Here is a 57,671-nt window from a genome sequence, read left to right on the forward strand (position 1 = left end):
AACTCAGTCGATGCCCTGGTGCAGATGAGAAATGCATATTCAAGAGGAATCGAAGCCAGGATATCCATCTCAGGAAAGGTTACCGGAAAAGGACCAGAGGTATATGATTCGGCAGCAGTTAAAAAACTTGCAATAATCGCGGGCACGGAAACTGCAAGAAACGTGCTAAGGATAGATGAAATTATACCGAAAAAATAAGCTGGCCGGTAGAAATACCTCTAGTTTTGAACCCTCATGAGGCATTGTCATTATCCGGAGAGAGCTTCAGATTTTTGCTTAATTAATGGAAGGTGTAAAGGTATGAGATGTATATTAATAGGGGGATTCCTGGGAAGCGGGAAAACCACTATGGTAAGAAAACTTGTAGAACACCTGGGGAAACAGGGTCAGAGAACGGCAGTTATCGTTAATGAGATAGGAGAAATCGGGATTGACGGAGGTACGATCTCGGAAGGTGAGATTGAAGTCCGGGAAATCGCAAGCGGCTGCATCTGCTGTGCCCTGAGGATAAGCATGGAACACACCCTGAGAAGCCTCATTGCTTCTTACAGTCCGGACACTCTTATAATCGAGCCCACAGGAATAGCTTTCCCGGATCAGATAAAGAGAAATATCGAGAACATGGGAATTCCGGAAATAAGCTTTGCCCCTATAGTGAATCTTGTGGATGCCGGCCGCCTGAGCCAGGACAAAGGCGAACTGCAGAATTTCATGAAAAACCAGATCAGCGATGCTGAGCTTCTGGGCATCAATAAAGTCGAACTCATAAACTGTGAAGAACTCCTGGAAATCTGCCTCTTCCTGCGTAAGTTGAACCCGAAAGCAAGAATGGTCCATTTTTCGGCTCGGCTTGGAGGAGAAAATTTTGACAAATTGCTCAAACTGCTGGATGAAACAGGCAGGACAAAAACAACCGACAGAAAAGAAATTCCTGAATCCAGGGACAATTCAGTCCAAATGTCCGGAGTTTCGGCATATTCATCAGAGTTTGAGATAATTTCACAGGAGATTCCTCTTGAGACCGCTATTTCGGTTTCGGAACAGATTTTAAATAATATAAAAAATCGAGTAAAGGAGCTGAACTCCGAATTCACAGGGCATATAAAGCTTTCATTTGCTCATAAGGGAAATTTCGTAAAGGGAAGTGTGACCTCAGCCCATAGAATCCCGGAGATAGAAATTCTCAAAAAAGAAAAAAACGAACGATCAAGAATAAAAGTGCTTTCTGCTGTAACCTCTGTGCCCCAGGCAGAGCTTATTGAAGCTGTGGACGTGGCAATAAGAAGACAGCTTGAAGACAGGATGCTTTCTTTCAAAAAGTCGGAAATAACCGTCCAGGGCATAACAGGTTAACAGTGGACTCTTAAGCTGGACAACACTGGAAGAAGCAAGTTTCCGGTTGAGGACAGCCGCAATCTGACACGCAAAAATCTTATATACCATAAAATGCTCATCGGCCCTTGCCCGAAGGATGACCCCTCAGATAAAGAGGTAAAGTACTCTTTCAGCCTTTAGGAAGAACCTGGCTCCGGGTTAGCTGTAGAATTTCACATAGACCGGAAGAAGCCTGCTCAGGAAGAAATTAAAGACAGAGACAGAATAACCTGCCAGGTAAATAGTTCACCTCTGTTCAAAAAAGGATTGGAAAAAGGCAAAAAATCAAACCCTATTACACTCCATGAGAAATAAAAGATCCGAATCTCGGAAGTTCTAACGCATTTTCCACAGAAATTTAAACATCAGGACATTTCTGTGGAAAACTGAAGAGGATATTAACTTGACTTGTGTGCTTTCAAAAATATACATTGAATACCTTATTATGCCTGCCTCAAACCTCCCGTAAAAGACAAATCCACTTGATAACCTCCAGCACTTAAAATAAAACCTCCATATCTTCGCCCTCTGCAATCAGAAATTTCCTTGAAATGGGAATAATTGCCCTATAAATTTTGACCTCTTTGTTTAGATCAATAGGGTCAAAAAAACACTTCTTTTTTATAAAATCATTCGCAGAGAAAATTGAAAAGAGAATTATAAAATTATAGCGATTCAAAAATTATCATCGGTGAAGGTATATGCAATTAAATCTAACTGTGATCTGCAAGTGCATCCCTGAATACTAAAGGGAGTACACCTATTAGAGTCACTGGAAAATAAGATCCTTCAGAACCAGGAAACAGGAGATAGGAGATCCCTGACCCTGGTATCTCAAAAGCCCTTGAAAAAGAGCTTTAAAAAGAGAGAAGGATTGAGATTCAGCCCACTGAATAACCAGTACACCACCACAAGGTTATCCAAAACCCCCAATGTAAGGAATTCGATCTTGGAGGTTTCGAATTCCTTACATTGTATTCAAGAAGTGTCAGGCAAAAAAGGCTTGAAAACTTTGAGGAGATAGAACTTGCAGGGTCAACGATCTGAGCAATCCGAGACCTTTTTGTTAAATGGAGGTTAAAATATGTTGGATTTGAAACTGGAAGACATCGACGGTATATTAGTACGTTACAACGTCGCCCTCGAAAAGGAAATGACACCTGACGAAGCTGCAGAAGAGCTTTACCCCAAGGATGAACTCATCTACCCGGTTGCAAAAGCAATCTACGAGGGAGAAGAGGATGACGTGGTTGACGCACTCCAGGCCGCAATCGATGCAGGCAAGAAGCCAATCGACCTTATCGACGATGCCCTGATGGTAGGCATGGGTGTTGTAACCCAGCTCTACGATGATGGTATCATTTTCCTCCCGAACGTTATGATGTCCGCAGACGCAATGCTTGCAGGTATCGACTTTTGCAAGTCCCAGACCACCGAAGTCCCTGAGCCAAAGGGCAGGGTTGTCTGCCACGTTGCAGAAGGTGACGTCCATGACATCGGAAAGAACATTGTTGCTGCCCTCCTGAGAGCAAACGGCTACGAAGTAATTGACCTCGGAAGAGACGTTCCTGTAGACGAAGTAATCGCTGCAGTGGAAAAAGAGAAGCCAATGATGCTCACAGGTACTGCCCTCATGACCACCACAATGTATGCATTCAAGGAAGTTAACGACAAGCTCCTTGAAAAGGGAATAAAGATTCCATTCGCATGCGGTGGCGGCGCTGTGAACCAGGACTTCGTGTCTCAGTATGAACTTGGAGTCTATGGTGAAGAGGCTGCAGACGCCCCCAAGATTGCTGATGCAATCGTTGCAGGTACTACAGATATCACAGCATTAAGAGAGGAATTCCACAAACACTGAGGAGGGAGCAAAAATGGTAAAAAAATACACATCAATGGCTTACGCTAATGCAGATGACCTGATTTTCGGGCAGTCAAAGTTCCCTGTAAAGGCAGGGCTCGGCCTTGAGATCGGTGGAGGATATACATCACCCGAAGTTAACTATGCCCCAAGACCTGGAGCCGGTGCATCCAAAGAAAAGCTCATAAAAGAGTATGAAAGGATCACCACCGACATTATGGCAAGGATGGTTCAGATCGGAGCTCCCTCTGTGGTGCTTGAAACTGAACACGTTCAGCAGATGTCCAATAACCCTGAATGGGGAGGCGCTGTTGCACACGCCCAGAAGACCATCATGGAAGAATACCACGATGAATACGGCATAAAGTGCGCACTCCGCCACACAATCGGCGACATCCGTGAAGACCGTGACTACCTCCAGCTCAGGGGAGACAAGTACAGCACCTTTATTGAAGCTTTTGAGGAAGTTGCAAAGAACGGTGCAGACCTGCTTTCTGTTGAGAGCATGGGTGGTAAGGAAGTCTTCGACTACTCTATTCTGAGAAATGACACTGCAGGTATCCTCTTCGGTATCGGTGTTCTCGGCAGCATGGACATGGAAATGGTCTGGAAGGACATTTCTGATATTGCAAAGAAGACCGGCACTGTCTCAGCTGGTGACACCGACTGTGCCCAGGCAAACACTGCAATGTTCATTGCAGGCGGTCTGCTTGACAAGAACCTTGCTCACACAACTGCAATCGTTGCAAGGGCAATCTCGGCAGCAAGATCCCTCTGTGCATACGAAGCCGGTGCGGTAGGACCCGGAAAGGACTGCGGTTATGAAAACACCATCATAAAATCCATAGCAGGTGTTCCGATTACTCAGGAAGGTAAGACCTCAACCTGTGCCCACTCCGACCTCATGGGTAACCTGGTCATGCAGTGCTGTGACCTGTGGTCCAATGAATCCGTTGAATACCACGGTGAATTCGGCGGTACAACTGTGCAGTGCTGGTCCGAGACCCTGGCATACGACTGTTCCATGATGAACGTTGCCCTTAAGACCGGAAAGGCAAAGGATCTCAGGGACATTCTTGTGCTTTCTGACAAATACAGAGACCCACAGGGCTATGTGCTTGCCTACGATAACGCCTACAAGATCGGACAGGCAATCGCAAAGGATGGAGAAAACAACTACCTCAGATCAAAGAACGCTGCAATTGAATGCTGCAACATTATCGAGGAAGGAGCCAACTCCGGCAAGCTCAGACTCACAAGGTTCGAAACCAATGCTCTTGCAAAGGTTAAGGCTGACCTTGAAGCCCTTACCGATGATGCTGACAAGTTCATGAGCGACAACCTGACCAAGTTCAAACAGGAAGTTGCAGTTTTCAAACCAGAAAACTACGGGCTTTAAGCCCTAAACTTCTTTTTTTTCGATTTTTCAGAAAAATGGCTTTGTTAGGTGAAACAATGAGCGAAAACGTAGGAACTGCTACCATAATAGTTGACAAGACTGCAAACGCTGCCCCCCTTGGTTTTACCGGCCTTGGCCTTGCCGCAGTCCTGTTGAGTTTGAGCTACATAGGGGTATATCCTGTAGAATCGATGATTGTCTCCATGGCAATATTTCTGGGTGGATTTGCCCAGGTGTTTGCAGGAATTATGTCCTGGAAAAAAGGAGATATCTTTGCAGGGACTGCATTCTCAGCTTTCGGCCTATTCTGGTTCTCGCTGGCCGGACTGCTTATTATGCCTGCAATCGGCTGGGCTGAAGCTTCATCCGGAACTGCTATGGCCGCGTATCTCTTTATCTGGGGTGTCTATACCTTTGTTATGCTATTAGTTACTATGAAAATAGGAATCCGTGCCCTTCAGTTTGTATTTCTTACGTTATTCTTATTGTTTATGTTACTGGCTGTTGTAAACGCAACCGGAAGTGCAGGGTTGCTTGTAGTGGCTGGTTATGTAGGACTTGTTATGGGCCTTGGGGCCTTATATATAGCTGTAGGCATGGTAATGAATGAAATTCATGGAAAAACCGTAATCCCACTCTAAGGTAAGTAGTCAGCATTTAATTAGTAAGACCCTTAACATCTGAGGGAAAAACCTGCGCCAACCTCGAGATCTATATGAAACCCACAAAAATTGCAGGAAGAAACCGAAGAAGCAATCCAAATTGAGCCATCAGGCAAGCACAGATTTCAAATCTGTGTTTTCCAGTCCTCCCAAATAATACAGTTTGAATGGTTAAACTCCTTTATTAGACCGCGTTAAAAAAATACAGGTGCTCGAGGGCCTGTTCAATTTTTAAAGAAATTGTCTTTTGTTTTCATTACCTGGAAGAAGAGGTCCGCTTACGAAGGAAAAATTGCAAAACTGATAACGGTGAGCTTCGAATGCAAGCGGATAAAAATTTTAAAGAAACCTTGAATGTATCCTATACAGGACTTATTTTGAGTTGCGTATCCACTCTTTTCAAACTGATCGCCAGGCTTCCGGCAAACGGTACTTTGCTTCTTGCCGATGCGTTTCGCTCTTTTCCCGAATTTGTCAATAAGTATGTAAAACTCCCTGGTTTTCCTGTCGCAAGCATCTTCTGAAAAAAGAGAGGGAAAAAGTAACCTTATAGTTACAGGATAAAAATATATAAAAATATAGAAAAAATAAAATAATAATATGGCAATAATGATGTGAAACCCAGATGAAAAGTCAAAGATTCATTATACAGTCAATATATCGCTTTTAAGCCTTGCAACTATACATTTAGCTACTATAAGGTTTAACAGCTATCCAGACTTTACGTATAATAACAGGTCTAAATCGGCTGGAATAGAAAGATCTGAATTTTATAAATTACTAGAGATATTGAGTATCCTAATTTAACATTATATTCTAATTTAACATTACATCCTAATTTAACATTACATCCTAATTTAACATTACATCCTGATTTAACATTACATCCTAATTTAACATGATCTCAAACCTTGGGAATTTATATAATTTGTAAAAGAGGTTGAAAATGCACTTCAGTCTTGGAATCGATGCAGGGGGCACTTATACTGATGCCGTTATCGTAAGGGATTCGGACGGAGCTGTGGTTGAATCCAGTAAAGCACTGACTACCTATCCAGATCCTCTCCCTGGGATGAAAAATGCTATTGACTTATTGAGCCCTGAATATCTTAAAGATGTTAAACTGGTGTCCGTATCTACAACTCTATCTACAAACACCATCCTGGAAAGTACCGGCTTTCCGGTAGGGCTGATCATGGTAGGGGACTACGTAATTCCTGAGAAGCTTCCTACGGATTACTGGATCGCGGTCTCAGGAGGGCATAACAGTGACGGTGAAGAACTGAAGGCTCTTGACCTCAACTCTGTAGAAGAATTTGCTCTCCGGGTAAAAGAAAAAGTTTCGGCTTTTGCAGTTTCTTCGTACTTTAGCAACCGCAACCCTGAACATGAGCTTGCTGTCAAAAAGGCCGTAAAGGAGCTTACAGGACATCCTGTGGTTTGCGGACACGAACTTTCCCAGGATCTTGGAGCCTATGAAAGGGCTATAACGGCATTTCTTAACGCCCAGCTAATTCCTATTACTCACAAGTTTATCCAGGCAATAGTCAAGGAATTTGAAATCAGAAGTATAAATGCGAATATGCTGATGTTGAAATGCGACGGGTCAGTGGTGGGAATAGAAGAAGCCCTGGAAAAACCCATTGAGACCATATTCTCAGGTCCTGCCGCAAGCCTTGTGGGTGCATCTCATCTGACCAGGTTCAATACCTGTGCTATGATTGATGTCGGCGGTACGAGCACAGACGTAGCTATGATGGTAAATGGGCTTCCGCAGCTCAGCAATTCTGGTGCCGTTGTTGGGGGCTGGCAAACTCGCGTAAAAGCGATACGTATGGAAACGTCAGCAACCGGCGGGGACAGCCATGTATGGGTAAAAGGCGACAGAATCCATATTGGTCCCCGGAGGGTGATCCCGCTCTGCCGGGCTTCGGTTATATACCCCGAGTTCAGGGAAAAATTGAAACATAACAGGGTTGCAAAAGGATATCTTTGCGAGAGCATACAGGTAACGAAGTTTTATGTCAGAACCGGCTTCAGGCCTATTGAGTTGAGGGCAGGAGAGCGTGAGATTTACAGGCATATAGGAAAAGAGCCTGTTTCCTTCGGAGACCTGCTCGTAGCCCTGAAAAAACGCCCTTCTCCGTCGATGCTGGACTCATTAATCCAGAAGAGGTTGATCCAGGCAATAGGGTTTACTCCTACCGATGCCCTTCATGTGCTTGGAGAATACACCGAATGGGACGTGGAAGCCGCAAAAATCGGAGCTTCCATGCTTGGTAGAATACTGAAACATAGTCCTGAGGCTTTTAGTGCTGAAACAAAACGCAGGGTTGCGCGTAATATTGCCGAGGATCTTATTGCATACCTTATTGAAGGAATGCCAAGAAACGAGATTGATAGGGTTCTTATGGGAAAGAACTTTACCCGCTTCAGGGTAGAAATTCCTGTAGTACTTCTTGGAGGACCTGTAAAGGCATATGTTGAGAATTTGAAAAGCCTGATTAATGCTGATATCATAGTTCCCGAACACGCCGAGGTAGGCAATGCTGTCGGAGCCCTTGTTGGAAAAGGAATTAAAAGAGTAGAAATTCTTATAAAAACGAAAGTTATCCCCATATCCCGTGAGGCTGAAACTGAAAGCATGGATTACGAGGCACACGAGAAGTGTCCTGCAGAGGAGATTTTGCAGTACGAGACGAAAAACGAGTTCATTGTCTTTTCTCCTTCCGAGAGAAAGAAATTTGAAGTTTATAGTGAAGCCGTTGAATATGCGGAAAAGCTCGGAAAGCAGCTTGTTATGGATTATATGGTAGGCGCAGGGCTTCAAAAGGAGAATATAAAAATAGACGTGAGCAGGAGACACCTGGCACCAAGCGGCTGGACTGATGTGCCCCTGGAAACAAATCTTGTTTTCGTAGGGATAGGAATCCCTAAAACTACGAGTACGCCCTGAAAGAATAGAAACAGAGATCAGGGAATGAATAGCCGGATATTATAAACAGGGATATATATCTTGAGGAATAATTTTGCAAATCCGGATGAAAAAGATGTATACAGCTAAAAAAGGACCTGAATTGAGTAACATAGAGTAAAAATGGGGCTGTTTTGACATGCAATATAGTCTGGGTATTGACGCAGGCGGAACTTACACCGATACTGTAATTTTAAGAGATTTGGACAGTAGTATCGTTGACACAAGCAAAGCACTTACTACCTATCCGAACCTTATGGTAGGGATTCGAAATGCAATTGACAAACTGAATCCGGAATATCTCAGCAAAGTAAAAATGGTGTCGGTTTCTACAACCCTATCGACAAATACCATTCTAGAAGGAACAGGATATCCTGTTGGTCTTATTCTTGTAGGGGATTATACCTTCCCAAAGGAACTTCCCGCAGATTACTGTACTACTGTAAGAGGGGGACACGATAGCAATGGAGATGAGCTTCAACCTCTGGACCTTACTGCCGTAGAACAGTTTGCAATAAGTCTCAAAAAAAGAGTTTCTGCATTTGCGGTATCCTCGTACTTCAGCACAAGAAATCCAGAACATGAACTTAAAATTAAGCAAACTATCCTTAAATTGACAGGTCATCCTGTGGTTTGCGGTCACGAACTCTCCCAGGAGCTTGGAGTGTACGAACGGGCAGCTACAGCTGTCTTAAACGCGCAGCTAATTCCGATAACATGTCAGTTTATCCATTCCATTATGGCTGAAGTAAAGGAAAGAAATCTTGATGCGAAAGTTCTTATGCTGAAATGCGACGGCTCGGTTATAGATATAAAAGGTGCAAAACTGCGCCCCATTGAAACTATATTTTCAGGCCCTGCAGCAAGTATTATGGGAGCTTCTCACCTTTCAGGACTGGATACCTGTGCCGTTATCGATGTGGGAGGGACGAGCACGGATATTTCCATAATGAAAAAGGGAGTTCCGGAGCTTTGTGAGAAAGGAGCAATTGTTGGGGGCTGGCAAACCCGCGTAAAAGCAATCAGAATGGAGAGTTCGGCAAATGGAGGAGACAGCCATGTCTGGTTTAAGAAATGCGTCAGAATAGGCCCGAGAAGAGTTATGCCCCTTTGCTTTGCTGCCGTAAAGTACCCGGGCTTCAAAGAAAAACTGGAAAAAAACCCCATACCCTTGAGAACAATGCTCAATGAGCATATTCAGCCCACAAAATTCTTTGTAAGTACTGGGGCAGATCCTATTAATCCCACAGAAAGCGAGAAAAAATTACTTGAGTTTATAAAAGACGAGCCTCTTTCAATTCACGAGATCCTGAATAAAATGAAGCGTTTCCCGTCTCCAGCAGTGCTTGATTCACTGATCCAGCAGCGAGCGATCCAGGCTATAGGTTTCACGCCTACCGATGTGCTGCATGTGCTTGGGGAATACACGGAATGGGACGTGGAAGCAGCCCAGATAGGAGCCAAAAAGCTTTCGCGTTTTACTCAAATGGGAGTTCACGCCTTTTGCAAAAAAATAAAGCAACAGGTTGCAAAAAATATGGTTTACAGCCTGATGTCCTTTATTATGGAAGGCAGGGGAAGAGAGGGAATAAAAAAACTGCTGGAGGAAGAAATGCCTGTCCAGTACAAGTTAAATATTCCTATAGTCCTGCTCGGAGGCCCTGTAAAGGCTTATTATGAGGAGATTAAGGCTCTCATTGATGCAGAGATTATAGTCCCCGAACAGGCAAGGGTAGGTAATGCAGTTGGAGCGCTCGTAGGAAAAGGAATTAAAAGAATTGAGATAATTATCAGGCCGTCTTCAATGGAAAACCCTGACCAGAATTTCCTGGTATTTACTCCCGCAGGAAGGAAGAAATTTGAGCAATATTGCACGGCAGTAGAATATTCCCATAAAACGGGTGAAGAACTCATTCTGGAGTCAATGAAAGATTTCGGTCTTCCGGAAGATTCAATAAAGATAAACTCAAGCGTGGAATATCTTTCTCCCCCTGGCTGGAAACAGACACCTATGGAGACGAAGATGGTTTTTGTAGGGATCTGTACCCCCGGGATTTCAACTAATTAAAATAATAATTATTTACACGTAAAAAGCTAATTTAAAAAAGCCGGAGAAATGCTCAATTTGAAGATGAACAACCAAGGAACCAGTCTGCCGGAAAGAAGGATCGGCTACAACTGCAAGTCACTGAATAACAGGAAGTAAGAGAACATGGATTCCTCACTTATTGATCTTGTTTTCCGCTCCGATAAGAGAAAAAACCTTCTTCTTTTGCTGGATAGCGGCTCGAAAAATATTGATGAGATCAGGAACGCACTTGATGTTACAGCCACCTCAATCCTTCCCCAGATAAAGAAGCTGATAGATAACGATCTTATTGTCCAGGAAGACAGGATGTATAAACTAACAGTCCTGGGAGAATTCCTAATCAAAAAAATAAAGCCGCTTATAAGTGCTCTTGAGGTAGTGGAGAAAAACAACTCTTACTGGACAGGTCACGACCTGAACTCAATCCCGCGCCACCTGCTGGAACGCATATCCGAACTCGGAAATTGGACCCTTATAGAGCCCGACCTTAACCATATATATGAGCCTTCTCCGAAAATTATTGACAGCATGAGCAACGCAAAACAGGCTTCGACTTTTGCTTCTTATTTCAACCCTGCCTATCTTCCGCTGTATGTCGAACTCGGCAGGAAAGATGCCGAACTTTCCCTGAATTTTACCCAGTCGGTCTGGGACCATCTTTCAAACGAGCACTCAAATATGATAAATGAATTAATGGGTATGGATAATGTAAGCCTGTATGTTTCCAAAGAGGGAATTAAGCTTACTGAGATTACTGTAACAGAGAGGATAATGCTGCTGGGGCTTTTTGATAAAAAAGGGAAATTCGACCAGCAGTTCATTCTGAGCTCCGAACCCAGTGCCCTTCTATGGGGCCAGGAGTTGTTTGATTATTTCAAGAGGCTTTCCAGACTGGTAAATAAGATATGATACAGAAAGAAGATGTAGACAACCCCAGCTACTTTGAAAGATAATACCGTTCCGATAAACAGGTAACCGCTCTGAAGAACTGTATAATAAAGTGTTAAGGGACATACAGGAAAGTAGTGAAAAATAATTATATATTATTATAGTGTTAACCTGTTGTATAAAAAATGGTAAATTTTGTTTATATCCCAAACGTAGACCCCAAAGGTCCTTTATCCCATCAAAATTAATAATGGCGGAGGATAAAGGTACAGGAAGTTCAGAGTCTTCTGGTATAGAGATATATACAATGTCAGATATAATAGGATGAGACCTAAGAGAGGGAATTAGATGGAGTCATCATTACTGGATGTTCTCTTTCTTTCAGAAAAAAGGAAAAACCTACTTCTACTGCTTCTGGATGGACCCAAGAACATCGAAGAAATCAAAAATATACTTGATGTTCGCTCGAGCCCCATAATGACCCAGATAAAGATACTGATGAAACAGGATCTTATAGTTGAGAGCAACAGGCTCTATAAACTTTCCAGTATCGGAGAAATTCTGGTTCCGAAGATGAAGACAATTCTGGAGACTTTTAGTGTTTTTGATAAAAACCACGATTACTGGATAAACCAGGATATGACATCAATTCCTCCTGAATTTCTGGACGAGATAGGAAAGCTTGGAGATTATATTGAAGTAAATCCTGACCGGAACCATGTATTCGAATATCCCAAAGAGGTTGTAAAACATCTTTCCGAGTCCGAGAAAGTGATGATCTCATCGTCCTTTTTCCTGCCTATCTATCCATCCCTGTGCATAGAACTTGCAGCAAAAGGTACGGATATAACTCTGGTATTTACAGAATATGTGTATGATAGAATGCTTAACGATTACAAGAGGGAACTTGAGCATTTCCTGAACCTTAAATATACCAGACTTTATGTCTGCAACAATAACAATATGAAAATTGCCTCAAGCATAGTTACGGAAAAGTTCATGGCGCTTTCTCTCTTCTGTAACAGCGGAATTTATTATAACCACAACCTGGTGAGTTTTGATGAAAGCGCACTCAAATGGGGAAAAGAGCTTTTCGATCATTATAAAGGAATAGCAAGACCCATCACCAGAGTCTGAAGAATTTTCCGACCCTGAACCTCAACAGTGAACCAGTTCGGAACAAAAAGTAAAAACCCGGGTTCGACCAGCCATGTCCTTCTGCCAGAAAGAAGTCTGGTAAACCGGAACACCGGATAAAATATGAGATTTAGTTCACCCGTATCGTAGCATTCATTTCAGGAATGTCTTTTACAATAAAACTATAGGTTCCTGCTTCATTAAAAGTGTACGTGAAAGACACCTTGTACGAAAGTTTTTCGTCCGGGAACAGCCCGTCCTCACTTACAAGCACATAATTACCCTGTTTTTTGTCGCTCCGCCAGGAGATAGTATCCCCTTTTGAAATATTCAGCTCCGCAGGCCTTATAACTCCGTAGTTCTCAAGCCGAATGATGTGCTCTTTTCCGGATTTTAAAGATGCGCTCTCTTCGGGCTGTGCATCTTCATCGGCTTCAGGTACAGGAATATCGGAATCATCAGGTACAGATGTGTTGTCTTCCTCAGCACAACCTGAGGCAAGTAGAAATACAAACATAACGAGTAAAATCAGAATTTTCCCTTTCATAACTATCCCAATTTTTACCTTTATACTATAAATTCAGCTCATATTAATTATCTTTTTGATGTAACCTGGATAAACGCAAAAAAATAAAATGGCTTTCCGTGGAGGAAGAAGTAAAAACAGGAACGGAAGAAAGAGATAATAACAAACCATACATAGGAAACAGATAGATAGAAGGGAGTAAAAAATCGGTATCCTGAAAACGCAGAGGGTAAGACAAAGATGAAATTGAACAAAAAACGGAATTAAACGAGAACAAAATGAAATTATGTGAAAGAAAAGGATGAAATAAAATTTACGTCCCGACTGAGACTTGAACTCAGGTCTAAGGCTCCGCAGGCCTCAAGGATATCCACTACCCTATCGGGACGCAAGCGAGCAACACTGATAAGCACATTCAAGGATATAAACTTTATTCCTCAAGCACAGGCTCAACTCCAATTTTGCAGTTCTGACCTTCCTGAAAGTTCAGAGAAAAGAATCCTGCTTCCCCGGCATCACTATCAATAAAGATTAAATGCAACAAGTTCGTTTTTATAATTTATGTCGATGACCATAGGACTTGCAGGAAAACCCAATGCGGGAAAATCCACTTTTTTCAAAGCTGCTACGCTTGCAGACGTTGAAATTGCAAATTATCCTTTCACAACTATCAGTGCCAATCATGGAGTTACCTATGTGCGGGTCGAATGCCCCTGCAAAGAGAAGGAAAAAAGATGTGGAAAGTGTATGGACGGAATCCGGCTCGTCCCGATTGATATAATTGATGTTGCCGGACTTGTCCCTGATGCATACAAAGGGAGAGGACTTGGAAATACTTTCCTGGATGAACTCAGGCAGGCTCAGGCAATTATCCATGTAGTAGACGCCTCAGGCGGGACCGACGCCGAGGGCAATCCTGTAGATATCGGCGACCACAACCCCCTTGAAGATGTGACTTTTCTGAACAGGGAGATTACGATGTGGCTTTACGGGATTCTGGAGAGGAACTGGGTCAAACTTGCCAGAAAGATTCAGGCCGAAGGACTCAAGCTAGAAGTCGTAATTGCAGAACAACTTGCCGGAGCAGGGATAAAAGAATCCCATGTAAGCGCAGCTTTGATTGAAACAGGGCTGGCAAGACTGGACCATGTTAAATGGAGCGAAGAAGATATGATCCGGCTCTGCGATAAAATGCGAGAAATCAGCAAGCCTCTGCTTATCGCCGCGAATAAGGCTGATATCGCCCCAAGAGAAAACCTGGACAGGCTTAAAGACCTTGATAGAATAGTAGTGCCTGCAAGTGCAGCAGCCGAGCTTGCGCTCAAATCTGCAGCAAAAAGCGGACTTATCAAATACAGCCCCGGAGATAAGAGGTTCGAAGTGCTTGGAGAGGACCTTACAAAAGCTCAGAAAAAGGGGCTTGAAGCAATCCAGAAAGTGATTGAACGGCTTGGAAGTACAGGTGTCCAGGAGTGTATAAACAGGACCGTCTTTGAGCTTCTCGATCTCATTGTTGTATATCCCGTAGAGGATGAAGGCAAATGGTCCGATAAAGTAGGAAATATGCTCCCTGATGCCTACCTGATGAAAAGGGGTTCCACCTGTCATGACCTTGCTTACCAGATACATACCGAAATCGGGGACCGATTCCTGTATTCAGTGGATGCAAGGACAAGACTGAGGCTTGGGGAAAAGCATGAACTGAAGAATGGGGACGTGATCAAGATCGTATCCACTGCAAAGTAAATAAACTTTAAAGCCTGTCATCTGGGAAAAAGCCTGATACCTATATAATAAAGGAAAAGATGATATAGTGGATTGTTTTAGCTTGTCAGGAGGATATTTTCCAGATGGATTTATTTTCTTTTGCATATCCGTTATATGAAAGACTTCTAGCCTGGCAAATAACCAGAACGCCTTCAAGTACCCCCAGGCATGTGGCAATTATACTCAAGGAAACTGACCTTTTTGACCCAAAAGGACTGGAGAAACTCTTATCCGCACTTAGTATTTTTAGAAAATTCAGGGTCGAGCTTGTGAGTATCTACGTAGACATACTGAAAACTGAGTCGGCTTTGAAAACTGAAATCGCGTCAACACTCAAAGCCAGGCTGGAAGAGGGCTTTTCGGATCTTCCTGAAGGCACGGGTTATAGAATTCATGGCGTTGATGGAGAAGTAAATAGCACTGCGCCCGGAAGGGATTTTTTTGTCTATGTATCACTGGGATTCGGAGGAAGAAATGAAATTACCAGAGCTTTACTGAGTATCCTTGGCGAAGTTAAGGCCGGGACTGTCAGGCCTGAGGAAGTGGATGAAAAAATGCTCGAATCCCACCTTCTTGTTAAACACGAGCCTGATATCATGATCCGTTCGGGAGGACAAAAACTTTCGGACTTCCTTGTCTGGCAGTCAGTCTACTCGGAGCTGTATTTTACAGATGTCAACTGGAAAGACGTACGAAGGCTAGACCTGCTTAGAGTGATGAGAGATTTCCAGAAAAGACAGAGAAGATATGGAAGGTGACTTGAACTGGAATTTGGAGAAAAGCGCAAAAATGTCCGTTATGCAGTAATTGTATGCCCTAAATGCCGGCAGCACTCCCAGATTACAGAAACCGGAAAAAAAACCCTGAAATGCCAGCACTGCGGAGCCCTCCTCGAAACCCGAAAACTGAGGGTATTCCATTCATCAGAAGAACTTGAAGACGCCGTACTTTTTCGAACCCGCCTGCAAGCCGAAATCTCCGGAAAAGGGGATGAAACATTTTCATTACCCTCTACCTCCAGAGATTCTGAATCCTCTGATTTAGAAACCGAAACTCAGGCAAAAGTGTTTAAACTCCCGGAAAAAGACTCTTCCAGCCGCCTCATCCCCAAAAAAGATCCTGAGATAATCCTCCTCGAAATCCTGAAAACCGCAGGTGGGAAAATCGAAAAAGAAGAACTCCGACAGAAAGCCCTCGAAAAAGGAATGTCTCAGGAGAAATTCGAATCAATCCTCAAAACCCTCCTCGAAACCGGAGAACTCTACTCCCCCCGACCCGGCATTATAAAAATTGTATGAATCATACAGCCTCGGCATAATTTGCCTAGCAGTACAAATCCAGAGCCCATAAATAATAGTCAGCAAGGAAGACGTGAGAAGATTATATTTTTAAATTAGCCCCCTGAGCGAAACCGTTGACCCGAAACCGTTGACCCGAAACCGTTGACCCGAAACCGTTGACCCGCGACCGTTGCGCCGGTCGATCACGCTCCGATTACACCAGTATAGATAAAGCATGAGTTTTTTTGATCAAACTTTTTCAAAAAAAGTTTGCGTTGCGCCGGTTTATCACGCCGTTACGTGGGGATTTTTTCGCTCAAGCCTTTTTTGAAAAGGCTTGCGTTTTGCCGGTCGATCACGCTCCGGTTACACCGGTAGATAAAGCATGCGTTTTTGATAAAACTTTTTTTGAAAAAGTTTTCGCTCAAGCCTTTTTAAAAAAGGCTTGCGGTCAAGGATTTTTATAAAAGGCTTATGAAAAGGGTACCCTTCTCCCGAGACAAAATTCGGGCACTATCTATAAATTATCCCGCTTGAACGAAGTGAACGAAACGGACCCATGCTCCCGAAGCGGAACTCGGGTTACAGAGCCGCAACTATGCTTAGACAAAAATATATTAACTACGAAAAGATTTACTATAATTGAATTTAAATAAGAATTGAATCCGTTTTCGGCAAGCTTAAAGAGAACAGGCTGTGCCCAGGGATTGACTAAAGACTTTAGAATTTTATCACATTTACATGAATTCATTTTTATCTAAAGTATAACGGTGTTAAATATGATGGATCCGCAAATTGAGCGAAAACTCATTGAAATTATGAGGGTGATTCACGAAAGTGACAAACCTATAGGCGCCCGGGCAATAGCTGACGAACTTAATAACCGGGGCTATGATATAGGAGAGCGGGCTGTCCGCTACCATCTAAGGATCCTGGATGAAAGAGGGTTTACACGCAAACACGGGTACGCAGGGCGTACTCTTACCGAACTGGGAGAAAGAGAGATGAGTGATGCTCTCATTGCCGACCGTTTTGGTTTTGTAATTTCCCGAATAGAAGAAATGGCGTACAGAACCACATATAATCCCGAAACCAATGACGGGGTAGTACCTGTAAACATTTCGTACTTTGACAAGGACGACTTAGAGGCTGTTATTGACGTGATCTCATATACTGCACACAAAGGGTATATGATAAGTCCCAGAGTAAGGATAATTGAAGAGGATGAGGAACTGGTTTCTCTGCCCCCTGGAAAAATCGGAATAGCTACAGTGTGTAGTGTTGCTTTTGATGGACTCCTTCTTAAAGCAGGAATTCCTGTGGAACCTGCCTACGGCGGGATATTCCAGATAGAAAATAGTAAGCCTGGGCGGTTTTTAGATTTGATTTCCTACAGCGGAACCTCAATCGACCCCATACAGATTTTCATGAGCAGAAGGACTACTTCTGTCCTTGAAGTGCTTGAGAAAGGGGAAGGAAGAATCCTTGCCAATATGCGGCAGATCAATTCCTCGGCGTATGACAGGGCAATGGAAGTTATCAAAAACGCAGAAAAAGCCGGCCTTGCAGGTTGCTTCCCTCCGGGAGAGGTTGATGAAACTCTGTATGGAGCGCCTGTTGAAACCGGAAAGTTCGGCATCTCGATAGTAGGAGGGATTAATGGTATCTGCGCCCTTGAAGAAACGGGAATTAAAATCAAGACGAATCCTGTCTCTACTGTTATGGAATATAAAACAATGACGGAAATCTGAAGGGATCAATGTTCAGGCTTACCATTGTTTACGACAATAAAGCCAGTAAGGATTTTACAGGAAGCTGGGGTTTTGCAGCTTTTATTGAAACAAACTTCGAAACCCTCCTTTTCGACACCGGATGGGATGGACAGCTCCTTCTGGAAAATATGAAGAAGCTCAATATTGATTCTTCCGGTATCAGAAGATTAATTGTTTCCCACCAGCACTGGGACCATATAGGCGGTCTCCCTGAGATTCTTCAGGCAAACCCCGGGATTAAGGTTTATGTCCCTGCCTCTTTTTCGGAGAACCTGAAAAAAGAAATCAGGAAAAGAGCTACTCTTATTGAAATAAGAGAGTCTGTCGAAATCTCTCCGGGAATAAGAAGTACAGGAGAACTCGGAGACAAAATAAAGGAGCAGGCGCTGGTTCTGAATACAGGAAACGGGTGCTATGTACTTACAGGCTGCGCTCACCCCGGGCTTGCTGCAATTCTTGATAGTGCCAGCCGCTACGGGGAGATAAAAGGACTTCTCGGAGGGCTTCATGATAGCGAGGAGTTTGAAAGGTTGAAAGAGATGGATCTCATAGCAGCAGGGCATTGTACCGCTCACAGGGAAAAGATAAAAGAGCTCTTCCCGGAAAAGTTCGTAGAGATTGAAGTCGGCCTGTGCCTGGATCTTGAGTAAATTAATTTTTACTGCAGAATTATCCTGTTAACAGGATTGTTTGCTCTAAAAATCAAAAATTAGAGAGTTTTATTTTTGCAATTCTCATTTTTAATCCTGAATTTAAAACCGAGTCTTTTAAAGAATTCTGAGTTTTAGGGCTTTATTTTAGTATACATAAAATTTACAGAGAATGTATAGTTAGAAATATAATGTCCTCTAAAAAGAATAAAAGATTTGGTCAGAATAACGGGAGTCAGGCAAAGATGCCGTACTCCAATTTTCGTTGTTCTCATGCCATATTGAATTCACTTTGGAGAAGACGTTTTTTGTTAAATTTTCCCGATGACGGGCAAAAAGTAGAGGGGAACCGTATCAAAAATGAAATAAAGGGAGAAATGTCGATGCTGGAAATAGAGGATCTGACTGTAGAGGTGGATGGAAAAACTTTACTTCACGACGTAAACCTCGAAGTCAAGAAAGGATATACCAATGTGCTTTTCGGACCAAACGGAGCCGGGAAATCGGCACTGATGAGAACAATTATGGGTTTTAGCGAGTATAAAGTTGTAAAAGGCAGAATTCTCTTTAATGGGGAAGATATTACCAGCCTTCCAGTGGATGAAAGAGCTCGCAGGGGACTGGGAATTATGATGCAACGCCCGCCTGACATGTCCGGGATTAGGCTTAGAGATCTTATAAAAGTGGTATCGAAAGGAAAGAAAGATCCTGAGGCTCTTGCCGAAAACCTGAATATGAACCGTTTCCTGGATAGGGATGTAAATGTGGGCTTTTCCGGAGGAGAAATCAAACGTTCCGAGCTTCTGCAACTTGCAGCCCAGAATCCGGCCCTTTATCTTCTGGATGAACCCGAATCGGGAGTAGACCTTGTAAGCATAGAGCAGGTTGGACTGACAATAAAAGGCTTACTTGAGGAAGGCATAGCATGTCCCGGTGAAAGCTGCATAAGGGGAAAATCAGCCTTAATAATCACGCACACCGGTCAGGTTCTTGATTACGTAACCGCAGACAGGGGATATATTCTTTGTAATGGAACAATCAAATGTTCAGGAAATCCTCTGAAAATGCTGGAAGAGATAAAGAGCAAAGGTTATGAGGAGTGTTTGGAATGCAAGCTGATGAAGTGAACCTGAAAAAAAGAGCTGAAAGTGCAGCCGGGAAGAAGGCAACCTTTGGAGAGGATTTTGAACTGGAGAGATTTGAGGAAGGTTCCAGAATTAGCAAGCCTATAGAAGACCTCCAGACCCTTGACGAGGAAAGCAAAAGAACCCTGCTCCAGGTAGGAGTGGTGCCCAGCGAAGAAGGCCGATCTGGCAGTCTGCTGGTACTTGATAACACAGTTTCGCATTCCTCCCTGAAAGACAAAAATGTAGAACTCATGTCCACCCGGAAAGCCCTGCAAAAATACGAGTGGCTCAAAGACTACTCCTGGAAACTTGTGGCTGTCGATACCGACAAATATACGGCAAAAACTTACCTTGAAGACGCGGATGGATACTTTGTCCGGGTGCCTGCGGGTAAGAAATCAGCCCTCCCGGTACAGACCTGCCTTCTCCTTGGCAGGGATAGGGTCTTCCAGACCGTGCACAACATCGTGATAGTAGAAGAGGGAGCCAGCCTTGACATAATTACAGGCTGTACGGCTAAAAAAGAAGTGGAAGAAGGCTTGCACCTGGGAATTTCCGAGATGTACGTAAAGAAAGGCGCAACTCTGAATTTTACAATGATCCATAACTGGGCTGAGCAGATAGGGGTCAGGCCAAGGACAGTCATCCATGTAGAAGAGGGAGGGACCTACGTAAGCAACTACATCTGTCTGAAACCGGTCCGTTCCGTCCAGACCTACCCGACTGTCAAGCTCGAAGGAAAAGGAGCAGTGACCAGGCTCAATACTATAGCGATTGCCCATCCAGGCTCTGAACTGGATCTTGGAAGCCGGGCTATTTTCAATGCGCCCGGTACGAAAGCCGAACTCATCTCAAGGACTATCACAATCGGGGGAAGAATAGTTGCAAGAGGGGAAATGATAGGCAATGCAAAAGGAGCAAAAGGGCATCTTGAATGTAAAGGGCTTGTCCTTACCGACAAAGGAAGCCAGCTTGCAATTCCCATCCTTGAGGCAAATGTAGATGATGTCGAACTTACTCATGAGGCTGCAGTGGGAAAAATTGCTAAAGACCAGGTGGAATACCTGATGGCAAGAGGCCTTACTGAGGACGAAGCCGTGGGCTTGATAGTGCGCGGGTTCCTGGACGTGGGAATAAGAGGAATTCCGGAAGAACTGAGAAACGAGATAGAAAATACAATCGCACAGACAGCCTTTGGAATGTAATCAGGACAGCCTGACAGGGTGTGCGAATCCGGCAGGAAAAAAGGAGAAACCTGCCGGCTCTTTTTAAGAATTTACGAATTTTAATGGACATAATGCGTGAGTAATGAGGATTTCCTGTGGAGAAGGAAGCCTGAAGTTTAATTATGTTAATTAAACCGCAGTTTGCAAATTAAAAACAGATATAAAAATACTGCTATAACAGATGATTATGTAACGAAAATTATAGAAGTTATAATACGAAGTATAGATACTCTTCAGGCAGATGCATCTTTTTTAAGGATAAAAAAGAAGAGACTCTACCTGCAGTCTGCCTCTCATTTTTTGTATGGGAACTTTTATTTTTTGCACACAGGTAAGACTGGAAAAACAGTGATAAAAAATGCAGTACTTCCTGTTTTTGGCTGGAGAATACAGTACATGGCATCGTATATATACTACGGCAATAATATTACAGTACTGCAATACTTTAGAGGGATTGAAATGATAGACTTTGCCTGTAAAGAGTTCAAAATTGAAGATGTGATTAAGTGTGCCCTTAACCTTACAAAGGCAGATTTGAATGTTATGAAGTATTTCCTGAATGAGAAAGAGCAGTGGGTTGACACCGACTATCTTTCAAAGGTTTTGAAGCTGGATATTTCCACAATCCAGCGTTCCGTCAAAAAACTGCATGAAAAAGAGATTTTACAGAGGTCACAGCAAAACCTGGATGGTGGAGGCTATGTCTTCAAGTATAAAGTCAACTCAAGGGCAAAAATAAAAAATATTATAATGTCCGTGGTGAACTCCTGGGCTGACCGGCTTGGACAGGAACTTGAAAAATGGGAAAACGGAGGCTGATTTAATTTGCTTAAAATAACACCTTATCTGGGAATTCTGGTTCTTATAGTATCTATTGGAGGGCTCTGGTATCCGGCACTCGGGTACTTCATGCTGCTGATTTTTGCCGCGATCTTCCTGATCAGTCCTTTCAGGGGCCGGTGGTTCTGCGGAAATCTCTGCCCCAGGGGAAGCTTTGTTGATTTCTGGGTCAGCAAAATTTCAAGGAAAAAGAAGATTCCAGATACTGTACGAAGCCTGTGGGTCCGCGTGCCAGTTTTTTTCCTGCTAATGGGCTTTATGGGGTACAGGATAGCAAACATTCTCGGAAGTCTCAATACTTTTGAAAAAATCGGCATGGTGTTTGTAACCATGTGTCTGGTGACAACTGCAATAGCATTCCTCCTGGGCACTTACCTGAGCCCGAGAACCTGGTGTTCATTCTGCCCTATGGGAACAGCCCAGCGCCTGATTGGTGGGAAGAGATACCCTCTGAAACTCACAAAGGAGAAATGCATTAACTGCGGCAAATGCGATAAAGTCTGCCCCATGCAGCTTAAAGTCCGTGAAGAAGGCAAAAAACCCGACTGTATCAAATGCGGTCGGTGTGTAAATGCCTGTCCTAAAAATGCCTTGCAGTTTTGAAGTTCACTAATTTCATTTTTTGAAGTTTTATGAAACCGACCTGATGCTTGAGCTAATGTCCCAGATAATGGAAGCTATGCCTGTCCCGCTTCAGGCGATGATAAACTGGTTAAATACATGCCTGGTATGGATGCCATAATTAAACCCATGATGCCGGTTATTATGCCCAGGCTCATACCAGCGATTATACCAGAAATCATGCCCGATATGCTAAAAGCCGTAGAAAGAAGAGTTTCTATGCCTGATTATCTGTGAACAGCTTCCTGACCTTACGCCGAAGGCTATGGAGAACCTGATGCCAAATATGCTTCCCGAACTTATACTCCGGCTGACTCCGCGCATGATTGAGCATATAAAAACATATTGAGAGTTCTTTGTACGAAATCCGGGTAGGGGTAATGAAGGGAGAATTTCAGAACCCTTTCCCCCCAATTTTAAAACTCCAGTTTTTAAAACTGCCTGAAGATCGTTCTTTTATATCAGCCATGCTCTTCTCGCATATTTCTCACAGTCTCTTCTCATATCCAAGCCAGTACAGAATTTTTTACAGAAGATAGTCCCAGAATCCGGAGTTTGAATCTCTGACCTGGCGCTCCCGGAAAAAAGCCCTAAAAAGGTATTAAGAGATTCCGGAGACCTTGTTTTTTGATTCAGGAACTTGCGTTCTAGAGGAATTCTTATATAGAAGTGCTTGCATTAAGAATAGGAAAATTACGCACAAAGGTAACGTGCTCAGTAATACAATTAATAAAAATTCATAAAAATTCATATCATTATAAAGGAGATTTAAGCTTGGCAGCACAACCAATCTTTATTTTAAGGGAAGGCAGCAAGAGAACCCATGGTTCCGATGCCCAGCACAACAATATTATGGCCGCAAAAGCGGTTGCTGAAGCTGTAAGGACCACTCTTGGGCCCAAGGGTATGGACAAGATGCTTGTAGACTCCATGGGTGATGTTGTTATCACCAACGACGGAGCAACAATCCTCAAGGAAATGGACATCGAACACCCAGGTGCTAAGATGATCGTCGAAGTAGCCAAGACCCAGGACGCCGAAGTCGGAGACGGAACCACCACCGCAGCCGTACTTGCAGGGGAATTCCTGACAAAGGCCGAAGACCTGCTGGAAAGCGGAGTCCACCCCACGGTAATTGCAAGCGGTTACAGGCTTGCGGCAGATCAGGCTACAAAGATCCTGGATACGATAACTATCAGTGCATCTCCTGAAGACACGGAGACTCTCGAAAAACTTGCAGCCACAGCCATCACAGGAAAGGGTGCAGAGGCCAATAAGGATCACCTTTCCATGCTAGCTGTTAAGGCTGTTAAGTCCATTGTTGAGGTAAGTGAAGATGGGAAGATCACTGTTGATATCGAGGATATCAAGACCGAAAAGAGGCCCGGCGGAAGCATTGGAGACTCCGAGATTATCGAAGGTGTAATCGTTGATAAAGAACGCGTTCACACAGCTATGCCGGAAATTGTGGAGAATGCAAAAGTTCTGCTTTTAAGTGTGCCCATCGAACTCAAGAAGACCGAGACCAAAGCCGAAATAAAGATTACCACCCCTGACCAGATGCAGCTCTTCTTAGATCAGGAAGAAGCCATGCTCAGGGAAATTGTGGAAAAGGTGATAAAGACAGGCGCAAACGTGGTCTTCTGCCAGAAGGGTATTGATGATCTCGCACAGTACTATCTGACAAAAGCGGGCATCTTCGCCATGCGCAGGGTTAAGAAAAGCGATATGGACAAGCTTTCGAGGGCAACAGGCGCAAAGATCATTACAAGCATGGATGAGATCGAAGAATCCGACCTTGGCTATGCCGGTCTCGTGGAAGAAAAGGATGTTACTGGTTCCAGAATGACCTTTGTTACAGGCTGTAAAGACAGCAAGACCACCTCAATTCTCCTTCGGGGCGGAACCGAGCATGTAGTTGAAGGAATTGAGAGAGCCCTCGAAGATGCACTCAGAGTCGTGGGTGTTGCTCTCGAAGACCAGAAGATCGTTGTGGGCGGCGGCTCACCTGAAATTGAACTGTCTCTCAGGCTCAAGGAATACGCAGCAACCCTTAAAGGCAGGGAACAGCTTGCTGTAACGAAATTCGCCGAGTCCCTCGAGATCATTCCTCATACCCTTGCAGAAAATGCAGGGCTTGACCCGATCGATATGCTTGTGGAAATGCGCTCCCAGCACGAGAAGGGCAACAAACGTGCAGGACTCAATGTATACACCGGCAAGATCGAGGACATGTTCGAGAACAATGTTGTCGAACCTCTGAGGATCAAGACCCAGGCAATCAATGCAGCTACTGAAGCCGCGATCATGATTCTCAGGATCGATGATGTAATTGCTTCATCCGGTGTTGGAGGAAGAGCAGGCCCGGGTCCAGGCGGCATGGGCGGCGAAATGCCTGAAGAAATGTAAATAATCCAGAATATAAATTAAGGAATGCCGGAGATTCCCAGCATTCCGAAACCTTTCTTTTTTAAAAGCTTCCCATATAAGTTCAGAATATATTTTCAATGAGACGTTCTAGAAAAATCTTCAGTCTAGAAGATTTCTGCGATCTGTTTTTAGAAAAGCTTTTAGATATTTTCTATGGGGAAAATTCAATAATCTCTTGTTGGAAAGCTTTTTCAAGCATTCGAAATCAAGCATTCGAAAATTAAAAAAATGTTTTTTAATATCTTTTTAAACAGAATATTACCAGATTGCCGGATTTACGGTAATCGGTAAAAACTGTTATCTGGCTTCATAGCAGGAAATTTCCCTGGCATCTACTTTCACTGGTTTCCCAAGTTCGTTTGAAATGACACTTCTTACCCTTGCCATGCATCTGCACTCAAGCTGGATGCGGGCTGACATTGCTTCTCGTTCCTCGATATAAAGCTCATTCGAACTGACAACGGAATGGACAGAAACTTGCTTCTGTACAACCTTTGCAATGAGTCCCTGAGTTCCGTCCGTGAGATCCTGAAGGCTGGTAGAGGTCAGGAGAACACTGTCTCCTGCGTTAAGCCCGAGTACTCCTACGAAATTTTGAGGACTCCGAATCTCAAGAGTCCTGAGATTGTGTTTCTTCAGGACCTCGATAAGAGAATCAGCAATTCCTGTTAACGCGATGTACTCCATGGGATCACCCGTACATTGGGAACTCCTTCTTTACTTCTCCTTTCTGCTCGGTAGTCTGAACGTCTTCAGCAAGCTTCTGGAGTTCGACTTCTATGCGTTCAGCCTGCTCTATAAGCCGTTCCGTGCTTATTGAAAGTCCATAGAGATCGTTTAGAACTTCAATAACAGCAGAGGCAGCCCTTGGATCAGGATTTTGAGTTCGGGTAGCTCCAAGCAGGCTGAACGCAGGAATTTCACGCAGTAAACATTCAGCCATTACGCTGCCCGATATCCCGGAGATAGTTCCCATCTGGAAAACTTCTACCTTGTCCCTGATTTTATTCAGCATATCCGAAGTGGTGGCTGCCCCGAAGACTTTATGCCCCCCGTCCATTATAGCAATCCCTGCAATGGAAGCAATTTCTCTTACATTAATAGACTCGGCCCAGTCCACCAGAGCATTACTGACATCATAAGATACCGTGTGACTGATAGGAATATCGGAGATTACAACAATCAGGTTATGCTCCACGTTTTCGTAGATCCTCACAGGCATGTTTATAAGCCCCTCATAAAGTACTGCAATCGAGGGGAAATACCTGGACTCAATAGAGCCGATATATTCCATTTTCAACTCTTCTATCAGATGCTGACTTGCAATATTCCCCACTAGCCCGATTCCGGGAAACCCTTCAATCAAAACAGGATTTTTTGATTGCACAGGTCTGGTAATTATCTTCACATCATTGTTGTCATAATCTGTATTTGACAAATAACCACCTCGGCGAAATACAACCCCTATGACTATATCTGATCTAATCCTAGATAAACAAGTTTCTCAGCAGCCCGGATCACACTACTTTCATATACATTATTAGAAAACGTGTAATGATCCCGAGTTTCCAACCACCATAACCCTATTTTGATAAAAGAGAACCTTTTTGATATATATCTTTTCTCCTGACATGAGAAAATAATTCTGACGACCGGATTACAGTAAATTCATGTTTCGTTTCCCCGATGGAAAGTCTGACAGAGATCTGATTCTATAGAAGTTAATCGATAGAAAGAATATAATAGATAGAAGGAACCGTAAAAAGAGTTCTAGAAGGAAAGAGAAATTCGAGTACAGGAGGAGAAAAATTCATGGAAAAATCTATTGTCTATTTTGATAGTGTAGGAGAATCAAATACAGAAGCCGTCATTGAAGCGGCAGCAAAAAGGGCTGCAGAACTTCAGATTTCCCATATTGTAGTGGCAAGCACCAGCGGAAAAACCGCACTGAAAATGGCAGAAGCAGTAAAGGGAAGCAGCATAAAAGTTATTGGAATAAGCCACCAGTACGGGCAGAAGGAAAAAGGAGAATGGGAAGTGGAAGAGGAATACAGGAAGAAACTTGAAGCTCTTGGGGCAGTAATTACCACTCAGTCCCATATGTTTTCCGGAATTGAACGCTCTATAACAAAGAAGTTCGGCGGTTATTCACGAGTGGAAGTAATTTCCGACACCCTTAGATCTCTTTTTGGAAAAGGTTTTAAAGTAGCTATTGAAGTTGCAATTATGGCGGCTGATTCAGGCCATATCCCTGTTTCCGACGACACTGAAATTATAGCTATAGGAGGCACAAGATGGGGTGCAGATGTAGCCCTTGTGCTCAGGCCAGCTCATAGCGGGGATTTCTTCTCCCTTCAAGTTAGGGAAATTATTGCCATGCCGCGAGTGAAAGAAGATTAAAGTAGAAATTCGGGGTAAAAAATAATCCATAGTATAAGTGATAAGGATTCTTATCTCAGGTTGGGGAGTAGGTCCGGGTAATTCGCCGGAATTCGCCCCGGCTTCCTGCCATTCCCCAAAGATAAATATATCTGAGAGGCATGTATAACCCCGGCATGTCAGCAATATTCGAAATTCTCGATAAGGACGCAGGCGGCAGGATAGGCAGACTCAGGACTCCCCACGGGATTGTTGAGACACCTACCGTCATGCCTGTGATTAATCCAAACATTCAGCTTATCCCCCCGAACGAAATGCGAAATTTCGGGGCAGAGATCCTGATTACCAACTCTTACATTATCTACCGCAAGGAAGAACTGAGGAGTGTTGCCCTTGAAAAAGGACTGCACGGGCTCCTGGATTTTGACGGACCCATTATGACGGATTCGGGTTCCTTCCAGCTTTCCGTATACGGATCGGTGGAGGTTACGAATGAGGAAATTCTCGGGTTCCAGCAAAAAATAGGAAGCGATATAATTGTCCCGCTGGATATCCCGACGCCTCCTGATGTTCACTTCAGGAGGGCTGAAGAAGAACTTGCGGTCACAGCCGAACGGCTTGAGGCAGCCCGCAGGTTTGTCCAGGGCGAGCAGCTTCTGGCAGGTCCGGTCCAGGGCTCGACCTATCCCGAATTGAGGGAAAGAGCTGCTTCTCATCTTAAAGATCTCGATTTTGAAGTTTATCCCCTGGGTGCCGTTGTTCCGCTCATGGAAGCCTACCGTTATGCGGAATTAGTTGACGTGATTGCTGCATCCAAAAAGGGACTTTCTCCAGCTGCCCCGGTTCATCTTTTCGGAGCAGGACATCCCATGATGTTTGCTCTTGCAGTAGCCCTGGGCTGTGACCTTTTTGATTCGGCAGCCTATGCCCTTTACGCCAAGGACAGCCGCTATATTACTGTAAACGGGACTTACCATGTTGAAAAACTAAATTATCTGCCCTGTTCCTGTCCGGTCTGTTCAAGGTACAGCGCAGAGGAATTGAAAAAAGCCGACAACCGGGAAGAACTCCTGGGAAGGCATAACCTTTACGCGACCTTTGCTGAGATCCGGCTGATTAAACAATGCATAAAAGATGGAAAATTGCTCGAGCTTGTTGAGCAGCGCTGCCGTGCTCACCCGAAGCTTCTCGACGGGTTGAAGAAGCTTTATACTCATTCTCCCTGGCTCGAACAGCTTGATCCGGCTACAAAAGGCACTTTCTTTTACTGCGGGCCCGAATCCGCTTCCCGTCCCGAAGTCCTTCGTTTTGGAAAGCGGCTGGAAAGGTTCAGCCTGCAAGGCTCTGTAGTCATCAGGACAGGCACCGTAAAGGGAGAGAAAGATTACGACCAGATTCTTATCTTCAAAGCGCCTTTCGGAGCATTTCCTGCCGAAATGGAAGAGGTTTATCCCTTCAATGCCGAGGTTCCGAAATTTCCGGATTACGAAGCCCTTAACACAGCTCTTTTAAATACGCTTAGACTGATGGAACTGAACCCGCAAGCCGAGTTTACTTTTGTCTGCGAGAAGGAGTTCAGGCATCCGCTGATTGAAGAGGTAAGCAAAAGAGCAAAACTGGTATACAGGGAAGACTGGAGAAAAGAATAAATACTGAACAGCTTATTAACGGCGCCGTATATTCTCCAGCCTTTTCAGGCGTATTCAGAATAAAAATCTGCCTCAAAAAGTTAAAAAGAAAACTTTTTTGAGGTACAAACCTTTATAGAATTACCTGCAAAGAACCCTCTAACAGGGAAAAAGCCAGAATACAAAGTTTGATATAAAATTCCCTTACAAACCGGAAAAGCCTAGGTGAAACTATTGTCCCTCACAGCAAGAATCGGTGAACTCAGTCCTTATCTGCGACTGCTGAGACCCGAACTCTACTACATGGACCTGACCCTACCTGCCTCGAGTGCAATCCTTGCTTCCTATCTGGCAACCGGAGGGCTTCCTGAATATCTTCCCTTCCTGATTGCAGTAATAGGAGGCTTTGCAGCTATTACAAGCTCATATGTCTTCAATGATTGCTGCGATATCGATATCGATACTATCAACCTGCCAGGTCGTCCTCTGCCCTCTTCCAGAGTTTCAAAGAACTCTGCACTTTTATACGCCTTTTTTTTACTGGGAATTGCTGGCTCTGCAGCTGCTTATCTCAACCCTGAATCTCTTTTTATCCTTTTCATCGCAGCCGGAACCATTACCATTTACTCGATCTTTGCAAAAAGGAATACCTTTCTCAGCTTCTTACCGGTGGGTATTTCCTACGGGCTGGTACCTGTCGGTGTCTGGCTTGCCTTTGACCCTGCAGGAATTCTGAAAGGTAGCGATGGTGTTTTTCTCCCTTTGCCAGCTATTTGTTTCGGGCTAATGATATGCGTCACTGATTGGGCTTTCACCCTTGGAGGAGTTTCCAGAGATGTTGAGGGAGACAGGCTGAAAGGTGCCCCAACAATGCCCGTGACCTTTGGAATTCCCTTTACTGCCAGATTCATTACCTTCTGGTGGATTGTGGGAGTTATTGCTTCCTTAATAGTAGGATGGTCAGCTCAACTCGGGCCTGTGTATTTTGCAGGAGCTCTTGTTTCGGGACTCTGGCTGCTTGCCCAATGTTTTGATTTTATCAAACATCCTACCCCTGAAAGGGGCGGCACGCTCTTCCTTAACGGTTCAAATTATAGAGCGATCATGTTCGGGTCAATGATTCTTGATGTAGTACTGTGCATTTATACAGGAGCTTACACCTCAATTCTCTGGTAAAAAGGTAGAGAAAAATGGATACGGATATTATTGTAATTGGGGCATCTCCTGCAGGGCTGATGGCTGCAAGGAATGCCTGTGAAAAAGGGTCGTCAGTTCTTCTACTGGAAAAGAAAGAGGAAATAGGGTATCCACCCCATCCTGCAAATTCTTTTTTTAAGGGAATGCTTGATAAGTGCGGAGAGAAGGCAGACCCTTCCTATGTAGTGCATTATCTGAAAGGCATGAAGATTATCTCCCCTTCAGGCAGGATAGTAGAGGTTGAAGCGCCCGGCTACGCAATTGATAAAACAGCCTTCGACAGGTTTTACGCGAAGAAAATAGAAAGAACCGGCGTAGACCTTCGAGAAGGAGTAAAAGTTCAGACGATCCACAGAGAAGGAGAGAACTTTACTGTCAACACCTCTGCCGGAGCATTCAAATCAAAGCTTGTAATCATCTCCGACGGTATAAATTCAAAAATGGCTTCCCTTCTGGGCTTGAAAACAATGAAACACCCTGAGGATATTGCCTGGGGAATTGAACTTGATATCAGGAGTGCCGGACTTGGAAAACCGAAAATGTTTGAGTATTACGTAGGAAATCATGCCCCTGGCTGGAAAACCACATACGCCCCAAGAGGAGGCGATAATGCAGCAATAGGAGCCTATGTCCGCAGATGCGGTACGGATGCAGGGCCTTACCTTAATGCCTGGGTTGAAAATTTCAAAAAGCTTAAAGGGCTCGAAGAGCTTGAAATAGTAAGAAAGCTTTCCGGCGGAGATCCAATAGTAACAATTCCGGAGGATTACATAAACGATGGGATAATGGTTGCTGGCGGAGCAGCCGGTCAGTCAGGAATAGGCTATGCGATGAGAGCAGGTCAGATCTGTGGAGATGTGGCTGCAGATGCCGTAAAAAAAAGAGATGTCTCTAAATCTGTTCTGCAAGAGTACCAAAGGATCTGGGAAAAAGAATTTAAAGCCGAGCATTACCTGGGACGTATAGGGCTTGAGACCCTCAGGAAAATGACGGATAGGGAAATCGATGAGATGGTAAAGGTCTTTGAAAAGGAGGATCTCTCATTTATTCATGGAAGTTCAGTTGAGCAGGCAATGCAGGTTTTTGCATTCATGTTAAAGAAGAAACCCTCTGCAATCTTAAAGTGCAGGGCATTCCTAAGGAATTTATAAACTGAAGTTAAAAAGAGCAAGATAACAGAACTTATATTGACAATAGCATCAAATATCAGGTGCAGGAAGCAATATGCAATACGATTTCTATAAAAGCCCATTTATTAGAGTTTATACCGAAATCGAAGACGGGTACATGAGGATGAAGACCGGCGGGGCTGCGTCCATCCTTATGAGAAAAAATCTTGAGAAAAATCTCTCACTTTTTGAAGGTGAAAAGCCTGCAAAAATCGAGACAGGAAGGCTCATCTGCTCAACCTGGATGCCCCCGGTTCCAAGTACGGGTTTTGACCGCCTGGTAAAAAGCCAGCTTTCTTCCATTCTGGGAAAAATGATTCCGGACCAGGTAACTATTTCGATCACTGAAGAATGTCCGAATAACTGTATCCACTGTGCTCTGCCTGACACGAAAAATCGGGAAAAACTTGCCCCTGATACCGTGAAATCCACAATAGATCAGGTGCTTGAGATGGGCACAACCTTTGTAATCTTTGACGGAGGCGAACCCCTGACCTACTCGGGTCTCGAAGACCTGATAAGCTATGTGGACCCTGAAAAAGCTATTACAGGCATGTTCACCTCAGGAGTAGGCCTGACTGAAGAACGTGCAAGCCGTCTTAAAGAAGCAGGCCTTTATTCCCTTACTGTCAGCTTTGACAGTGCGTACGAAGAGAAACACGATTACGTCAGGGGCAGGAAAGGAGTATTTAAAAGCGCGGTCGAAGCCGTCAAAAACGGAGTTAAGGCAGGGCTGCTTGTAAATATCTATGTTGTACTTTCCAGGGACAACGTGAATGAGCTTGATGAACTGTATGCTCTTGCGACTGAACTTGAGGTCCACGAACTTTCATTCTACGAAATAGTTCCCACTGGCAGGTGGATGGATCACGCTTCCGAAATTATGACCCCGAAAGACCTGAGAAAATTTGATAATTTTGTCTCCAGAGCCAGGGAGAAAGAAGGACCAAGAGTATTTCCCATCCCTCAGGTCATGAGAACAACAGGCTGCATGGCAGGCCGGAAGTGGCTGCATATTACCCCTGAAGGGAATATTCTTCCCTGTGCCTGTATCCCGATTCCTTATGGAAACGTCCATAGAGACAGGGTAAAAGATGTCTGGAAAAAGATCAGGGAAGATCCTGCCTATAATGCAAAGTGCTGCCTTATGAGGAATCCCGAATTCAGGGAAAAGTACCTGAAGCTTTCAGAATAAACCGGGAGTAATTTAGAATTCTACTTTTTAACCCATTAATTTTATTTTTTAAGGTTCTCAGTTCGGTTTATAACTTTTTTGAGATAAAAAGTGGTAGCTATCAAAGCCGAAATCGCTTAAAGTACAGCATAACTACGCATAGAAAAGTCAATCTGACAAAAACAGAATTTATAGCAGATATAAAATGGTCCGGAATGAACCGAAAAAAATAAGGATGCAGGTTAAAACATACCTGCAACGGAAATTGATATTTTCAGCTAATTTATTAGATTAATTAGACTAAACCCGACCTCTGAAGAGTCATCAGGTCTTCGGTGGTGAGTTTTGCTCCGCCCTTGAACTTTTCGAAGATTGACTTGGCATCCTTCTGAAGCTCGGACTTGACAACGCGGGACTTTCCTTCTTTGTCCTTCTTCTTGAGCTTGAAAATTTCTTTGTCAAGATCCCGGATTTCCTTCTGGGCATTGATGAAAACCTTGTGCTGTTCATCAGCTGCTTCCTGGGCTTTTACAAACTCCCTGTGAGCAATGTCAGACTCTGCTCTGGTTCTGTCAGCCTCTTTGAAAGCGGTAATCATCTTCTCGTGATATTCCTGAGCCTGCCTGGCGTACTCAGCCAGCTCGTTGTGGAATTCTGAGGCTTCGTCCCGAATCTTCTGGGCTTCATCCAGAATATTCTTCAGTTCGAGGTTGCTTTCGAGCTGGACCTTCTTGACCTGATATTGCTTTTGAAGCTGAGTGATCTTGCCAACGAGTTCCCTTTCCTTGCTCGTGCTCAGGACTTCAGTCTGCTGGGCAAATTCAAGGCGGTCAATATCTTTTCTCAGGGCTTTGATCGATGGGCCACCCAGGTTGTTCTGCTTCCTGATAGAATCGGCCTTTGCAAAGAGCTCGTTTGCCCTGGCGTTGGTGTCGTCGCGCTTATTCTTGTATTCGCTGACCTTCTCATTAATTTCATCCCTGAGAACTTTTAATTCCTGGGCTTCGTTGATAAGGTCTTTTGTCTTCTTGTTAAGGTCGTTACGCTTTGCAGCGAGGGCGCTGGCCTCTGCGTTTAAAGAGTTTCTCTTATCTTTGGATTCTTCAGAAATGTCCTTCAAATCTGATCTTTTTTTCTGCAGTTCTTTTAGCATCTCTTATTGTGCCTCCCGATCCAGCAAAAAAGCTGGCATTTTGGTAGTTCTACTGTTCGATGTCGACATGCTGTGCCTGATTACAACATTGATAAGAAAGAGATTCAAGAACAGGGATAACGGCTCTAAGATCTTTTCTTGTTATGACCACGTCCGCATACTCCCTCAGGATGGGCTTGGGATTGAAAGCTATGGCAAAACCTGCCCTCTCAAAGATACAAGCATCGTTTGCGCCATCTCCCACAACCACACATTGCTCCGGCCGGACACCGTTGAGCCGGGTGAGTTCCTCGAAAACCTTCGCTTTTGAATCGCTCTGTGTGATGGGGCCGACAACTTTGCCTGTAAGGCAGCCGTCTTCCACAAGCAGTTCGTTGGAAACAACAAAATCGATGCCAAGCACTTTGCCTATTATATCAGCAGAGATAGTAAATCCGCCGGAGATCATTGCAGTCTTATAGCCCCTACTTTTGACATAGAGAATAAGTTCTGCGGCTCCCGGCATAAGATCGATATGGTCTACCGCATCAAGGGCAGTTTCAAGGGGAAGTCCCTTAAGAAGCCTGACCCTTTCGATAAGCGCTTGCTCGAAATCAAGGTCTCCATACATCGCTCTCGTCGTAATCTCCTCTACTTTGCTTACAACACCTGCAGCCCTGGCGAGCTCATCGATAGTCTCAGCGTCTATAAGGGTGCTATCCATATCAAAAACAATCATTTTGTTTTCAGTAGAATTATGCGTAGGACAGTTCACTCAATCAAAACCTGGACTTGAATAACTATTAGATATAGCGGGATAATTTCCCGAAAAAGGGCATGCTGCCTGGTGTACCTTCTTCAGGGGTACCCCCGCAACTTAGTATAATACATTTGCCCTGACATTAAAAGCCCACCAACGGATAAAGTTTTCAAATTATAATACGGGTCCTGTGAAACAAAACCACAAAACAACAGCATTGATGTCAACGTTTTTGAGTGAAATAAATCACATCCCTTTTAAGCTTTTCGGAGGGGAGAGGAAACATACTGAATAATAATTATAAATAACATATATATTTATAAAATAAGAATGATAAGAGGTGAAGTTTGCCAAAAGGATTATAAACCCTTTAGGAATTCCATTATTGAAGAAATTGGTTAACACAGGAATTTGAGAAAAATGGTCAACATAGGTTTTATAAAAATGGGCAACCTGGGAATGAGCCAGGTTATCAATCTGATCCAGGATGAGATTGCAGCGAGAGAGGGAATTACAGTACGCGCATTTGGTACAGGTGCAAAGATGAGCCCTGCCGAAGCCGCAGACACTGAAAGTTTCAAGCAGTGGAACGCAGACTTTGTGGTAATTATCAGCCCCAATGCAGCAGCCCCGGGTCCCACCGCAGCTCGTGAGATCTGGAAAGATGTTCCCTGCATTGTAGTCTCAGATGGCCCTACAAAGAAAGAAGCCAGAGAGGCTCTTGAGCAGGACGGCTTCGGATATATTATCCTCCCGGTAGACCCGCTTATCGGAGCAAAGAGAGAGTTTCTCGACTCCGTGGAGATGGCATCCTTTAACTCCGATGCAATGAAAGTGCTCTCCATTTGTGGTGTTGTTAGACTCATTCAGGAAGAACTGGACAGGCTAACCGATCAGGTTGCTTCCGGAAGATCAGGAAAGGAACTGGAGCTCCCCCACATTTTTGCAAAACCGGAGAAATGTGTTGAGCATGCAGGTTTCGCAAATCCCTACGCAAAAGCAAAGGCTCTTGCCGCACTTCACATGGCTGAGAAAGTAGCACAGGTTAACTTCCCTGCATGTTTCATGTTAAAGGAGATTGACCAGGTGTGCCTGACAGCCGCAGCAGGGCATGAGATAATGGGAGCTGCCGCGCAGCTTGCAATACAGGCAAGGGAAATTGAAAAGTCCAATGATACCGTATCCAGGCAGCCGCATGCAAAGAACGGCACCCTCCTGGCAAAAGTAAGATTATACGAGAAGCCGCAGTAAATCCCGGAAAACTTGAGGTTTAAAAACGGGAGCTTGATTGGAGGAGCAAAGAATTTCCCCTGGAAAAACAAGCGGGGACAGATCCTCCAATAACTACTTTTTTTCGATTTATGATTCGAGTATCCGGAGACTATTTACTAGTTTTATTTCTTTGCATCCTCAACTTCTTGCAATACTGAGGTGTATTCCTGAAAAACAGAGGGAAGGTCTACAGTGGCCAGTATATCCACAATCCCGAGAGCTGCAATAACTTTCCCGTCTTTTGAGCGAATGGGAGCAACAACTACGTGTTTTCCCCTGTATACACCTTCTGCAGGAACTTCACGGAAAACTTTGTTTGCTTCCAATACTTTTTCAAGCACTGGCCCTGTGTAGTCTCTGTCAAGGATTTCCCCTTTTTCCAGGCGAAGCCCTTTTCGCTTGAGACTGCGGATGGTTGTCGGAAGTCCGATGACCGAGTGTACTGCGACTGCTATTGCCTCAAGGTCTTCAGGCCCTGAGTCTTCTGAGATAGATAGGGTAGTAATCATTTTCACCCCCGTGAATAGCTGGAGACCGGGCAGGACAAAAAACGCGGGCTCTTCAAAGACGAAAAGCTGGACCCAATTTTCCAGTCATATTTATAATATATTTTTTCAAAGAATATATAATCACTCCTCATTCCCAAGAGCTTTTATGAATGCCTGCTTATGCAGTTCCCCTGACTCATGAATCCCTCCAAGGTCGCCGCGAGCCGCCCTGCAGGGGTAATGCTGGATATACAGCCCGGCTCTAGGGGGTGCATCCTTTGCCTCCATTCCAACGATTTCTTTTGCCATATGCCAGGTACTCCCGCATGGAGCTCCTCTTATTACTTTGACGCTGGCAATTTTCCCGTTTTCTGTCTTTACCTCTACAACAGGAGACCCGAAGAGGTCTGTAAACGGCCTGTTGAAAGCGTTGGGCTCGAGACTGCAGCAGATCTCATCTACCTCAATATCCATGCCTGAAACTTCAGAAATCTTATTGAGTTCGGGAATTGAAGCCCTGGAAGGTCCACCCGGAACTATGAGGGAACGCACGCCAGCTTCTGCCGCAAGCTTTGCAATTGAGGATGTCAGATCAGGATGCAAAGAGTAAGTAATGATGATTTCGGCCGAAAAAACATGCCTGTCGAAGTTGAGAGCTTCCAGGAATTCATCAGGCTCTTCAATAAACACAGGCACGAACTCAGGCAGGTCAGCAGCTATAACTGAAAAATCACTGTGTTCCCTGATAGTCTCAATCAGGCGGTGCCCGTATTTGCCCCTTGTGATAACTCCTATTACAGTCATTACTCCAAGTTATTTTTAATATTGTATAAATAGATGCTTATTTTATCTGAAATTCCTGCCTCGACTCGCCAGCTATACATGGAGTTAAAATCTTACCGTGAATCAAACTATGTAGAGTATAAATACAGATAACGCATTTCACTAAAAATCTCTTAAAGAAAAAAGACGGTATTTATGAGAGGGAAACTGATCACACTCGAGGGTATTGACGGCTCAGGCAAAAGTACGGTTGCGGAAAGGCTTCAGGAGAATCCTGAAATTAAGGCTTTTGGGCCTGTTTTTACAAGAGAGCCGACAAGAGGCACTCTAACTGGAAATGCCGTAGAAAGAGCTATCCAGTCGGATACCGACCAGCTTGCCGAGCTCTTCCTTTTTACAGCTGACCATGCCGAACATCTGGCAAAGATCGTGAAGCCTGCGCTTGAGAACGGAAAAACTGTAATCTCTGATCGCTATTCTGATAGCCGCTATGCTTACCAGGGAATTACCCTGAAAACCCGCCTGGAAGATCCTCTTGAATGGATAAAGAATCTACACCGGGGCTGGACCATTATTCCGGACCTGACCTTTCTCTTTGATATCAGGCCCGAAGTTTCAATTGAGCGCTGTGGAAAACGAGGGGAGCAAAGCAAGTTCGAAAAACTGGAGTTCTTAAGGGGGGTCAGGGAGATTTTCCTCAGGCTTGCGGCAGAAGATCCTGAACGTTTTATCATTATGGATGCTTCTCGCTCCCCTGAGCATATAGAAAAAGAAGTCGCTAGAAAAATTCTGGAGTTCCTGAGCAGGAACTGACCAGATACAAGGATAAAAAATTAAACCCGATAGAGTATCCCATTAGAGCCCATTATCGTCAGCGAATTTGATCAGAGCTTCCCCTAACATTCTTACATGGGCGGGGTTAAGGTTGAACCTGGATTTTTTCATGCCTCCCCTTTCCTTTGCTAGTTCAACATATTCTTTCTCAAAGCGGTCGCTGTGTGCAAGGGAGACCGTCATATACCAGCCTCCTCCCATCTTGATTTCCACATATCCGTCTCCGCTTCTCTCCTCAGTGTTTTCTTCAGTATTCTCATTAGATATATCTTTCTTTACCATACTTTAACCTCATAATCTCCTGGTTTTAATTGAAATCTGCTGTTCAAATACAAAAATACTCGATTATATACAAGACATATAAGGGCTGAAATAAAAAGCATTTCCGATATTCGGGTTATTTTTTATTGTCCGTTTTAAGCCCTGCACTCAATACAGCTGGAGAAACCAGTCCTGAATGGACGGCAGTTGCGACCAGCGCTCCTTTTATCCCGAGCTTATCAAGAATAAAAAGATCCTCCATATCCTTGACCCCTCCTGCAAGCAGCACACTGTGTCTGGAGCATTCAACCAGCTTTCGGAGGAAATCAGGATCAAAGCCTGAAGCTGTTCCAACCCTGTCAAGGTCAAGGAAAATAAGGTCTTTTAAGGGAAAATTATTTAACAGCTTTACGATCTCAAGAGGTGATTCAGGAAGTTCCGGATCTTTTTTCATGACTTTACCATGCTTTATATCAATACTGACACTAATCTTTCCGGGATTTCCGGAAGCTGCATCCTTTATTGCCGAAAGCGTACCAGTCTCTGTGCCTATTACAGCGGTCCCCGCAATGGAAAGAGCTTTATCTACATCCTGTGAAGATGTAATCCCGAAATCGAGCATTGTATCTGCCCTTAAACTTACTTCCCGGATTACTCCGAGATTCATTTCGAGAGGCCCCTTACCCTGAAGTACGTTAAGATCTGCAATGTAAATTTCCCTGGGCTGAAGGAATTCAACCATCTCCACAGGATTCGAGCTGTTACAAACGTTACTTGAATCTGAAACCGGACGGTACTTTTCCCTATCCCCGCCCTTTGCAAGAACTACGCTACGGTTAAATATATCCATCACAAGAATTACTCGGAACATACTTATTCAATAGCTGCATCATCCTATAAAAAAATATAAAATAAAGAGTATTGTATAAAAAGAATAATATTCATGATAGATTCCAATTCGGTATTTAGTTAGAGGATTTTTATGAAACTGCTTGTAAGTCCAATAAATAAAGAGGAAGCAATTATTGCTTCCAGAGGCGGCGCAGACATTGTGGATGTCAAAAACCCCAAAGAAGGTTCCCTTGGCGCGAATTTTCCGTGGATAATAAGGGACGTAAAGGAAGCTGTAGACGGCAAACAGCCTATAAGCGCAACCATAGGAGATTTTAATTACAAACCGGGAACTGCTTCACTTGCAGCTTTCGGAGCAGCGGTTGCAGGAGCGGATTATATTAAAGTTGGTCTTTACGATATCCAGACTGAAGATCAGGCCTTTGAACTCCTCACAAAGATAACACGGGCTGTAAAAGATTACGATTCGACAAAGAAAGTCGTTGCTTCAGGCTACTCGGACTACAAGCGCATCAATTCAATTTCTCCGCTGTTGCTGCCTTCAATAGCGGCGGAAGTCGGGGTAGATGTGGTTATGGTTGATACGGCGATCAAGGATGGAAAATCTACTTTTGAGTTCATGGATGAGAAAGAACTTAAGAAATTTACCGATCTTGCCCATGAACACGGACTTGAAAACGCAATTGCCGGTTCCCTGAAATTTGAGGATCTTCCGATGCTTGAAAGGATAGGCCCGGATATTATTGGTGTCCGGGGTATGGTCTGCGGAGGAGACAGACGAACTGCGATCCGGCAGGAACTGGTTGAGAAACTTGTAGCTGAGTGTCAGGCTTGAAAAGTCCTGTTTGATATAAAAATAGAAGCTTATGCGGCAGGTCATCAGGCAGGCCAGCCGCAAAATAATTAATACAAAAATAACTATTTTTAGTCTGATGTTTATCTTTGGACATATTGGAATTACCCTTGGTATCTTCTACCTGCTGAGCCGCTTATCCTCAAAAAATCGCTTCTCGGCAAACATTCCCTGGGTTGCATTCGGAGCGCTTCTTCCGGACTTTATTGACAAACCTCTTGGCAGGATCATTCTTGCTGAAACTATAGGAAGCGGTCGTATTTTCGCCCATACCTTACTCTTTGGCTTGCTGCTGGGTCTGGCAGGCTACTATCTGTACGTCCAGGGAAAACCTGAACTCCTGATTATTGCAGGGGCGTCCTTTTGCCATATTCTTGAAGATCAAATGTGGGATAACCCCGGAGTGTTTTTTTGGCCCCTCTTTGGGTGGGGATTTCCGAAAGATACGATATCAGGAAGTTTTATTGAGTATCTGATGGCAATTTTCAATAGATCGTACGCCCCCGGGCTTACAGAAGTTTTTATCTCAGAAATTATAGGATTGCTAATAATAATACTTTTTACTGGCAAGCACATTCAGGATAAGAGAAAAGAGAAATCTATAGCATAATGAAAGAAAAAGAGGGGTTTATTTCAGGATTGGGAGTAGCCTTCTTAAAAAGAGAAAAGGGAAATTTAATTCCATAACGGAAGTTGCTACTCAAAACCGTGGATTCCAGGCAAAATCGGGAAGGGGATTCACGGAATGTGCTCATAAATTTCAATATTAAGAGAGTCATATATTTTATAAACCGGATAATCGGGCTCAGCCTTGAGACCTTTCCAGGTAGGAACTGATGTTTCATCAGACTGCTTAGCCCTGGAATTCAAAGCCTCTGAGAAGGTAGTTTCCACAACATAGAAAGGCCCGCGTTCTACTGCTTCTTCTGCATATGTGCCGTCATCAGGGTCATTTTTAGAAGCATAAAGAGGTTTTTGAGAGCCTGTATCAAGTTCAGCCGAACTGCTACTATTATGAACTCCTGGCAGAGCCCCTTTTGTGTCCATGTCTGCAGTAGACATGACATACGTAGAAGTTCCTTCTACCCCGGATAGCCATTGAATTCCTTCGGCTTCATTTTGTGAAATTGCCTCAGAGACTCCACCTGTATACGGCGAACTGAAACAGGTGAAGAATCCCAGTGTCCAGAGCAGACAAAGTACCAGGACTGCAGAGCCAAGACCGAGAGTATACCCTTTTCTAAGGAAGATAATGTAGAGGGAGTACCCCAGCAAAGGAATCTGAGCAAAGATTATGAAGCTCAGGTTTGCAAACCTATCTGGGGGGTACGGAATGAAGGGATTTAAAAGGAAAGCAAGCTCCAGGAAAAAGGTTGCGATGTAAAGTACCAGAAAGCGGGGGTACCTGCGGACAAAATGGTGACAAAACCTTTTACGATTTTGCCATACGACTACAGAATTAATCAGAATTAAAATTAAAGGAATATAGTACTTGCCGTAATAGAGATTTAAGTGATGTACGAACTCGGGAAATCCGCCTTCCGTCCCTGGCATACTGGAAAGCCCTGCAGCCATTAGCATTTTAGCGCGGGAGATAAGATCCGAAATAAAGGTATCAAAGAACCGAGAAGCATATTTTGTAAATATCAGAAAGCTTCCCGAGGTAAGTGACAGGAATATGAATACAGGCATTTTTTTTCCTGTAGAACGGGAGGCGCGGCGGGAGAGAAAGTTGAAACTCCGGATTTTACGGAGAAATCCTGGATTCAGTACTTTGCTCGAGAAGGTAAGGAGCAGGGAGAAACAGACAAGATATGCAAAAGTAAAGGGATGGGCTAAAGGAATAAGAGGCATCATAAAAAGAAGGCAGACAGCCATTGACCTATTTTTATCCGAAAGCGCACTTCTCAACACAAAAAGATAGAGAGGTACCAGACAAAAGGTCAGGTAACAGGAGGCTGCCGATGTTTGGAAATGCCCGAAATAAGGAATCATAGAAGAGAGAAATGCTACCAGGACTAATTTTTCTCTGCTCATGAAGATCCGATAGAACAGGAACATTCCGGTAATAAATATGATTGAAAAAAAGACTGGTAAAAAGTAAGAAAGTGCTGGCGTATCAAGACCGGAGACTTTAGCCAGGGCTGAAACGAATAGTGGACCAGTGGGAGAAAGGCTGGAAAAGCTTGAAAGATCGCAAAGCGGACTCTGTCCTGCAAGCCCTATGTATGAGAATTTTTCTCCCCTGCCTATTGAGACATAGCCAAGCATGTGAGGCGTGATCAGTACTATAGTGTGGACAAGAAACAGTATGAGAACTGCAATTAGTTTTCTGTATGCAAGGAGCAGAACGCAGGCTGAAAGGTAGCAAAGGAGCAATGTAAGGTAAAAATGGAAAGGAAGCTGCTCATAGATATTGGTTGTATATCCTTCGGGCTGAATTCCCCTGAGAATAAAGAGACTGTAAACCAGTAGTAACAGGGAAATTGAGGTTATGAGATTTAAGATGTTATTAGTAGTTTTAGACAATGTGTCCCCCATCCTTTTTGAAAGTTACAGAGTCCAGTTTCAGTACCTAAGTATGAGCTATCCCTGAGACTTTGGTTTCATCCTTAAAGAGTCTTTTTTCACGGGCAGCATACAGGTTAAAAACTTTAGTTCCTAAGATTTTAGATATATTTTTCCTCTTTCTTGTTTTCCCTATATTCAATCGGTCCAACAAATAATTAATGGTTGTGCCCGGAGTGCAGTTTGATATACCTGCCTCAACCTAATTAATGTTTTCATGGATTAAAAATTTTCAACAATTAAAGTCTTTCGGGTACTTCCGCAGCCCAGAGATTTTAGTATTTCTGCACCAATAACTGGCATCATTTCAGGTTAAACTCTCTTAACACAAATCCAGCTAATGTTAAATATACGGTTTCAACCCTGCTAATGGAACACCAGGTTATTCAGATTCGTCTACGATTTCTGCCAGTAGCCAGAAGATCCAAAAATTCTTTCAGGGGAAAATAAGCATTGAGATCAGGATAATAGTATGTTCCTCTAAGAATAAATGAAATGATGGTAATCCCGGATACCGAACCGTAAAGCATTGAGACGAAGACCAAAATCAGAATTCGTGAAAATGAGTTTTCAAGCATTAAAATTCAGAAAATAAGCATCTTATAAACTGTTATATCGTTGGTTATAATATTTTACATTATATTACTCAACATTATATTTGAGACCTTATCTTCAATTCCATTTTCCACATTTCGGATGATTCAGGAAATCTGCAAGGAAATGCGAAAGAGAATCTCAAAGTTAAGGGGAGATCAGTTCAATAAATAGTCGATCACAATGGAAACAACTGGTTGACACAAGACGACAACATAAAATTAAAGGGGGAAGTTAAAGATGGCAGGTTCAGGATTTAAAGAGTTAAATTTATCAAAAGAAATAGAAATGGCAATCGAGGATATGGGCTTTGAAGAGATGACCACGATTCAGGCTCAATCTATTCCTTATATGTTGCAGGGGAGAGATGTAATCGGACAGGCGCCAACAGGAACAGGTAAAACTGCATCGTTCGGAATTCCGGTTTTAGAGGGCATAGACCCAAAAAATAAAGCATTACAGGCTGTAATTCTATGTCCGACGAGAGAGCTTGCGATTCAGGTGGCAGGAGAGCTCAAAAAAATTTCAAAATATAAAAAGGATATAGAGATCTTACCCATTTATGGCGGGCAGCCTATAGACCGGCAGATTAAAGCGTTGAAGAAAGGCGTGCAGATCATTACCGGAACTCCGGGTCGTGTCCTGGACCATCTGGATCGGCGTACTTTAAAGATGGATAGAGTAAAGGTTATCATCCTTGATGAAGCCGATGAAATGCTGGATATGGGGTTTAGAGAAGACATCGAAGCTATTATGGAGAAGATCCCCGAGAAACGGCAAACCGTTTTTTTCTCCGCAACCATACCTAAAGCTATTCTCGACTTGACAAAAAGATATCAGAAAAATCCGCAGTTTATAAAATTGGTACATAAGGAAGTAACCGTCCCGAATATAGAACAGTTTTATTTTGAAGTCAAACAGCAGTCAAAAACCGAGGCTCTTGCCCGCTTAATTGACTTTTACAATTTGAAATTATCTGTCGTATTCTGTAATACGAAGAAACGCGTGGATGAGCTTGTTGAGGATCTGCTGACAAGAGGATATATGGCTGATGGCCTTCACGGAGATATGCAACAGAAACAAAGGGATATTGTCATGTCCAGATTCAGAAGGAATGAGATTGAAGTCCTAGTAGCAACCGACGTGGCGGCTCGAGGCATTGATGTAGGAGACGTGGAGGCTGTTTTCAACTACGATATACCTACAGATGATGAGTATTATGTCCATAGAATCGGAAGAACGGCCAGGGCAGGGAAAGCCGGGCTTGCTTTCACTTTTGTTATCGGCAAGGAAGCATATCGAATAAAGCAGATACAGCGATTCACAAAAACTAAAATTAAAGCTCAAAGAGTTCCTTCAATCAGTGATGTTGAAGAGATCAGAACAAATATGCTTTTAGGAAATGTTAAAGAGATTGTCGATGCGGGACACCTGGCAGAGTATAGTAGCCTTGTTGAAAAACTCATTGAAGAAGAGTACACTTCTATCGATGTGGCTGCTGCTTTGTTAAAAATGGCACTTGAGAAAGAGAGCAAAGAAATGTCAGCAAAAGGTTAATTCCACATTCAGGGGAGAGTGAAATTTTCCCCTCTGCCTTTCTTCAGCTTATAGGGCAGTGAATCCGGGAGGGCTTTATCAAATTCTGTCATTCGACTGTAATTTTGACTATAAATCCAGGATAACCTTCAAATTATCATATTTCTTGATAATCCCTTAAGCATAATTTTTTGACATTTTCCAGACTTTTAAAAATGTGGCGGATTCTATGTTCTACAAGCTTTCCTTTCATGCACCAGTAAAGTGGCCTGTTGTTACCTATTGAAGGAAATTTGGTGCAGGAAATGTCAAGCGGGTGGAAATAGAAGATAGTATGCCCTCTTTTCAGGCTCTGGATAAGCCCGTTCAATACTAAAGGAGCTCCCAGAAAGCGAAGTATCGGGCCTCCGGATGCCGGAATTTTAAGTACATTATGATAATAAGCCCAGGGGAACTCAATAAAGTTTCTATCGTGGCCTGCTTCAAGCCCGTGTTCTACGGGATAGTAAGGGAAAGATGAAACTGTCTTAAGGGACGAATCCGTTTTATTGTAGAGAGAATTTACGGATACTGATGAATCATACTTGAACTTCATGCGTTCCAGTGAATCCACCATCCAGCCACCTACAAGGGCATTTGGTGCCCTGTAACCTGCCACCTTTTGCCCGCTAATTTTCTCCAGAATTCGTTTTGCAAGCAATGTTTTCTGCTCGAATTCCTCGCAATTCATTAATGGCATTTTTGTTTCAGGATCGATTTTGCAGGCGTGATGCAAGCCGTGGCACGCAATCTCATGCCCTCTTTCTACGATTGACTCGATAAGTCCAGGATAGTGTTCGACAGTGTCCGCAACTACAAAGAAAGTAGCAGTTATATTGAACTCATCGAGAATATTGAGTGCCCTATTTGTAGGTTCAGTCAGGAAATCATACCTACCGTCCCATTTTTCAAAGAACTCATTCACACTCCTGTAAACGGCATATGGAGAACTGCAGACTGACGGAATATGATACCAATCCTCAATATCCACTGTAACCGAAAAACTACCCTTCATAAGACTCCCCGTGCTACCAAAGGCGCATATATCCCATAATAAACGCCTAACCTTTGCTGAGATCACATGAAAATGGAGATATGCAAAGTTAACTGGGTAAAGAATTTATTATTAAGTGGAAGATCACATAGGTATAAGAAATTTTTTAATGTTTCTATTAAAATAAAAGATATGAGACAAGCCTGACCAGAGATTCTGCATTTTACACTTTAAATTTAATTGGAGATTCGGCAGAGATAGATAACTATAAATACAGGAAATTCAGGAAAGGTTGCCCCGTCTGGCAGTTTGACTAAATGTATAGGGTTTGTGGAGAGTCCGGCATTTCTCTGAGCTACTCGATAAATAAAGTAAACTGTCATGCCCGGAATTTTCAGGCACGCTAGACTCACACAGGACAGACTGCTAAATAAGATTTGATGCCCTCTCCAGGAGTTACGCGATTAAAACAAGAACAAGTCTCATTTTTTCAGAAATATTGAAGAAGTAGTCAAGGATATTTTGCCCAACAGTTATCTATTATATAAATCCATTTATTAAAATACAAAAAATATTTTATAGTTATATGAATAAAACCCGGATGTCCACCAGGGCGTCAATAGCACTAAATAAGAAGGTTTGAAGAGAGGTTGACCTTATAGTAAAGGCGTAATTAAGTGAGCAGACAGCATTGACCAGAATGCTGTCCTGTGGTCAGTAGCAGGTTTGATTCGTAGAAGCCGGGATTTTCAATCTCCGGTCATTTTCAGTCACTGATCCTTATAGAGTAATTGGAGAGGGGAGATTTATTTGCAGTGTGCCCGCCCCATTAAACACAGCGAACCGGGCTTCATATGTTTGAAAAATATTGCGCAGATATAATAGGAATCATATCCTTATAGAGCCAGACAGATCAGGAAATTCTGTTGAAGAATTCGAAAATCCCTATCTGATTAGATTAATTTTGAAAAGTAAGTATTACGAGTACGCAATGTGGAGTTTCAGGGGTTTTTTGGGAAAAAGTAGACCCCATAGTGTAAATTTTGAGCAGGCTCAGATCCCTGGAAAACCCAACCCAAAGGTGATACAATGCTAAAAAGCGATCATGGACCTTATTCCCGTTGGTGTGCCTTGTTTTAACAACCCTGCCGGCTGCATTAGGCGCTTCGAGTGAATCACTTGCATATGTTTCAGAAGAAAATACAATGGTCACTGATGAGTGGATAATTAACGACACTATTGCAGTGGATTCTGCGGAGCAGAAAATCAAAGCCGATAATGCAACCGTGGTAAATGTCCAGATTAACCCTGAAAGCAAATAGCCTGCCAGATAACAGGTATTATGAGCTGGATGTAACTGATCTCGTAAAGGAGCATTTGAGCGGCAAGTATGAAAATACGGGCTTCCGGATCAAGACGCACACCGAAAGTGCAGACTACGTGGCATTCTACAGCTGTGATACTGAGAACGAGGAACAGCATCCGAAATTGAACATAGAAAAGCCTGAGGGACCTTAACTTCAAGAGAACTCTACCAGATTAAAGATGTGAAAAAATCCAAAGAGAGCTTGTCCCAAAAACCTGAATGTTCAAGATATATTGAGAACCAGGCAAGTGGACTTGAACCAAATTCCCTCGTAAATTTAACCAGAATCATATAAATTTATAGCTTTTAATTCCTTTATCTTCGAGGCCTTTTAGAGATACCGCTACCTCTCCAGTCAATATATTCTTTGAATTGACAAGTTTGAGTTTCGACTCAGGCTTCAACCGGATGAGCCGGGGATTATGTAGGCAAACATTTTTAGAGTGTTCAGATTCAATTAAAGAAACTTTAAGCACATAAACTTTTTGTATACTGCCGCAATCAATGAATATTGTGTTTAAATTTTCCAGGGCTTTGAGAGAAAGAAATTGGTAAAAGTTTACTTCAATTTTACAGTACAGTGCATGAATTTAAAAAGAAACGCTAGTCTGTCCCGAAATCAAACGGATAATACTCCCTGCGGATGGCTTTTTTCACGTTTGGAGATTTACACTAAAAAAGTACAGGGATAAAAATGAACGGAAAAGATCTGAGATACAGATGGCAAAACAGGAAGAAAACCGGAGTCTATCTTGCAATTTTAATTTTCTTGATTGCAGTGGGAACAACCGCCCTTTCCACGACTTCACCCAATACAACTGTTTATGTTGGTACCGATGGGAGAGGGGATTTCAACTGCGATGGAAGTGACGCCCAGGTAGAAATAAATAAAGCTCTTGCATTTGTTGCAGAAAACTCTCAGTTCACAACCGTTCATCTGAAGGGTCCTAACACATACGTAATTTCGGACAGTATTTTACTTGGAAACGACACCGTTCTGGAAGGAGATCCTACAGCCATAATTAAACTTAAAGATGAAGCGGATTGGCCAAGAGATAAGCCTCTGATTACGCAGATGGACAGTACAGGAAACCATAATATCACTATAAAAGGATTCGAAATTAACGGAAACCATAACAGGAACGGAGAAAAAAAGAGAGGAGAGGGATATTACAATCAAATCCATTTTTCAAATTCCAGCGATATTCAGGTTCACTCAATGTATATGCATAACGGGCACGGCGATGGGCTGAAGGTAGAGAGGAGCTCTAACATCCAATTTTACAATAACAGGGTGTATAGACTGGGGCATGACGGGCTTTATGCCATTGAATGCAAAAATGTAGAGGCCTGGAATAATGTAATAACGTGCAGGACTAACAGTGCTCTCAGGGTCTGGAATTCGAACCATGTAAAGTTCCATGATAATGTAATCGATTCCTTCTATCACTGGAGCGCAGGCGGGCCTGGAATCCAGCTCCAGAAAACCACAGGCGTGATGAACGACATAGAGGTGTATAATAATACTATCCATAACACATACGGACCCGGCATCTGGCTTTTAGGTTATGGTAATTCTTACCCAAAGGAAGAAGCACAGGACGTATATATTCATCACAATATTTTCTACACTACCGGCACGAATCCAAGCATAGATTGGGTAGGCGGTGTAGTAACGAGTGGATTCTACAATACCCTCATTGAAAATAACGTATTTGATGGCATATACCATGCTGCTGTTATCCATATGTACCCTACAGGTTATTCCACTGATCTGTCACCCAAAGATACAGGATACACCACAATTGTTCGCAATAATATTATTGTAAATACGCTGCAACGTACTAAAGATCCGGGCGGAACAGGATACGGAGTAATTAATTATCTGCCTGGGACACATATCTTTGCGCTGGAAAACAACTGCCTCTACAATAATATAGCAGGAGATTACAGGAATGCTAGGTCGACAAGTGATATTCACGCAGACCCCCACTTTGCAAATCGGAGAAATCATGATTATCACCTTAAATCGACAGGTGGAAGGTGGAATGGAGAGACCTGGGTAAAAGATCTTGTAAGTTCACCCTGCATTGATGCCGGCTATCCGAATTCTGACTATTCAAAGGAGCCGGAGGATAACGGGAACAGAATCAACATCGGAAGATACGGAAATACCGAGTACACCTCGATCTCAGGCAATATGCCCGGATATGTTGTATGGTGGAACCAGATATTTTCACCGGAATGGAAACTCTTCAGGCTACTGTTGAGGATAATTTTCTTATTCTGCTTTAATATAACATATTAAAGCTTCCTCAACTCATTCTATAACGGAGTGCCCGATAGTTAGAGAAGCATTAGAGTAAATGATCTAGTCTTTATTTATTGAATGGTTATTATCAGAGTCAGAGGCTACCTCTAACAATTTGCGTAGCTGTAACTATAATGTCATCCGTTCCTCTTGTATTTATTTTTCTTGCAGGGATCCCCGCGATTGAGATACCCTTTTCATAAAATGATTTATTTACGACTGAATTTGCCCCAATTGCAATATTATCGGCAATTATGATATCCCCAAAGATTTTGGCACCGGGCCCGATATATACATTGTTTCCAAGTTGCGGCGCTGAAATACCATCTCTATTAGATCCTATATTGGTGCAGGCATGTATTCTGCAATTTTCTCCGACCCTGACGTCTTTATTTACAACAATAGTTCCTCGATGGGCGATGCATAAACCTGGACCAAAGACGTTTATGGGAATACTGAACCCCAGATGGACACTCATCATGTGGAACCTGAATAATAAGTATTTAAGGTATAGTCTGGAAACTAGAAATTTCTTACAATTGGTATAGTATTCAACCTTTCGTAATAATCTCTGAAATTTCCATATATCGTCGCCGATTAATCTAGGGTTTTCGTAATCTTTCCCCAGAGCAAATTTGTCTGCTTTAACGTAAAATTCGTAATCTGCTTTTGACCTGATAATAGATATACCCCTTCGACTATTGTCTCAGATTTTATACTTCTGAGGTCCTAAAATTCGATAAGTTTATACTCCCAAACTTCCTAAATGCAGTCAAGCGTTAGTTAATCCCAGGTTTTATACTTGAAAAGCCACAGCCTTCAGGAATCTAAATGAATGAACCTCGCATACTTCATTACAAATATAATAAAGCTTAATATAAATTCTAGAGAAAGAATGTTCTTTACAAATAGTACTTATTAATGATCGATTTTATCTTAAACCTGGGAAAGAAAGGTTTACAGGCAAATTAAGCTTAAAAAATTAAAAGTAGAATGTAGTTAAACGCTCTATAAACATTTAATGATTTATGGCAGCCGGAACTCGCAGTTAATAAAATTGTTTATGGATATTGTGAGGTCAGCATTATGATTCAGCAGGGATCTGCTGCAATCTCGGGTAAAGCTGCGGCCTGTAGGAAATGGTTCTTAAGGTTTTCATTGATAAGAGATCCAACTGCCATAAACTGTTATATGCAATAAAAAAGAAGAGAATATTGTATTTTTGAATTAGAGTAGAAAGAGATTAGAAAGATTGAATCAGGTCCGAAGTTGACTCGTTTACTAATAAAAAGGACGGGATTGGCAGGGATAGGCTCTATTAAAAAATTAAGTCAAAATTATCCTTTTTCAAATCCTAATCTTAAAATTCGATCAGGGGAAAGAGTGGAAATGTTTTAGAGGGGGGTTATCTGCAGACTTAAACAGATAACTTTTTTTAATCTTAAAGAATTATAGTTTAATGTATTGGGGATTTAAAATGGGCGGAAAAAGGCAAATATACAAATGGGGAGATCGAAAAAAAATATTACTTCTTAGCATAATTTTCTTTTCTCTAATCGCAGGTATAACCCTCACTCTATCAACGCCATCTGATACAGTAGTTTATGTTGCCTCTAATGGTAGCGGAGACTTTAACTGTGATGGGACTGACGACCAGGTAGAGATAAACAAAGCTCTTGCATATGTTGCGGAAAACCCTCAGTTCACAACTGTTCGTCTACAAGGACCCAATACTTACGTTATATCGAACAGTGTCTATATAGGAAGTGATACCGTTCTTGAAGGGGATCCAACAGTTGTGATCAAACTTGAGGACAAAGCTGGCTGGCCGTTAGAGAAACCTTTAATTACGCAAATGGACAGCGCTGGAAACAATAACATTGTAATAAGAGGGTTTGAGATTGACGGAAACCATGATAACAACAATGAAAAAAGTAGGGGAAAAGGATACTACAATCTGATTAATTTCCTTAATTGTGAGAATATAAAAGTCCACGATATATACATGCATGACAGTCACGGGGATGGGCTTAAAGTTATAAAATGTTCAGGCATTCAATTTTACAATAACCGAGTTTATAAGTTAGGGCATGATGCTCTCTATGCTATCTATTCCTCAAACGTAGAGGCATGGAATAATAAAATAACATGTAGGACAAATAGCGGCTTAAGAGTTTACAATACAAATCACGTGAAGTTCCATAACAACATTATCGACTCCGAAGGGGAAGGAGGGGCAGGGATTGAGATCCAGAAAATCGGCCCATCGACTGTGATGAATGATATTGAAATCTGCAATAATCTTTTATATGAGACGAATGCCGCAGGTGTATGGATTACGGGTTACGGGTCCGGATATTCCAAGGACTCTGCAAGAGATATCTACATTCATCATAATAAATTTTATAAATCCGGCATTAACCCAGGCGCAGACTGGGCAGGGGGCATAGTACTCAATGGTTTCCAGAATACTTTGATAGAGAATAATAAATTCGAAGGATGTTATGGCGCTGCTATTGCTCATAAACAGGTTACTGAAGAATTTCTGGCTCCAGGCACAGGATATACAACCCTTGTGAGAAATAACATAATAATGAATACGCGATTCAGTCCAGCAGCCGGAGAAGGGTATGCTATATACAATAAGCTGGAAAACACCCATTCCTTTAATCTGGAAAATAATTGCCTTTCCAACAATGCCGGCGGGAATTATCTGGGTGCAAGCTCTACTTCAGATATTGAAGCTGATCCTGAACTTGCGGCAAAGTTGAACAAAAATGAGTCTTTAGGGGAAGACTTCCCCTGGATTGAGGCTATGTCTGCCGGACCGCAGACCCCTTATGAGATAGATGAGAGTAGAATCCCGGAGGGCCAGGGAGAAGACTTTAAATCAAGCCTTCAAAGGATCTTTTCAGAATTTTTAAGATCGCTAAAAAGATTCTTTTTAAGTCTTTCGATGCAGTCTGACGAAATTGAGAATTTTAAAATTGCTTTACCATTCATTATTTCTGACAACAGGTTGAGGCAAGAAGCTCCTAATATGACTCTCAGTGAAAATGAATATATTGATATCGGAAAAAAGTCCGATGGAGGCATTTACAGGGGCGTTATACTCTTTGATCTGAATTCGTTCAACCAGACTGACAGGATCGAAAAAGCAACATTATCTTTATTCTGGTATTACCCGGAAAATCAGACAAGAACGAAGGATACGGTACTGGAAGTATATAGACCTGTGAAATGGTGCGAAGAACATGTCACGTGGCAGCAAAGAGAAACCAATATCCCATGGAAAAACTCCGGAGGAGACTGGTATGATAGGAATGAGGTCTTCCAGGGCAGCACTCCATATGCCACAGTAACTATCAGCGGAGACGAAATCCCTGACAACCGCTACTATGAACTGGACATAACAGAACTTATTCAGGAATATGCAAGCGAGAAGCACGAAAACACAGGTTTTCTTATAAAGGCCCGCGAGGAAGACGGTAACTATATTGCTTTCTACAGTTCCAACTGGCAAGACAAAAGTCAAAGACCTAAACTCACCATAGAGTATGCCTGAGTATCGATAAAATTAATCTGAAACGTAATTTGATTTATAATAAAAGGGCAATATTTAGATATAAATGTAAAGCCCTTTAATTTTCGATGCTACTTTTTGGACATCTGGGGATTGCGCTGGGGCTATTTTTAGTAGGTGGTATTTTTATACCCCGATTAAGACTTTTAATAGACCCGAGGTATCTGGCCATTGGAGCCCTCCTACCTGATTTAATAGACAAACCTTTGGGAAGGGTTATCTTTGCTTCTACCCTTGCAAACGGACGCATTATAGGTCACACAATATTGTTTTCTCTTCTTCTTACCCTAATAGGGGTATATCTCTACAAAAAAAATAGAGATTATAGAGGCATTGTCCTTGCTTCAGGCTCTTTTCTTCATCTTCTGGAGGATCAAATGTGGGCTCAGCCTCTAACTCTTTTCTGGCCTCTCTTTGGATTAAGTTTTCCCAGAGATTTTACGGACTATACCGGGCTGGAATACTTGTTGAGAATGTTTGGAAGATCCTTTGAACCTGAGTTCTCACAAACATTTATCGCGGAGGTCCTGGGGATCGGAATAGTAGTTATTTTTGTTGTGAATTGGATAAAAAAGCGACTGAGTGAAAACAATTCTGATGGGATAGGATGACAATGAAACAAATAGATGGAATAGAAGAGTAACAGTAAAAAAATGAAGGGAAAAATCAGGTATGATAAAATAAAATCCAGAAAATTGCTTTTCCGGGCTAACGAGCAAACCCTACCCTTTCATTCCTTTTCTTTTCAACCTGCATATCAAAAAGCATTCCGAAAAGAAGCATCTGAAGCCCCGTACCCAGTACAAGGAAGCCAAGCAGAGGGTAGTAGGAAGGTAGAGGATGTTGTAACAACATCTGAAAGAAGCCCCACAATCCTAAAAGAACACCCATCGGCAAGGCAAGCATTCCAAGGAAATAGAATAATACTAGCGGATGGAAGTCCAGTACAGTGTATTTGACCCTTAGCCTCCAGAGAAAGCCTCTAAAGATCATGGGTGCTACTTTGCGGATAAACTTGCTATATCGAATCTTCGATTTTTCGTTACCGTAACGAGCAGGCATCACTACATCCATTACTCTCATACCGAAGGCATTAAGCTTGATCAAAAGATCGTTACAATAGCCATAATAAGGATAGACTGAATCCAGATCAATTACCTCCAGGGCTTGCCTGGAAATAGCTGTATATCCATTTTGGGGGTCCATAACCTGCCAGTAACCGCTACCTATTTTAGTGATAAAGCTGAGAAGAAGATTTCCAAAAGATCTCCATCTGCTCATTCCGGTCATAAAGTCATCAGTGAGTAATCTATTCCCTTTTGTATAATCAGCTCTTCCCTCAATGATTGGAAAAATCAACCTGGGAAGCTGGACAGGGTCCATTTGGTTATCTCCAGCCATGACCGCAACGACATCCATCTCGTCTTTCAGGGCAAGTTTATATCCGTCTATTATCCCTGCGCCTACTCCTTTATTTACTTGATGTCGCAGATAGACAACCCTTGAGTCTCCAAATTTTTTTACAATTTCCCCTGTGCGGTCTGTACTGCCATCATCAATTACGTAAATTCTGTCCACATACTCGGGGATTCCGCTCAGAGTCTCGCCTATAAGCAATTCTTCATTATAGGCGGGGACGACAACTCCTATACGAGTACTCTCAAGCTTCCGGAATATGGGATCCACATCAAAACTCAGGTAGTTAACCTTGAGTCCTTCGGTCTTTGCCGCAGACAGAAGGGATTTTAAAGACAGGTGCTCTCTGCCTGAACTGATTTTCTGCAGTGAATCTGCAGTTATCGCAAGAAAACCTATTTTTTCCTTGAAGGTATTTTTCCCATTGTAAAGCATTATTGTCTCCTGCTCACAGGAGATACGGCAGGGCCACGAACCTACTGATAGGTCAAACCCCTGTCTTAATGGTTCAAGGACATGGGAAAGCAGATCTATATCTTGCATGCACTCCGGATAGATAAGAACCACAAGTTCTGAATCAAGAGATGCCTTGTAAAGGATATTTAGTAATGCCTCTTCCCCACCTGAGGCAGGAACAACTCGTGCCCCTCCCAGAGCAGCTACTTCCATAGTTCGATCAGTGGACCCTTTGTCAAGTACAAGCACACGATCAGCGTAACTTGCCGCAATTAAGACTTTGCTTCCAATAGAAGTTTCCTCGTTCTGAGCTGGAATTAAGACAGTAAATTCATGCCTGAGCAACCTATCAGTAAGTTGGGTTGGCGAAGATACTATGCTAATAGGATCAGAGATTAGAGAATTAAGACCAAGTGAAAGGGCTGGAAACAAACCCAATCTACCCCCCTATACATATGCATGTGCTATAACCCCCTTTATGTGTATAAGTGCAAAAATATTAAAGGCTATCATACTAAAAATTATGAGACTAAGATATATTTAAGGTTAACACATGACTTGGATAGTCCAATAAAAATATTAATAAGGAAAAAATATCCTTACAAAAGATCTCTGTAAATAAGAGAGAGTGACTGGATTAAGTGACTAGTGCCTCCCGATGCCTTTAAATTGAAAATAGACCTGATTATCTAGGAATTAAAGGCAGGATAATTGGTAAACCTCTTAATTATTCACGCAATTGTTTGGCCATGGATATGCAAACTATTTTTAATAAAGAAGTTGTTCCTATGTGATTTTCAGCCTCCTATTCTCATGAAAACCAGGTCTTGAAGAAATAATCAATTCCGGAAAGAATAGGAGAATAACCTGAATATAAAGGACTAAATTTGACATAACCAAAGCATATATGAAACAAGAAACAGTGGATTGATAGGGTTTATAATGCAGTTTATAAACAATTTATACCGAATCCGGAAATATAAATTCGACCCTGGGTGGGTTGGAGCCTAAAGAATTTCTTCCATGATCAGCCGTAGAAGCAAGAGATGCCCTGACTGTTGATAAAGAAGTCAGATAAAGATAATGCGGCAGGAAGATTCAAGCAATGAAAACGCCTCTGAAAGGAGCTTTTTTCTTGAGAAGTCTGTAAACGATGGAAATAAATGAATCACAGATTTGAATAAAATAGATATAAAAGGTAATATTGGGTAACCTTTATAATAAGATGGCAAAGGAAGTAAAATATTATAGTAGTGATCGGACACTGAACAAGGAATTTTAATTCAACGCCAAAACTTATATCCTAATAATATTTATTCATTTAAGGGCAAACATTATAAAATGATGGATACTGCGGAGCCTCGGCTTATGGACGAGGTTACTGAATATTTCTGGTTATCCTGCTGATTTAGATTAATTCGGGGGCTAATGGAATGTTTGTGTTTTTCTTACGTTTTAATCCTTAACGTAAAGGAAAATGCATCTGCTGACCTCAATCAATAAATGGTTAAGGCGAGTCTGCAGAAAAAATAATGAAAGCACGGATTCTCTCTGCTGAGAACTTGATACTTGGATTAAATCAAGACTTGTATTTCCGGAAATTCTAGAATGTGGACGAAACCATACTGAAAGAGAGTCAGGGCGAATAAGAGAAATCAAGATTTATCAGACCACGGTTTAAAAGATAGAACAGAACCTGTGAAAAGTAGATTAACGGTTCCAGTGGGGATAGGATTGATAAGACAGACTCATCGGGATAAATTCCTGAATGGAAAAAATAAAGGGACGGGAGTTGACCAAATATTTAATAAAGTTGAAGGTCCAAGATGTAAGAATAAAGGGGATACTTTGGCTAAAAAAATACAGGATGATGGCGAGCTATGGGAGTTATTTACAAAAAAAGAAGAGTACGATCCTATCCTGTTAGATAAATATGGAAGATTTCCATATTACTTGAGCAGTCAAAGAAATGTTTTTGAACCACACGTTTCGAAATTTCTAATTAGAAATGGGCTGAATCCTGAATATCCCGAAGGCAGAAAATTTGCTGTATGCCTGACTCACGATATCGATTTTGTTTGTCCCGGAATGCTGAATACTGCGGCCAGAACCGTAAAAGCTCTCAAGAGGGGCCAATTTGCACAGGCTTCTATCCTTCCATTTTCAAGAATAAACAAGACATGGAGTCCCCTGTGGAATTTTAGACAAATTATGAAACTGGAAGAAAGTTACGGAGCAAAATCAACTTTTTATTTCCTTACTCTTGATCCCGGAAATGAAGATTTTACCTTCAGCATTGAGGAACTGGAAGGAGAACTTGGACATATTTCGGATGACGGATGGGAGGTGGGACTTCATGGAGGCCATGAGGCCTATAATAACCCGATGGAAATCAGGAGCAAAAAGCAAAAATTAGAAAAAGTGCTCCGAAAGGAGGTTATGGGCTATAGAAACCATTATCTGCGATTTAAGACTCCAAAAACCTGGGAGTTCCTTGCAGATGCTGGTTTCAGTTACGATTCAACTTTCGGGTACCATGATTGCGCAGGTTTCAGGAACGGCATGTGTCATCCTTTCACTCCATATAACCTTAATACAGAAAAAGAAATCGATATCCTGGAAATCCCGCTAAGCATCATGGATACCACTCTTTTCAACCAGATGCATCTTGACTTCAGTCAGGCATGGAAGCTTACGGAAAAGCTTATTGATACGGTTGAAAGCCATAGAGGCGTGCTTACAATCCTCTGGCACAATACGTACATGCAGGGGGAGTATCTGGGGTTCTATAAAAAAATCCTGCAGTACTGCGCTCAAAAGAATGCCTGGATGGTCTCAGGAGCCGAAATATACAGATGGTGGAAGGAGAAATATTGAATAGTGGGACAGACCAGGTATAAAAGAGCTTGAGGCTGAAGAAAGAAACTACCGTGAAAACCCATTGTGAGCTTACAGGAAAATAATATTTTGATATGGAGCGATTAAATTACAAAATTATTATCTAAAAATTCTTTAAAAATTATCGTTTGTGGGGTTGTATGGGAACTGTAAAAGGATATGCGGAGAGAATTACAAATAATCTTGATGTAATTCTCAGCGTTATGGGGTTCGGTTTAGGGTTATTAATCATTTCTTTATATTATATAATCAATCTAAACCAGAAGGATATTGGAATTGCCATTCTCTCTTCCTGCTTAATCTATTTTATTTTTAGGAATAAATTTAAAAGTGAGGCCGCAATATCTTCCAAAGAAGACAGATTTAGAAGTATACTGAGCATCTCGTTCTATTTTATTTTTTTAATATGTGTTTTGATATACAGTATAAATCTATACTATAGACCTGTATCTTATTTCATACTGGTATGTGTCCTTGCAGCCATTATCGCCTCGCAAATTCTATA

General features: G+C 42.7%; 50 protein-coding genes, 1 tRNA gene and 3 pseudogenes (1 of these 54 running past the window's edge). 40 read left to right on the forward strand and 14 right to left on the reverse strand.

Going from position 1 to position 57,671, the window contains the following annotated elements:
• From EQO05_RS11250 to EQO05_RS11300, 10 genes and pseudogenes are all read left to right on the forward strand, one after another.
• Window positions 1-198: pseudogene (locus EQO05_RS11250) on the forward strand (TCP-1/cpn60 chaperonin family protein); the annotation flags it as partial.
• 102 nt (window positions 199-300) lie between these two features.
• Window positions 301-1,353 (forward strand): GTP-binding protein, encoded by a 1,053-nt coding sequence (locus EQO05_RS11255; RefSeq protein ID WP_128506566.1) that lies wholly within the window; start codon window positions 301-303, stop codon window positions 1,351-1,353.
• Between the two features lie 1,105 nt (window positions 1,354-2,458).
• Complete coding sequence (gene mtaC, locus EQO05_RS11260) at window positions 2,459-3,235, forward strand: methanol--corrinoid protein MtaC (RefSeq protein ID WP_128506568.1); 777 nt, start codon at window positions 2,459-2,461, stop codon at window positions 3,233-3,235.
• A 13-nt stretch (window positions 3,236-3,248) separates the two neighbouring features.
• On the forward strand, window positions 3,249-4,634 hold the full coding sequence (mtaB, locus tag EQO05_RS11265) for a methanol--corrinoid protein co-methyltransferase MtaB (RefSeq protein WP_128506570.1): 1,386 nt from the start codon (window positions 3,249-3,251) through the stop codon (window positions 4,632-4,634).
• A 56-nt stretch (window positions 4,635-4,690) separates the two neighbouring features.
• Window positions 4,691-5,275 carry an acetate uptake transporter gene (locus tag EQO05_RS11270; protein ID WP_128506572.1) on the forward strand — a complete coding sequence of 195 codons (585 nt, stop codon included), beginning with the start codon at window positions 4,691-4,693 and terminating at the stop codon, window positions 5,273-5,275.
• Between the two features lie 341 nt (window positions 5,276-5,616).
• Window positions 5,617-5,820, forward strand: coding sequence for a hypothetical protein (locus tag EQO05_RS11275; protein WP_128506574.1), 204 nt, complete (start codon window positions 5,617-5,619; stop codon window positions 5,818-5,820).
• Window positions 5,821-6,242: 422 nt separating this feature from the next.
• Window positions 6,243-8,252 (forward strand): hydantoinase/oxoprolinase family protein, encoded by a 2,010-nt coding sequence (locus EQO05_RS11285; RefSeq protein ID WP_128506575.1) that lies wholly within the window; start codon window positions 6,243-6,245, stop codon window positions 8,250-8,252.
• 157 nt (window positions 8,253-8,409) lie between these two features.
• A complete protein-coding gene (locus tag EQO05_RS11290) occupies window positions 8,410-10,338 on the forward strand; it encodes a hydantoinase/oxoprolinase N-terminal domain-containing protein (RefSeq protein ID WP_128506577.1) in 1,929 nt (642 codons plus the stop codon).
• Between the two features lie 144 nt (window positions 10,339-10,482).
• The gene (locus EQO05_RS11295; protein WP_128506579.1) at window positions 10,483-11,268 is read left to right on the forward strand and encodes a winged helix-turn-helix domain-containing protein; all 786 of its coding nucleotides are present in this window, start codon (window positions 10,483-10,485) and stop codon (window positions 11,266-11,268) included.
• A 327-nt stretch (window positions 11,269-11,595) separates the two neighbouring features.
• Window positions 11,596-12,384: a winged helix-turn-helix domain-containing protein gene (locus EQO05_RS11300; RefSeq protein ID WP_128506581.1), complete on the forward strand. Its 789-nt coding sequence runs from the start codon at window positions 11,596-11,598 to the stop codon at window positions 12,382-12,384.
• Window positions 12,385-12,514: 130 nt separating this feature from the next.
• Here the strand turns inward: EQO05_RS11300 and EQO05_RS11305 are convergent, their stop codons facing one another.
• Together EQO05_RS11305 and EQO05_RS11310 are read right to left on the reverse strand one after the other, a co-directional pair.
• On the reverse strand, window positions 12,515-12,931 hold the full coding sequence (locus EQO05_RS11305) for a cell surface lipoprotein (protein ID WP_128506583.1): 417 nt from the start codon (window positions 12,929-12,931) through the stop codon (window positions 12,515-12,517).
• A 295-nt stretch (window positions 12,932-13,226) separates the two neighbouring features.
• Window positions 13,227-13,298: transfer RNA gene (locus EQO05_RS11310), tRNA-Arg, on the reverse strand.
• Between the two features lie 173 nt (window positions 13,299-13,471).
• Here EQO05_RS11310 and EQO05_RS11315 point away from each other — a divergent pair.
• The 13 genes and pseudogenes from EQO05_RS11315 to thsB all read left to right on the forward strand — a co-directional run bounded on the left by EQO05_RS11315 (window position 13,472) and on the right by thsB (window position 24,602).
• Complete coding sequence (locus EQO05_RS11315) at window positions 13,472-14,656, forward strand: redox-regulated ATPase YchF (protein ID WP_128506585.1); 1,185 nt, start codon at window positions 13,472-13,474, stop codon at window positions 14,654-14,656.
• Between the two features lie 104 nt (window positions 14,657-14,760).
• On the forward strand, window positions 14,761-15,435 hold the full coding sequence (locus EQO05_RS11320; protein WP_128506587.1) for an undecaprenyl diphosphate synthase family protein: 675 nt from the start codon (window positions 14,761-14,763) through the stop codon (window positions 15,433-15,435).
• Window positions 15,436-15,483: 48 nt separating this feature from the next.
• A pseudogene (locus EQO05_RS16250) lies at window positions 15,484-15,636 on the forward strand (DUF5817 domain-containing protein); the annotation flags it as partial.
• Window positions 15,637-15,741: 105 nt separating this feature from the next.
• Window positions 15,742-15,975: a hypothetical protein gene (locus tag EQO05_RS15995; RefSeq protein ID WP_240664604.1), complete on the forward strand. Its 234-nt coding sequence runs from the start codon at window positions 15,742-15,744 to the stop codon at window positions 15,973-15,975.
• Between the two features lie 227 nt (window positions 15,976-16,202).
• Complete coding sequence (locus EQO05_RS11330; protein ID WP_128506591.1) at window positions 16,203-16,424, forward strand: hypothetical protein; 222 nt, start codon at window positions 16,203-16,205, stop codon at window positions 16,422-16,424.
• 312 nt (window positions 16,425-16,736) lie between these two features.
• Entirely contained in the window at window positions 16,737-17,708 is a 972-nt protein-coding gene (locus EQO05_RS11335) for a DUF128 domain-containing protein (RefSeq protein WP_128506593.1), read from the forward strand.
• A gap of 8 nt (window positions 17,709-17,716) precedes the next feature.
• Window positions 17,717-18,379, forward strand: coding sequence for an MBL fold metallo-hydrolase (locus EQO05_RS11340; protein WP_128506595.1), 663 nt, complete (start codon window positions 17,717-17,719; stop codon window positions 18,377-18,379).
• A 383-nt stretch (window positions 18,380-18,762) separates the two neighbouring features.
• Entirely contained in the window at window positions 18,763-19,506 is a 744-nt protein-coding gene (locus EQO05_RS11345; protein ID WP_128506596.1) for an ABC transporter ATP-binding protein, read from the forward strand.
• The gene (locus tag EQO05_RS11350; RefSeq protein ID WP_128506598.1) at window positions 19,488-20,711 is read left to right on the forward strand and encodes a SufD family Fe-S cluster assembly protein; all 1,224 of its coding nucleotides are present in this window, start codon (window positions 19,488-19,490) and stop codon (window positions 20,709-20,711) included. The genes EQO05_RS11345 and EQO05_RS11350 overlap by 19 nt, the downstream gene beginning before the upstream one ends.
• A gap of 480 nt (window positions 20,712-21,191) precedes the next feature.
• Window positions 21,192-21,551, forward strand: a complete 360-nt coding sequence (locus EQO05_RS11355; RefSeq protein ID WP_128506675.1) for a MarR family transcriptional regulator — start codon at window positions 21,192-21,194, stop codon at window positions 21,549-21,551.
• Between the two features lie 6 nt (window positions 21,552-21,557).
• Entirely contained in the window at window positions 21,558-22,175 is a 618-nt protein-coding gene (locus tag EQO05_RS11360; protein ID WP_205793793.1) for a 4Fe-4S binding protein, read from the forward strand.
• A 117-nt stretch (window positions 22,176-22,292) separates the two neighbouring features.
• Window positions 22,293-22,430, forward strand: coding sequence for a hypothetical protein (locus EQO05_RS15785; protein ID WP_205793795.1), 138 nt, complete (start codon window positions 22,293-22,295; stop codon window positions 22,428-22,430).
• Window positions 22,431-22,967: 537 nt separating this feature from the next.
• Window positions 22,968-24,602: a thermosome subunit beta gene (gene thsB, locus EQO05_RS11370; RefSeq protein ID WP_128506600.1), complete on the forward strand. Its 1,635-nt coding sequence runs from the start codon at window positions 22,968-22,970 to the stop codon at window positions 24,600-24,602.
• A gap of 318 nt (window positions 24,603-24,920) precedes the next feature.
• On the opposite strand, the gene EQO05_RS11375 is transcribed toward thsB, so the two are convergent.
• The gene (locus EQO05_RS11375; protein WP_128506602.1) at window positions 24,921-25,310 is read right to left on the reverse strand and encodes a DUF473 domain-containing protein; all 390 of its coding nucleotides are present in this window, start codon (window positions 25,308-25,310) and stop codon (window positions 24,921-24,923) included.
• A gap of 4 nt (window positions 25,311-25,314) precedes the next feature.
• Window positions 25,315-26,061: a proteasome assembly chaperone family protein gene (locus EQO05_RS11380; protein WP_128506604.1), complete on the reverse strand. Its 747-nt coding sequence runs from the start codon at window positions 26,059-26,061 to the stop codon at window positions 25,315-25,317.
• A gap of 374 nt (window positions 26,062-26,435) precedes the next feature.
• Here EQO05_RS11380 and EQO05_RS11385 point away from each other — a divergent pair, with 374 nt between their 5' ends.
• From EQO05_RS11385 to EQO05_RS11405, 5 genes are all read left to right on the forward strand, one after another.
• Window positions 26,436-27,023: a pyruvate kinase alpha/beta domain-containing protein gene (locus tag EQO05_RS11385; RefSeq protein WP_128506606.1), complete on the forward strand. Its 588-nt coding sequence runs from the start codon at window positions 26,436-26,438 to the stop codon at window positions 27,021-27,023.
• Between the two features lie 155 nt (window positions 27,024-27,178).
• Window positions 27,179-28,651 (forward strand): tRNA guanosine(15) transglycosylase TgtA, encoded by a 1,473-nt coding sequence (tgtA, locus tag EQO05_RS11390; protein WP_128506607.1) that lies wholly within the window; start codon window positions 27,179-27,181, stop codon window positions 28,649-28,651.
• Between the two features lie 213 nt (window positions 28,652-28,864).
• Entirely contained in the window at window positions 28,865-29,806 is a 942-nt protein-coding gene (locus EQO05_RS11395; protein ID WP_128506609.1) for a UbiA prenyltransferase family protein, read from the forward strand.
• A gap of 14 nt (window positions 29,807-29,820) precedes the next feature.
• A complete protein-coding gene (locus EQO05_RS11400) occupies window positions 29,821-30,978 on the forward strand; it encodes an NAD(P)/FAD-dependent oxidoreductase (protein ID WP_128506611.1) in 1,158 nt (385 codons plus the stop codon).
• A 73-nt stretch (window positions 30,979-31,051) separates the two neighbouring features.
• Window positions 31,052-32,191 carry a radical SAM protein gene (locus tag EQO05_RS11405; protein WP_128506613.1) on the forward strand — a complete coding sequence of 380 codons (1,140 nt, stop codon included), beginning with the start codon at window positions 31,052-31,054 and terminating at the stop codon, window positions 32,189-32,191.
• 274 nt (window positions 32,192-32,465) lie between these two features.
• Here the strand turns inward: EQO05_RS11405 and EQO05_RS11410 are convergent, their stop codons facing one another.
• Together EQO05_RS11410 and serB are read right to left on the reverse strand one after the other, a co-directional pair.
• Window positions 32,466-33,323 carry a coiled-coil protein gene (locus tag EQO05_RS11410; RefSeq protein WP_128506615.1) on the reverse strand — a complete coding sequence of 286 codons (858 nt, stop codon included), beginning with the start codon at window positions 33,321-33,323 and terminating at the stop codon, window positions 32,466-32,468.
• 49 nt (window positions 33,324-33,372) lie between these two features.
• Window positions 33,373-34,041, reverse strand: coding sequence for a phosphoserine phosphatase SerB (gene serB, locus EQO05_RS11415; protein WP_205793797.1), 669 nt, complete (start codon window positions 34,039-34,041; stop codon window positions 33,373-33,375).
• Window positions 34,042-34,482: 441 nt separating this feature from the next.
• Here serB and EQO05_RS11420 point away from each other — a divergent pair, with 441 nt between their 5' ends.
• Window positions 34,483-35,313: a F420-dependent methylenetetrahydromethanopterin dehydrogenase gene (locus tag EQO05_RS11420; RefSeq protein WP_128506677.1), complete on the forward strand. Its 831-nt coding sequence runs from the start codon at window positions 34,483-34,485 to the stop codon at window positions 35,311-35,313.
• Window positions 35,314-35,456: 143 nt separating this feature from the next.
• Here EQO05_RS11420 and EQO05_RS11425 read toward each other — a convergent pair whose 3' ends face one another.
• Both EQO05_RS11425 and EQO05_RS11430 read right to left on the reverse strand, forming a co-directional pair.
• Window positions 35,457-35,843 (reverse strand): DUF2111 domain-containing protein, encoded by a 387-nt coding sequence (locus EQO05_RS11425; RefSeq protein ID WP_205793799.1) that lies wholly within the window; start codon window positions 35,841-35,843, stop codon window positions 35,457-35,459.
• A 120-nt stretch (window positions 35,844-35,963) separates the two neighbouring features.
• Complete coding sequence (locus tag EQO05_RS11430; protein ID WP_128506619.1) at window positions 35,964-36,626, reverse strand: DUF166 domain-containing protein; 663 nt, start codon at window positions 36,624-36,626, stop codon at window positions 35,964-35,966.
• Window positions 36,627-36,800: 174 nt separating this feature from the next.
• Between EQO05_RS11430 and tmk the strand changes: the two genes are divergently transcribed.
• Window positions 36,801-37,418 (forward strand): dTMP kinase, encoded by a 618-nt coding sequence (gene tmk / locus EQO05_RS11435; RefSeq protein ID WP_128506621.1) that lies wholly within the window; start codon window positions 36,801-36,803, stop codon window positions 37,416-37,418.
• Between the two features lie 42 nt (window positions 37,419-37,460).
• Here the strand turns inward: tmk and EQO05_RS11440 are convergent, their stop codons facing one another.
• Together EQO05_RS11440 and EQO05_RS11445 are read right to left on the reverse strand one after the other, a co-directional pair.
• Entirely contained in the window at window positions 37,461-37,721 is a 261-nt protein-coding gene (locus EQO05_RS11440) for a hypothetical protein (protein ID WP_128506623.1), read from the reverse strand.
• A 115-nt stretch (window positions 37,722-37,836) separates the two neighbouring features.
• The gene (locus EQO05_RS11445) at window positions 37,837-38,571 is read right to left on the reverse strand and encodes a HisA/HisF-related TIM barrel protein (protein ID WP_128506625.1); all 735 of its coding nucleotides are present in this window, start codon (window positions 38,569-38,571) and stop codon (window positions 37,837-37,839) included.
• A 111-nt stretch (window positions 38,572-38,682) separates the two neighbouring features.
• Here EQO05_RS11445 and EQO05_RS11450 point away from each other — a divergent pair, with 111 nt between their 5' ends.
• Together EQO05_RS11450 and EQO05_RS11455 are read left to right on the forward strand one after the other, a co-directional pair.
• Window positions 38,683-39,387 (forward strand): (5-formylfuran-3-yl)methyl phosphate synthase, encoded by a 705-nt coding sequence (locus EQO05_RS11450; protein ID WP_128506627.1) that lies wholly within the window; start codon window positions 38,683-38,685, stop codon window positions 39,385-39,387.
• Window positions 39,388-39,418: 31 nt separating this feature from the next.
• Window positions 39,419-40,015 (forward strand): metal-dependent hydrolase, encoded by a 597-nt coding sequence (locus EQO05_RS11455; protein ID WP_240664606.1) that lies wholly within the window; start codon window positions 39,419-39,421, stop codon window positions 40,013-40,015.
• Window positions 40,016-40,143: 128 nt separating this feature from the next.
• Here EQO05_RS11455 and EQO05_RS11460 read toward each other — a convergent pair whose 3' ends face one another.
• Window positions 40,144-41,934, reverse strand: coding sequence for a hypothetical protein (locus EQO05_RS11460; RefSeq protein WP_128506631.1), 1,791 nt, complete (start codon window positions 41,932-41,934; stop codon window positions 40,144-40,146).
• 873 nt (window positions 41,935-42,807) lie between these two features.
• Here EQO05_RS11460 and EQO05_RS11465 point away from each other — a divergent pair.
• Entirely contained in the window at window positions 42,808-44,124 is a 1,317-nt protein-coding gene (locus EQO05_RS11465; protein ID WP_128506633.1) for a DEAD/DEAH box helicase, read from the forward strand.
• A 136-nt stretch (window positions 44,125-44,260) separates the two neighbouring features.
• Here the strand turns inward: EQO05_RS11465 and EQO05_RS11470 are convergent, their stop codons facing one another.
• Window positions 44,261-45,157, reverse strand: a complete 897-nt coding sequence (locus EQO05_RS11470; RefSeq protein ID WP_128506635.1) for a polysaccharide deacetylase family protein — start codon at window positions 45,155-45,157, stop codon at window positions 44,261-44,263.
• Between the two features lie 1,100 nt (window positions 45,158-46,257).
• Between EQO05_RS11470 and EQO05_RS11475 the strand changes: the two genes are divergently transcribed.
• The 3 genes and pseudogenes from EQO05_RS11475 (at window position 46,258) to EQO05_RS11485 (ending at window position 48,810) form a co-directional block, all read left to right on the forward strand.
• On the forward strand, window positions 46,258-46,458 hold the full coding sequence (locus EQO05_RS11475) for a hypothetical protein (protein ID WP_164888537.1): 201 nt from the start codon (window positions 46,258-46,260) through the stop codon (window positions 46,456-46,458).
• Window positions 46,439-46,654: pseudogene (locus EQO05_RS11480) on the forward strand (disaggregatase related repeat-containing protein); the annotation flags it as partial. The gene EQO05_RS11475 and the pseudogene EQO05_RS11480, both read left to right, overlap by 20 nt.
• Window positions 46,655-47,196: 542 nt before the next feature.
• A complete protein-coding gene (locus EQO05_RS11485) occupies window positions 47,197-48,810 on the forward strand; it encodes a right-handed parallel beta-helix repeat-containing protein (RefSeq protein ID WP_128506641.1) in 1,614 nt (537 codons plus the stop codon).
• A gap of 97 nt (window positions 48,811-48,907) precedes the next feature.
• Here the strand turns inward: EQO05_RS11485 and EQO05_RS11490 are convergent, their stop codons facing one another.
• Complete coding sequence (locus tag EQO05_RS11490; RefSeq protein ID WP_240664608.1) at window positions 48,908-49,294, reverse strand: serine O-acetyltransferase; 387 nt, start codon at window positions 49,292-49,294, stop codon at window positions 48,908-48,910.
• Between the two features lie 996 nt (window positions 49,295-50,290).
• Between EQO05_RS11490 and EQO05_RS11495 the strand changes: the two genes are divergently transcribed.
• Together EQO05_RS11495 and EQO05_RS11500 are read left to right on the forward strand one after the other, a co-directional pair.
• Window positions 50,291-52,378 (forward strand): disaggregatase related repeat-containing protein, encoded by a 2,088-nt coding sequence (locus EQO05_RS11495; protein ID WP_128506645.1) that lies wholly within the window; start codon window positions 50,291-50,293, stop codon window positions 52,376-52,378.
• Window positions 52,379-52,464: 86 nt separating this feature from the next.
• Window positions 52,465-53,007: a metal-dependent hydrolase gene (locus EQO05_RS11500; protein WP_128506647.1), complete on the forward strand. Its 543-nt coding sequence runs from the start codon at window positions 52,465-52,467 to the stop codon at window positions 53,005-53,007.
• Between the two features lie 97 nt (window positions 53,008-53,104).
• Here EQO05_RS11500 and EQO05_RS11505 read toward each other — a convergent pair whose 3' ends face one another.
• Window positions 53,105-54,706, reverse strand: coding sequence for a glycosyltransferase (locus tag EQO05_RS11505; protein ID WP_240664610.1), 1,602 nt, complete (start codon window positions 54,704-54,706; stop codon window positions 53,105-53,107).
• A gap of 1,410 nt (window positions 54,707-56,116) precedes the next feature.
• Here EQO05_RS11505 and EQO05_RS11510 point away from each other — a divergent pair.
• The gene (locus tag EQO05_RS11510; RefSeq protein ID WP_128506649.1) at window positions 56,117-57,145 is read left to right on the forward strand and encodes a polysaccharide deacetylase family protein; all 1,029 of its coding nucleotides are present in this window, start codon (window positions 56,117-56,119) and stop codon (window positions 57,143-57,145) included.
• A 434-nt stretch (window positions 57,146-57,579) separates the two neighbouring features.
• Window positions 57,580-57,671 carry the beginning of a hypothetical protein gene (locus tag EQO05_RS11515; protein ID WP_240664612.1) on the forward strand. 1,573 nt of this gene lie beyond the right edge of the window, so the window shows 92 of its 1,665 coding nt (coding positions 1-92); it begins with the start codon at window positions 57,580-57,582; its stop codon lies beyond the right edge, outside the window.

The organism is Methanosarcina sp. MSH10X1, assembly GCF_004099695.1.
Lineage (GTDB): Archaea > Halobacteriota > Methanosarcinia > Methanosarcinales > Methanosarcinaceae > Methanosarcina.

Bases quoted from the DNA above. Each gene is read 5' to 3' on its own strand.
- EQO05_RS11400 (WP_128506611.1), top strand. From the start codon at position 29,821: ATGGATACGGATATTATTGTAATTGGGGCATCTCCTGCAGGGCTGATG.
- EQO05_RS11495 (WP_128506645.1), top strand. From the start codon at position 50,291: ATGGGCGGAAAAAGGCAAATATACAAATGGGGAGATCGAAAAAAAATA.
- EQO05_RS11350 (WP_128506598.1), top strand. From the start codon at position 19,488: ATGCAAGCTGATGAAGTGAACCTGAAAAAAAGAGCTGAAAGTGCAGCC.
- serB (WP_205793797.1), bottom strand. From the start codon at position 34,041: ATGATTGTTTTTGATATGGATAGCACCCTTATAGACGCTGAGACTATC.
- EQO05_RS11285 (WP_128506575.1), top strand. From the start codon at position 6,243: ATGCACTTCAGTCTTGGAATCGATGCAGGGGGCACTTATACTGATGCC.
- EQO05_RS11445 (WP_128506625.1), bottom strand. From the start codon at position 38,571: ATGTTCCGAGTAATTCTTGTGATGGATATATTTAACCGTAGCGTAGTT.
- tgtA (WP_128506607.1), top strand. From the start codon at position 27,179: ATGTCAGCAATATTCGAAATTCTCGATAAGGACGCAGGCGGCAGGATA.
- EQO05_RS11500 (WP_128506647.1), top strand. From the start codon at position 52,465: ATGCTACTTTTTGGACATCTGGGGATTGCGCTGGGGCTATTTTTAGTA.
- EQO05_RS11375 (WP_128506602.1), bottom strand. From the start codon at position 25,310: ATGGAGTACATCGCGTTAACAGGAATTGCTGATTCTCTTATCGAGGTC.
- EQO05_RS11405 (WP_128506613.1), top strand. From the start codon at position 31,052: ATGCAATACGATTTCTATAAAAGCCCATTTATTAGAGTTTATACCGAA.
- EQO05_RS11305 (WP_128506583.1), bottom strand. From the start codon at position 12,931: ATGAAAGGGAAAATTCTGATTTTACTCGTTATGTTTGTATTTCTACTT.
- EQO05_RS11490 (WP_240664608.1), bottom strand. From the start codon at position 49,294: ATGATGAGTGTCCATCTGGGGTTCAGTATTCCCATAAACGTCTTTGGT.
- EQO05_RS11320 (WP_128506587.1), top strand. From the start codon at position 14,761: ATGGATTTATTTTCTTTTGCATATCCGTTATATGAAAGACTTCTAGCC.
- tmk (WP_128506621.1), top strand. From the start codon at position 36,801: ATGAGAGGGAAACTGATCACACTCGAGGGTATTGACGGCTCAGGCAAA.
- EQO05_RS11300 (WP_128506581.1), top strand. From the start codon at position 11,596: ATGGAGTCATCATTACTGGATGTTCTCTTTCTTTCAGAAAAAAGGAAA.
- EQO05_RS11275 (WP_128506574.1), top strand. From the start codon at position 5,617: ATGCAAGCGGATAAAAATTTTAAAGAAACCTTGAATGTATCCTATACA.
- EQO05_RS11290 (WP_128506577.1), top strand. From the start codon at position 8,410: ATGCAATATAGTCTGGGTATTGACGCAGGCGGAACTTACACCGATACT.
- EQO05_RS11450 (WP_128506627.1), top strand. From the start codon at position 38,683: ATGAAACTGCTTGTAAGTCCAATAAATAAAGAGGAAGCAATTATTGCT.
- EQO05_RS11340 (WP_128506595.1), top strand. From the start codon at position 17,717: ATGTTCAGGCTTACCATTGTTTACGACAATAAAGCCAGTAAGGATTTT.
- EQO05_RS11440 (WP_128506623.1), bottom strand. From the start codon at position 37,721: ATGGTAAAGAAAGATATATCTAATGAGAATACTGAAGAAAACACTGAG.
- EQO05_RS11315 (WP_128506585.1), top strand. From the start codon at position 13,472: ATGTCGATGACCATAGGACTTGCAGGAAAACCCAATGCGGGAAAATCC.
- EQO05_RS11335 (WP_128506593.1), top strand. From the start codon at position 16,737: ATGATGGATCCGCAAATTGAGCGAAAACTCATTGAAATTATGAGGGTG.
- EQO05_RS11295 (WP_128506579.1), top strand. From the start codon at position 10,483: ATGGATTCCTCACTTATTGATCTTGTTTTCCGCTCCGATAAGAGAAAA.
- EQO05_RS11455 (WP_240664606.1), top strand. From the start codon at position 39,419: ATGCGGCAGGTCATCAGGCAGGCCAGCCGCAAAATAATTAATACAAAA.
- EQO05_RS11385 (WP_128506606.1), top strand. From the start codon at position 26,436: ATGGAAAAATCTATTGTCTATTTTGATAGTGTAGGAGAATCAAATACA.
- EQO05_RS11430 (WP_128506619.1), bottom strand. From the start codon at position 36,626: ATGACTGTAATAGGAGTTATCACAAGGGGCAAATACGGGCACCGCCTG.
- EQO05_RS11485 (WP_128506641.1), top strand. From the start codon at position 47,197: ATGAACGGAAAAGATCTGAGATACAGATGGCAAAACAGGAAGAAAACC.
- EQO05_RS11270 (WP_128506572.1), top strand. From the start codon at position 4,691: ATGAGCGAAAACGTAGGAACTGCTACCATAATAGTTGACAAGACTGCA.
- EQO05_RS11465 (WP_128506633.1), top strand. From the start codon at position 42,808: ATGGCAGGTTCAGGATTTAAAGAGTTAAATTTATCAAAAGAAATAGAA.
- mtaC (WP_128506568.1), top strand. From the start codon at position 2,459: ATGTTGGATTTGAAACTGGAAGACATCGACGGTATATTAGTACGTTAC.
- EQO05_RS15785 (WP_205793795.1), top strand. From the start codon at position 22,293: ATGCCTGGTATGGATGCCATAATTAAACCCATGATGCCGGTTATTATG.
- EQO05_RS11420 (WP_128506677.1), top strand. From the start codon at position 34,483: ATGGTCAACATAGGTTTTATAAAAATGGGCAACCTGGGAATGAGCCAG.
- EQO05_RS11345 (WP_128506596.1), top strand. From the start codon at position 18,763: ATGCTGGAAATAGAGGATCTGACTGTAGAGGTGGATGGAAAAACTTTA.
- mtaB (WP_128506570.1), top strand. From the start codon at position 3,249: ATGGTAAAAAAATACACATCAATGGCTTACGCTAATGCAGATGACCTG.
- EQO05_RS11255 (WP_128506566.1), top strand. From the start codon at position 301: ATGAGATGTATATTAATAGGGGGATTCCTGGGAAGCGGGAAAACCACT.
- EQO05_RS11410 (WP_128506615.1), bottom strand. From the start codon at position 33,323: ATGCTAAAAGAACTGCAGAAAAAAAGATCAGATTTGAAGGACATTTCT.
- EQO05_RS11355 (WP_128506675.1), top strand. From the start codon at position 21,192: ATGATAGACTTTGCCTGTAAAGAGTTCAAAATTGAAGATGTGATTAAG.
- EQO05_RS11470 (WP_128506635.1), bottom strand. From the start codon at position 45,157: ATGAAGGGTAGTTTTTCGGTTACAGTGGATATTGAGGATTGGTATCAT.
- EQO05_RS11425 (WP_205793799.1), bottom strand. From the start codon at position 35,843: ATGATTACTACCCTATCTATCTCAGAAGACTCAGGGCCTGAAGACCTT.